Below are 56,133 nucleotides of genomic sequence, written 5' to 3' on the forward strand. Positions count from 1 at the left end.
GTGGAGCCGTCGCTGTCCTCGGCACCGTCCTCGTAGCCGAGCGCCCATGCCTGCCGCGGGCCCGTGGCCACCACGTCGACGAGCCCGGAAGCCGTCAGGAGCGGCAGCTTCTCGAACTCCTTCCACCGCGTGGAGAACGGCGGCGCCTGCGGCGTGCGGCTCGGGCCGGGGGAGAGGGAGGGGGTCGGCGCCGCGCTCGCGGGCGTGGCCGGGCCCGCCGACGGGCGTCCGTGATCGCCGCCGCCCGAGCAGGCGGCGAGCAGCGAGAGGCAGGCCACCGCGGCCGTCGCCCGATATGCGATCGTCATCGGTCGGATCATGGCGAAACCTCCTCCACGGCGCGCCGATTCCGCGAGATCCGCCCGGCCACCCGAGCGCCGTCGCCCCGCCCGGCCACGCGCGCCGGGTGACGCGTGTCCCTGGACGGACACCGGCCACGCGTGCTCGGTGACGCGTGTCCCCGGACGGACACCGGCCACGCGTGCTCGGTGACGCGTGTCCCCGGACGGAGGCCGGCCACGCGCCGAGGGTGGCGCGTGGCCGGGCTTGCCGTACGGGAGGGGTCAGGACAGGCGCTCGAGCACCATCGCCATGCCCTGGCCGCCGCCCACGCACATGGTCTCGAGGCCCAGGGTCTTGTCGTGGTGCTGCAGGCTGTTGATCAGCGTGGAGGTGATGCGGGCGCCCGTCATGCCGAACGGGTGCCCGACGGCGATGGCGCCGCCGTTGACGTTCAGCCGGCCGATGTCGATGCCGAGGTCGCGGTAGGACGGGATCACCTGCGCGGCGAACGCCTCGTTGATCTCGACCAGGTCGATGTCGGAGATCGACATCCCGGCGCGGGCGAGCGCCTGCTTGGAGGCCTCCACCGGGCCCAGGCCCATGATCTCGGGGGACAGGCCCGTCACGCCCGTGGAGACGATGCGGGCCAGCGGCGTGATGCCCAGCTCGGCGGCCTTGGTGTCGCTCATGACGATCACCGCGGCGGCGCCGTCGTTCAGCGGGCAGCAGTTGCCCGCGGTGACCGTGCCGTCGGGCCGGAAGACCGGCTTGAGCTGCGAGACGGCCTCGTAGGTGGTGCCGGCGCGGGGGCCGTCGTCCTTGCTGACCACCGTGCCGTCGGGCAGCGTGACGGGCGTGATGTCCTTCTGCCAGAAGCCGTCGGCCAGCGCCTTCTCCGCCAGGTTCTGCGAGCGGACGCCGAACTCGTCCTGGTCGGCCCGCGTGACGCCCTTCAGCTGGGCGAGGTTCTCGGCGGTCTGGCCCATCGCGATGTAGATGTCCGGCACCGTGCCGTCCTCGCGCGGGTCACGCCAGGTCTGGCCGCCCTCGGCGAACGTCGCGGTGCGGGCGCGGGCGCCGTCGAAGACCGGGTTCTGCGTGTCGGGCAGGGAGTCGGAGTTGCCCTTCGTGAAGCGGGAGACGGTCTCCACGCCCGCCGACACGAAGACGTCGCCCTCGCCCGCCTTGATGGCGTGGAAGGCCATCCTCGTCGTCTGCAGCGACGACGAGCAGTAGCGGGTGATCGTGGTGCCCGGCACGGTGTCCAGGCCCAGCATCACCGACACCACGCGGGCCATGTTGAAGCCCTGCTCACCGCCCGGCAGGCCGCAGCCGAGCATGATGTCGTCGATCGCGGTCGGGTCGAGCTGCGGCACCTTGGCGAGCGCGGCCTGGATCATCTGGACGGTCAGGTCGTCGGGACGGATCTCCTTCAACGACCCCTTGAAGGCGCGGCCGATCGGCGAACGCGCGGTGGCGACGATGACTGCCTCGGGCATGGGGCTCTCCTGGGTTCGTGTCAGCACTCCAACCGCGAGGTTACCCCTCAGTAGCCCGGATGCCACGACCTGGGGGCCGGAAAACAGAATGTTGTTTTGGGAAGGGGAAGGCCGGGCGGATCCTGGCGCCCGGCCCCCGCTCAGCCGTACATGCCCGGCGCGGCGGCGGTGTCGTCCTTGATGCCGTGCATGCCGCCCTTCTCGTCGCGCCAGAGCCGCCAGCCGTCGTGGCTGCCGGTGAACCAGTGGGGCGGCGCGCCCTCGCCGCTCACCCGCTTGCCGTTCGACAGGTCGAACTCGCAGACCGAGGCGATCGAGTAGAAGCCCGGCGCCTGCCCCTTCAACGGCAGCGGCTTGGGGTCGGTGACGCAGAAGGACCAGCCGCGCTGCTCCTTCACCGGCAGCGGCTTGCCGCCGGCCAGGTCGAAGGCCGAACCGCCGCTGTCGTGCTTGAGGAAGCCGAGGTGCTCCATCTGTCCGGGGAAGGCCAGCCACCAGCCCGAGCCGGGCACCTGGTCGGCGGTGATCTGCCCCATGACGCGGCCCGTCTCGGCGTCGAGCCTGGCGAATCCGCCGTACTGGCCGTGCTGGTCGACGGGGCGGACCACCGGGGCGAAACCGGGGTTGCCGCTCGGGTAGACGCGCACGACCGACGGGCGCATCCAGTTGATCGTGCCGTCCGCGATCTTGATCGAGAACAGCCCGAACGTCGAGACCTTCTTCGTGCGCGAGTCGGTGTACGGCGCGACGTAGCCCACCAGGTTGTCGCCGGTCGCGCCGAACGCCCACCCGCCGGACATGTCGATGCCGGGCCCGAGCGCCTGCTCGATCGGCTGCTGCCACTGCAGCTTGCCGGACTTGAGCTCGTAGGACTCGATCATCGGGTCGCGGGCCAGGCGCAGGAAGACCACCCGGCCGGCGTCGGACCACTCCACCTCGGCGATGCCGGGCAGCTTCCACATCTGCTTGCCCGTGGCCGGGTCGAGCACGACCACCCTGGCCGCCTCGAGCGCGGTGTGCTCCGAGACGCACACGTAGGGGCCGCAGCGCTGCGGCCCGAACGTCGAGTGGATCGGCCTGGTCCACAACTGCTTGCCCGTGCGGGCGTCGCGGGCCACCAGGGTGGCGTTCCACCTGCCCTGCTTGACGGGGTCGAGCGCGACGACGACGCCGTCGACGATCGCGGGCGGCGGCACGCCCATGCCGGGCAGCCGGCCGGCCATCGTGGCCGGCTGGGCCCACAGCTTCCTGCCGGTGGTCAGGTCGAGCGCCACCGTCTCCAACGTGCCGTCGGGCCTCATGGAGGTGGCGGTGGCCACGCCCGCGGCGGTGACCATGCGGCTGACCACGTTGACGTCGGGGTTGTGCCAGGTCGGGAAGTCCGCCGTGGCGGCGTCGCTGCCGGAGCAGGCAGCCAGCGCCACGGTGCCGACGAGGGCGAGAGCCGGTTTCGCGAAGGGCCGGAGCACCGTTATTCCACTCCAATAGGGGCGAGGAGTGACGGCTCAGCCAGGGAGGGTGTCGTCGGGGCGCCGGCGGAACAGCGTCACCCACCTCCCGTGGGGGCCCGTCGCCCGCCCGGCGACCCTGGTCGCGGTGACCTCGGTGCCTGACTCCTCCGCGGCCGTCGCCGCCGCAAGGTAGATCGGTTGCAGTCCTTCGCCACGCCTGGGTCGTGGCTCGGGCCACAACCCCAACGCAGCGCATACAGAAGGTAGCACCGCGTAAGCGGCCTGTGCGTAACCTCGGTCAGATGGATGGTATCGATCGGGTCCGAACATCTCTGTCGGGTTTGTGGCGAATTCCGGCCCCAGGATGTCGGCGAAGGCCACCGTCCTGCCGCCCGCCTCCACCACCGCCACCGTCTGCGCGGCGGCCAGCTGGCGGCTCCACCGCCGCGTCACCCACCGCAACGGCTGCGCGAGCGGCCGCACCGTGCCCAGGTCGGGGCAGGTGCCCACCACGACCTCGACGCCCGCCTCGCGCAGCCGCCGCACCGCCTTGGCCAGATGCCGTACGGCCGTCGCCGGCGGCGTCTGCGTGGTGACGTCGTTGGCGCCGACGAAGATGACCGCCACCTCGGGACGCGCTTTGAGCGCCCTGTCGACCTGGTCGCCGAGCTCGGCCGACGGCGCGCCCGACTGGCCGACGACGGTCAGCGCGACCGGGCGCTCGGCGACGGCGGCCAGGCCGTGCGCCAGCCGTACGCCGGGAGTGTCCTTGGGGTCGTCCATGCCCAGGCCGACCGAGGTGGAGTCGCCCAGCATCGCCAGCCGCAGGGGCACGCCGGGGAAGTCGCCGTAGACGCCGTCGGAGGCGGGACCCTCCGTGCCGTGCGGGCGGCCGATCACCTTCCTGGCGACCAGGCTCTCGGCGACGAGCAGGCCGTAGGCCGTCGCGCCGAGCGCCGTCAACCCGCCGCCGCCGAGGGCCGCCGCTGCCGCTATCCTGCGCGCGGTACGCGCCACCCCGGGAGTCCAGATCACCTCAGCGGCTCCTCTCGAGCTGTCGCGACGGTAGCGTTGTCCATGAGAAACGTGCTGGTATAACCGCTCGGGCGGCTCCCGCGCGATCCTCAGGGTCTGAAACCTAACCGAGGCTCCACCACCCCCTGGGAGCCGCGGCCATCCACAAGCTGATCAAGCTTCGGCAAAGAAGGTGAACACCTCAGTGCGCGTTTACGATTCCCTGATCGAGCTCATGGGGAACACTCCGCTCGTCAGGCTGCACAAGGTCTCCGCCGGCCTGCCCGCACAGGTGCTCGCCAAGGTCGAGTACTTCAATCCGGGCGGCTCGGTGAAGGACCGCATCGCGGTACGGATGATCGAGGCGGCCGAGGCGTCGGGGGCGCTGCGGCCCGGGGGCACGATCGTCGAGCCGACCTCGGGCAACACCGGCGTCGGCCTGGCCATCGTGGCCCAGAGGAAGGGCTACAAGTGCGTCTTCGTCGTGCCCGACAAGGTCGCGCAGGACAAGATCTCGGTGCTGCGGGCCTACGGCGCGGAGGTCGTGGTCTGCCCGACCGCCGTCGCGCCCGACCACCCCGAGTCCTACTACTCGGTCTCCGACCGGCTCGCGCGGGAGATCCCGAACGCGTGGAAGCCCGACCAGTACTCCAACGTCAACAACCCGGAGTCGCACTACCACTCGACGGGCCCCGAGCTGTGGGAGCAGACCGAGGGCAGGATCACGCATTTCGTGGCGGGCGTGGGCACAGGGGGCACCATCAGCGGCACGGGGCGCTACCTCAAGGAGGTCTCCGGCGGCCGGGTGAAGATCATCGGCGCGGACCCCGAGGGCTCGGTCTACTCCGGCGGTACGGGACGCCCGTACCTGGTCGAGGGCGTCGGCGAGGACATCTGGCCCGCGACCTACGACACGACGATCTGCGACTCGATCATCGCGGTGTCCGACAAGGACTCCTTCAACATGACCAGGCGTCTGGCCCGCGAGGAGGGGCTGCTGGTCGGTGGCTCCTGCGGCATGGCCACGGTGGCGGCGCTCCAGGTGGCGGCCCAGGCCGGGCCCGACGACGTGGTGGTCGTGCTGCTGCCTGACGGCGGCCGCGGCTACCTGTCGAAGATCTTCAACGACGACTGGATGGCCGACTACGGGTTCCTGACCACGGCGTCGGAGGACGGGCTGGTGCGTGACGTGCTGTCGCGCAAGAGCGGCACGATGCCGGAGTTCGTCCACGCGCACCCGCACGAGTCGGTGGGCACGGCGATCTCCATCATGCGGGAGTACTCGGTGTCGCAGCTGCCCGTCATGAAGGAGGAGCCGCCGGTCATGGCCGCCGAGGTGGTCGGCTCGATCGTGGAGCGCGACCTGCTGGAGGCGCTGTACCGGGGCAAGCTCGGCTCCGACGACCCGATCGCCGACCACATGTCGCAGCCGCTGCCGATGATCGGCGCGGGCGAGCCGGTCTCGCGGGCGGTCGAGGCGCTGGAGAAGGCGGACGCGGCGGTGGTGCTGGAGGACGGCAAGCCGTCCGGCCTGCTCACCCGCCAGGACCTGCTGGCCTTCCTCGCCAACCACTGACCGCCGGTCCCGAGGACCCCGGCCCGCGTGCCGCGCGGGCCGGGTCCTGCGCCGCGACGCGGCAGGCACCCCGGTCCCCGGTGGGGGCCGGGGTGCTTCGGGTCACGGGTCAGGGCTTCCTGATGGACTCGACCACCGAGCCGAGCCCCTCCGCGGCATGTCCGTCGGCGACCGCGCGGGCGAACAGGTCCCGCAGCGCCTCGGGCAGCGTCACGTCCAGCCCCGCGTCGGCGAACGCGTGCACCACGTGCTCCATCCCCACCGCCTGCATGTGCAGGTTGTTCTGCGCCCCCGGGTAGACCCGCTCCTCCATCTCGCCGGTCAGGATCTTCAGGTACCCCATCGGCCCGTCTCCAGCGATCCCGCCGAACGTCCCCTGGGCGTACGGCAGCAGCTGCGTCACCGGCAGTCCCGCGCTCTGCGCCAGCGCCCCCGCGTACATGTACGCCGTGAGCCCCGCCCAGAACATGAACAGCTGCGACTGGTAGAACAGCATCGCCAGCCCGGGGTCGGCCCCGACGTAGGTCACGTCGCTCAGCGCCTTCAACGTCTCCTCGTGGGCCGTGAGCGCCTCGGACGGCCCGCTGTAGAAGGTGTACGCGCCGGGCTGCCCGATCCCCGGAGGCGGGGTCATGATGCCGCCGGTGACGAGCACGCCTCCCCTGCCCGCCACCCACCCCGCGGCCTCGCGCAGCCTGGCCGGAGCGTCGGAGCTCAGGTTGACCAGCACCTTGCCGGTCAGGTCGACGCCGTCGAGGCTGTCGTACATCGCCTGGTAGTCCACCTGGCTGATCACCATCAGCTCGCCGGCCTCGGCGGGGGAGGCCGCCTCGTGCGCGCCCAGCGCGACCAGGGCCCCGGCCTTGCCCGGCGTCCTGTTCCACACCGTCACCCGGTGGCCCGCCTTCAGGAACGTCTCGGCCATCGCGGAGCCCATCGCGCCGAGGCCGATCACAGTCACATGCGTCGTCATGCCCCCACCCTCGGCCCCGGCCCTACGGGAAACCTTCTGGTTAGCTACGGGTCATGCGTTTCGGAGTGCTGGGACCGCTGGCCGTGTGGGCCGACGACGGGAGCCTCGTGCGGGTGCCCGAGGCGAAGGTCCGCGCGCTGCTGGCCGACCTGCTGGTGCACGAGGGCCGTCCGGTCCCCATGGACAGGCTGATCGACGACCTGTGGGGAGCGCGCCCCTCCGGCAACCCGGTCGGAACGCTGCAGGCGAGGGTGTCGCAGCTGCGCCGGGCGCTCGGCGGCCCGCGAACGGTCGTGCGCGAGCCCGCGGGCTACCGCCTGGCCGGGGCCGAGGTCGACGCCGCCGAGTTCGCGGCGCTGCTGGCGCGGGCGAGGCAGGGCACGCCGCAGGAGCGGGCCCGCCTGCTGGCCGACGCGCTGGCGCTGTGGCGGGGCCCCGCCTACGCCGACCACGCCGACGCGCCGTTCGTCACGGCGGCCGCCGCGCGGCTCGAGGAGGCGCGCCTGACGGCGCTCGAGGACCAGGCCGAGGTACGGCTGGCGCTGGGCGAGCCGGTGGAGCTCGGCGCGCTGGTCGAACGCCACCCGCTGAGGGAGCGGCTGCGCGGGCTGCACCTGCGGGCGCTGTACCGGGCGGGGCGGCAGAGCGACGCGCTGGAGAGCTACACGGAGCTGCGGACCCACCTGGCCGACGAGCTCGGCGTCGACCCCGGCAGGGAGCTCGCGGCGCTGTACGAGGCGATCCTGCGTCACGACCCCTCGCTGGACGGGCCGGTCACGGGCGCTGTCCGCCTGTCCGGAGGCGGCATGCCCGCGCCGCTGACCGAGCTGATCGGCAGGGAGGCGGCGGTCGAGGAGGTGCGCGCCCTGCTCGACGCCGGCCGCCTGGTCACGCTCACCGGCCCTGGCGGCGTGGGCAAGACCCGGCTCGCCCTGGAGAGCGCGGCGGGGGTGGAGGGCGCGCTGCTGGTCGAGCTGGCCGCGACGACCGATCCCGTCCAGGCGGTGATCGAGACGCTGGGCGTCCGCGACGACGGCCCCGCCGCGGGCCCGGTCGAGCGTCTGGTCAGCGCGCTGCGCGACCGGCGGCTGCTGCTCGTCATGGACAACTGCGAGCACGTCGTCGACAGCACCGCCGACCTGGTCTCCACGCTGCTCAGGGCGGCCGGCGGGCTGCGCGTGCTGGCGACGAGCAGGGAGCCGCTGGCCGTCCAGGGGGAGCGGGTGTGGCCGGTGCCGCCGCTGGAGACCGCCCAGGGGGTACGGCTGTTCGCGGCGCGGGCCGTGGCCGCCGATCCCGCCTTCTCGCTCGACGAGGACGACGCCCGGACCGTGGCCACCATCGTGGAGCGCCTCGACGGGCTCCCGCTGGCGGTGGAGCTGGCGGCGACGAGGGTGCGCGCGCTCGGCGTGCGGGAGCTGGCCGCCAGGCTCGACGACCGTTTCAGGGTGCTGGGCGCGCGCCGGAGAGACGCGCCCGGCAGGCAGCGGACGTTGCGCGCGGTCATCGACTGGAGCTGGGAGCTGCTGTCCGAGGCCGAGCGGGTGGTGCTGCGGCGGCTGGCCGTGCACGCGGACGGGTGCCTGCTGGCGGCGGCCGAGCAGGTGTGCGCCGAGCCGGGGGTGGACGTCGTCGCGACGCTCGCCCAGCTGGTCGACAGGTCGCTGGTGAGCCCCGGCCCGCGCTACCGGCTGCTGGAGACGGTCCGGGCCTATGGCCTCGAACGGCTGGCGGAGGCAGGCGAGAGCGCCACGCTGAAGGAGCGGCACGCGGCCTACTACACCGCCCTCGCCGAACGGGCCGACCTGCGCGGGGCCGAGCAGGGCCGGTGGCTGCGCGCGCTCGACGCCGAGGGCGCCAACCTGCGCGCGGCGCTGGAGAGCGAGAGTCACGCGCTGCGGCTGGTGAACGCGCTGGGCTGGTACTGGTTCCTGCGCGGCAGGCGGGGCGAGGCGAGCAGGGCGATCGAGCGGGCGCTGTCGTCCGGCGGTGGCGAGGCGAGCGAGCGGGCGCTGGCCGCGGTGTGGCAGGCGGGGATGACGCTGTCGACCGGTGACGACGCAGGCGCCGTGCCGTACGGGGGGCTGGACCGCGCCGGGGCCGCCTTCGCCGACTGGTTCCTCAGCTACGTGAGATGGGCCTACGGCGACCACCCCGCGCACGAGGCCAGGGTGGAGCGGGCGCTGGCCGCCTACTGCGAGCTGGGCGACCGCTGGGGCGTCGCGGCGGCGCTGGACGTGCGGGCCAAACTGGCGCTCGTCCGCGGCGACCTGGCCGCGATGGAGGCGGACGGCGAGACCAGCCTGGCGATCTTCCAGGAGGTCGGGGACGGCTGGGGCCGGAGCGAGGCGATGGAGACGCTCGGCCTGCTCGCCGAGATCCGCGGCGACTACGCGGAGTCGGCCAGGTGGCGCGGCGAGGGGCTGCGGCTGGCCGAGGAACTGGGGCTGGAGTCGGCCTACCGCCTGTCGGTGCTGGGCAGGACCGCGCTGCTGACGGGCGACTACGCGCTGGCCGACGACTACCACGAGCGAGCGCGCAGGCTCGCCGTCGAGCAGTCGTACAAGTCGGCCGAGGAGCACGCGGTGCTCGGCCTCGGGCTGGGCGCGCGGCGGCAGGGACGGCTGGAGGAGGCCGAGGCGCTGCTGCGTCCCTGGCTGGCCTGGCTGCGGCAGGTGGACGGGCAGCCGGGGCGCGCGCTGATCCTGGCCGAGCTCGGCTTCGCCGCCGAGCAGCGCGGCGACACGGCGACCGCGCTGGCGCTGCACCGCGAGGGCTACGCCGCCGCGCGGGCCAGCGGCGACCCGAGGGCCGTGGCGCTGGCCCTGGAGGGCCTGGCCGGCGCGCTGCCCGGCCGCGACGCGGCCAGGTTCCTCGGGACGGCGGCCGCGATCAGGGAGTCGGTCGGCGCGCCGCTCCCGCCCGCCGAGCGCGGCGACGTCACGCGGATCTCCGCCAGGGCGCGCGCCGAGCTGGGCGAACGGGCCTACGCCGAGGCATGGGCGCTAGGGCAGCGGGAACTCGGCACGCACCTCCCACGCGCCCTCGGCCGTGGGCCCGGCCACCAGCCGGCCGCCCAGCGCCTCGACCCGCTCGGCCATGCCGACCAGTCCGAATCCGCCGCCCAGCCGTGAGATGCGGGGATCGGTGGCCGAGCCGTAGTTGCGCACGCGCAGCACCACCACACGCTCGTAGCGCCGCAGGTCCGCCTCGACCCAGCCGGTGCCGGGAGCGTGGCGGCGGACGTTGGTGAGCGACTCCTGCAGCACCCGGTGCAGCGTCGTCATCACCTCCGGCGGCAGCGTGGCGTCGTCGATGCCCTGCCCGATCTCGAAGGCGACCTGGGGGCCGCTGGCGGCGAAACGCTCGGTCAGCAGGCGCAGGTCGGCCAGCGAGGTGCCGGGCGTGCGGGCCGCCTCGTCCTGCGCGCGCAGCACGCCGACCAGCCGGCGCATCGAGGTGAGCGCGTCGGCCCCCGCGTGGGCGATGGCGTCGAGGGCGGGCACGACCGCCTCCGGCTTGTTCTCGGCCACCGTACGGGCCGCCTGCGCCTGGACGACGATGCCGGTGATGTGGTGGGCGACCAGGTCGTGCAGTTCCCTGGCCAGCTCCAGGCGTTCGGCCCGCCGTACCGCGTGGATGGCCTCGGTGCGGCGCTCCTGCATGAAGCGCAGGTAGCCGCCGACGCCGGCGGCCGTCGCCCAGCCGATGAACAGCAGGAACGAGAAGGCGAGACCGGCGCTCCGGTAGTCGCGCATGCCGCCCTCGGCCATGAGGACGGCCATCGCGACCAGCGACAGCACCGCCGCCCGCGGCACCGGCTCCACGTGTCGCAGGATCCCGATGGTGAGGATGAGCAGCGCGCCGCTCTCGGCCATGCCGGGGAAACCGGCGAAGTCCGTGACACCGAACAGCAGGGAGACCGCCAGCGAGCACGCCATGAGGACGACGAAGCCCTCGACCCGGTAGCGCCTGCGCAACACCACCGCGGCGATGCCGACCGCGCCGCACCCGGGCACCAGGTGCTGCGGGCCGCCCGCGCTGAACGAGGCCACCACGTCGACCATCAGCAGCAGGCCCAGCCAGCCGATCATCGCGATCTCGCTCAGCCGTCTGACCCAGTAGACGAAACGTTTGTTGTCCCCCACGGCACTCGAGCCTAGGCCGGAAGTCGGACCACCCATATCAACCATTCGGCCGAGGGCCCGGCCCGCGGACCAATCCTTCAGCGGAGGCGGCGGCAACCCCCGGCGGCCGATGCTTGAAGCGTCGAAGGGATGAGGGACATGGTGGTAATCGGATTCCTGATGCTGGCTCTCGGGCTCGGCGTGGTGCTGCTGCTCGCGCTGGCCGACCCGGTCCTGCTGTCGAGGATCAACGGCGAGCCCGCCGAGGGCGGCAGCGGCCGCCACATCGAGGCCGACATCGTCCGGCTGCCGCGGCGCTTCCAGGAGCGCGGCGAGGCCGAGGCGGCCTGACGGACACCCCCCTGTGCTCGTCACGGGTGGGCGGTTGGGGGACAAGCCGCCCGTGACGTCGGTGAGGCCCGTGATCGGTTGGGGGACGGATCACGGGCCTCACAGGTTTAGCGTGGTGGGTATGAGCCACGGATTTGAGACTCTGGCCATTCATGCTGGCCAGGAGCCCGACCCGACGACCGGCGCGGTCGTGCCGCCGATCTATGCCACGTCCACCTACAAGCAGGACGGCGTGGGCGGCCTTCGGGGCGGATATGAGTACAGCCGCTCGGCCAACCCGACGCGGACGGCGCTGGAGGAGGCGCTGGCGGCGGTCGAGGGTGGGGCCAGGGGACTGGCGTTCGCCTCCGGCCTGGCGGCCGAGGACACACTGCTGCGCACGGTGTGCAAGCCCAACGACCACGTCGTCATCCCGAACGACGCCTACGGCGGCACCTACCGCCTGTTCGCCAAGGTGCACCAGCGCTGGGACCTGCGCTACGACCCGGTGCCGCTGGGCGACCTCGACGCCGTCGCCGCGGCCATGACGCAGAAGACCAGGATCATCTGGGTCGAGACCCCGACCAACCCGCTGCTCGGCATCGCCGACATCGCCGCGCTCGCGCAGCTGGCGCACGACAACGACGCGCTGCTCGTGGTGGACAACACCTTCGCCTCGCCGTACCTGCAGCAGCCGCTGTCCCTGGGCGCCGACGTGGTGGTGCACTCGACGACGAAGTACGTCGGCGGCCACTCCGACGTGGTCGGCGGCGCGCTGGTCTCGGCGTCCGCGTCGCTGGGCGACGAGCTCGCCTACCACCAGAACGCCATCGGCGGGGTGGCGGGGCCGTTCGACGCGTGGCTGACGCTGCGCGGGCTCAAGACGCTCGGGGTGCGGATGGACCGTCACTGCGACAACGCCGAGCGCGTGGTCGACCTGCTGCTCGCGCACCCGCGCGTCACCCAGGTGCTCTACCCGGGCCTCGACGAGCACCCGGGGCACGAGGTGGCGGCCAAGCAGATGAAGCGTTTCGGCGGCATGGTGTCGTTCAGGGTGGCCGGCGGCGAGCAGGAGGCCGTCGAGATCTGCAACCGGACGAAGCTGTTCACCCTGGGCGAGTCGCTGGGCGGCGTGGAGTCGCTCATCGAGCACCCGGGCAGGATGACGCACGCCTCGGCGGCGGGCTCCCCGCTGGAGGTGCCGTCCGACCTGGTGCGGCTGTCGGTCGGCATCGAGACGGTCGACGACCTGCTGGCCGACCTGACCGAGGCGCTGGGCTAGGCGCCGGGGACGACCATCAGGAACAGGACGACCACGTAGATCAGCGCGATCACGCCGCCGAGCGCGGCGATCCTGCCATTCTCGACCTTCGCGTCGTCGTCCGGGCTCTCGGTGGAGAAGACCCGGACCGCGGCGCGAAGGTCGCGGTCGATGATGAACAGCAGGACGAGGGCGACGAGGAACAGCGTCATCGACGCCGACATGTACCACTGGCCGATGACGCCGAGGCGGATCGCGAGCCAGATGCCGAAGACGAGCACGCCGAGCGAGCCGATGCCGTAGATCCGGGTCATCCGCTGCAGGACCTGCAGGACGGAGGCGTTCTTGGCCCGGATCGCGCGCGGCGCGGCCATGACCACCGCCGTGAGAGGACCGACGGTGAAGATGGCGAATGCGATGTGCAGCAAGAGCAACGTGCTATCCATGGGGCTGACCTTAGCCGCCCGGCGATCTCACCGGGAAACACTCTCTTCCTGGGGATCGTCCTGGTGGTGAGGGCAGCTCATGCACAGCTCGAAGGCCGCGACGGCCACGACCATCACGGCGATGATCACGATCATGGCGAGCATGGCTTCCTCCTTCCCGGAATATCGTCCGTAATGACTAGACGTCGTGGCAATGGAATAAGTTCAGCGCCGGTATGGTTGGTTGTCTGTTTCCCAGGGCACAAGGGGGTGCCGTCGTGGCCGTGAGGCACGTCGAGCCGTACTCGGACGAGTGGGTACGCCAGCCGTTCTCCTATGTCACCCAGGTCGTCGGCGTGCTCGGCGCCGAGGTGGGCGACTGGTGGGAGGGTCCGTGCGACCCGCGCGACGCGACCGTGCGCCTGACCGACGGTTCTGCCCTGGTGTGGGACGAGGAGAGCGGCTGGCGGCTCGGCCGGTTCGTCTCCGGCAGCCGCGGCGCGCACAGCGAGCTCGAAGAGGTGCGCTATCTCGGCCACGGGCTGCTGCCGCGACCGGAACGGGTGCAGGGCGCGCTGGCCGACGCCCGCGCCGGGGTCGGCGCGAGCTCGGCCTGGCGGCCCAGCTACCGTTCGCACCGCAACTGCCGCGACGGGTTCGACGTCGCGCTCAGCTACTACTGCTCCTTGCTCAACGCCTGATCTCGCCCGTCGCAGGTCGGGCAGTCGAAGGGCGCGTGCTGCGCGTTGGTGGCGTACCTGCATCCCGTGTGATCGACGGTGAGCCTGAGAATCCGTCTGGTGCCCGCGTCTAGCGGGCCTGGCGGTGTTCCGGTCGCCGAGCTCCTGCCGTCCTCGTGGTGTATGCCGATGACCACGACGATGAAGATGCCCGCCGCCCCGCTCGCAATGATCAGCGCCAGGATGACGGCTGCTTCCATCAAGAGAGGCCTCCCCTCGGTGTGGGGTGGAATTCGGGGGCGCGGTCCCGGGTGATGCGGCCTCGTTGCCGCGTCCGTTCTCGCGGGGAATCCTGGGTGTAGGATTCAGTTTGGTGAAACCAGTCATACCAATGATTGGTCTCACTCAAACCATCGGAACTCAAAGAGGAGCGATCCGGTGCCCGTCCCGAAGTACCAGCAGCTTGCCGACCGTCTGCGCAAGGCCATCGAGGACGGGCGGTGGGGTCCGGGTGACCAGATCCCGACCGAGGTCGAGCTGAAGGAGTCGTCCGGATTCTCGATCAACACCGTGCGCGAGGCCATCCGGCAGCTGGTGAACCAGGAGCTGCTGGAGAAGCGCCAGGGCGAGGGCACCTTCGTCCGCCGCGCACCCGACACCTTCCCCGTGGTGCTGTCCGACGAGGAGGGCAGGCGCGCGGCCCACCTGCCGGGCGACGCCTACGTCTCCTCCGTCCTGCTGCGCGGCCGCCGTCCCGAGGTGGGCAGGCCGCACGTCGACGTGGTCGACGCCCGCGCCGACGTGGCGGCCAGGCTCGACATCCCGGTCGGCGCCAAGGTCGTCACCAGGGTGCAGCGGCGGTTCGTGGACGGCGTGCCGTGGTCGGTGCAGACCTCCTACTACCCGATGGACATCGCCGACGGCACCGACCTCATCAGGCCCGGCGACATCACCCGGGGCACGATCAAGCTGCTCGAAGACCTCGGGCACCCTCAGGTCGGCTACACCGACGAGCTGACCGCCCGCATGTCCTACGCCGACGAGAGCGCGTTCTTCGGCGTCACCGGCGCGGGAGTGTCCGTGCAGGTCCTCTGGCGCACGGCCTTCGACCCCACGCGCCCGATCAGGCTGACCGTGACCGTCTACCCGGCCGACCGCAACCGTCTCGTCTACCACATCGGGTCCGTCCCGGCGAAGTACCGGGACGGGAGCTCGTGATCCACCCGCGTAGGGCCACGCCGGACGACTTCCCGGCGATCATCGGACTGATCGACAACGCCGCGGCGTGGCTCGCGGGCAAGGACACCGACCAGTGGCAGCGCCCGTGGCCCGACCGGGCGGCCAGGGACGCCAGGGTCCGCGGCGGCATCGCGGATGGGATCACCTGGGTCGAGGAGCGTGACGGGAGGCTCGCGGCCACCGTCACCCTCACCACGACGGTGCAGCGGGAGCTGTGGGCCCACCACGACCCTGACGCCGACGCGCTCTACCTGCACCGGCTGGTCGTCCATCGGGACTTCGCGGGGCGGGGCCTCGGCGCGGAGATCATCGACTGGGCGGCCGCGCGCGGCCCTGGGCTGCTGCGCATCGACGTGTGGCGGACCAACGAGGCGCTGCACAAGTACTACCTGCGGCAGGGCTTCGAGTTCGTCGGGATCTCGCCGCTGCCCGGCTATCCCTCGGCGGCCCTCTTCCAGCGGAAGTTGGTTACATTAGGGTAAAGCCTCCCCCAGCGAAGGGAACAGCATGCGGCCGTACACATCGGAATGGCTCTCGCTGCCTGTCGCCTACGTCGCCGAAGTCGCTCTCGCCGTGGACGCCCTCGAATGGTGGGACGACCCCTTCGACCCCCGCGACGCCACGATCCTGCTGGTCTCCGGGTCCGCGCTGGTCTGGGACGAGGAGAGCGGCTGGCGGCACGGCCGGTTCGTCTCGGGGGAGAAGGGCGTGCGCACCGAGCTGGCCGACCCTCGCTACCTGGGCGGTGGTGTGCTGCCCAGGCCCGCGGACGTGCCCGTCCTGCAGGCCATGGGCGGCAGTCCCGCCAGGCCCGTCTACCGGTCCTACCACGACCACGGCGACGGGCTCGACGAGCGGCTGGCCACCTACACCGTCCCCGCGATCGTCTAGCGGGCCCGGCGCTGGCGCAGGAAGTCGCTGACGACGTACTCGCCCAGGCGGTCGGCGCTGGGGGAGAAGACCCTGCCGCCGTTGCGCCTGGCCACCTCGTCGACGAACTCCTTCAGCCGGTCGTCGCCGGCCAGCATGAACACGTTGATCGTCGCGCGCCGCCTGGTCATCTTGTCGACCTCGGCCAGCGTCAGCTCCAGCGTCTCCGGTGAGGGCGGCCACTCGAAGGCCGAGCGGCCGTTGCGCATCAGGTGCGCGGTGGGCTCGCCGTCGGTGACCACGAGCACGACGGGCTCGAAGTCGGGATGCCGGTCGAGGTGGCGGCCCGCGATGAGCAGGGCGTGGTGCAGGTTCGTGCCCTGGACCATGTCCCAGTCGAGGCCGGCCAGCTCGTCGGGCTGCAGCACCCTGGCGTAGTTGGAGAAGCCGACGATCTGGACGGCGTCCTGCGGGAACTTGGCGGCGACCAGCGCCTGGAGGGCGAGCGCGGTCTGCTTGGCGGCGGCCCAGGTGCCGCGGAGCGCCATCGAGTACGACAGGTCGACGAGCAGGCACACGGCGGCGGCGCTGCGCCGTTCGGTCTCGCTGACCTCGAAGTCGTCGACGGACAGCCGGACCCGCGGGGAGGCGGCACGCGCGCGCCCCCCGAGGCGGTCGTCGGGCCGCCCCACGGCGGGGGCCGGCCGGGGCGCGGTGCGGGCCGCCCGGCCGAGGTCGGTACGGCCGGCCGCGTCGTGCCGGCGGATGCCGTTGACGAGCGTGCGGACCACGTCGATCGGCTGCTCGTCGCCGAAGCGCCACGCGCGCGACGACCCGGTCAGCTCGCCCGCCGCCCCCGCGTCCCGCTGGTCGTGGTCGCCGCGCCGTCCCGCGTCCAGGGAGGAGAAGACGCGCCGCAGCGCCGTCTCGCCGAGGCGGCGCACCGCCTTGGGGGTGAGTTCGAGCTTGCCGCGCCGCCGCAGCAGGTATCCCTGCTGCTCCAGCTCGCGTTCGATCCGCTTCAGCGCCTCCAGGTCGTCGACCGCCGACCGGCCGAGGGCGCGGCGGATGGCGGCCTCGTCGATGTCGTCCAGGCGCGCGCCGGGGTAGTCCTGCCGGAGCGCGGCCTCCAGCTGGGTGAGGTCGGCCAGCTCCTCGAGCGCGGTCACGGCGTCGCCCATGCCCATGGGGTCCTCGCCGGTCAGCCGCTCGGGGGTGGTCCACGCCAGGTCGGGCCTGCGGGCGTAGAGGGAGTCGCCCAGGCGGCGCATCTGCTCGGACAGTCCGGCCTGGTCGAGCGTCTGGTCGATCAGGTTGGCGAGCTCTTCCCGCTGGCGCGGGGTGAGCGAGGCGAGCATGCGCTGGGTGGCGGCGGCCCTGCGGGCGAGGGTGTCGACCAGCTCCTCGAGCGTGCGCGGCCGCTCCGGGAACATGTCGCCATATTTCGACATGAAGGAGTCGAAGTCGGCTTGGGTGTGCTCGCCCCGGGCGTCCCGGTCCAGCATGTCGTTCAGGTCGCTCAGCATCTGCCTGATCCGCTCCATGGCGGCCGGATCAGGGTTGGCCAGCGCGTCGCGCATGCCCTTGAACTGGGTGTCGAGCACCTCCCTGCGCAGCAGGTCGCGCAGCTCCTCGAAGGTCTGCCGCGCCGCAGGCGAGCGCCAGTCGTAGGAGCTCAGCTCCTGGATCGCGCTCGCGGTGTCGTCGGGCAGGGCGTCGAGAGCGGCCTCGCGCAGGCGGGCGTCGTCCGACGGGTCGGGGAACAGCTCGGCCCGCTCCTGCCCGATCGCCTTGTCCAGCAGCGAGCGGGCCCGGTCGAGGGTGCCGTCGAGCCGTCCGCGCTCGCGCAGCTCGCGGCGGCGGCGCCGTACCTCGCGGAGCATGTCGTCCAGGCCCCTGCGGTCCTGCGCGCCCGGCAGGCCGCGCTTGAGCAGGTCACGCAGCGCGTGGACGGGGGTGGACCCGGACAGGATGGCGTCGCCCATCTCGTCCAGCGCCGCCCGCACGTCGTACGGCGGAGCGAGCGGGTCCGGCCCTTCGTGGTACTCGCCATAGCGGTAGGCCATGCGCCCACGCTAACCCGAGATATCCGGCTATGCGTCGCCGAAGACCTCCCAGACCTCCACCAGTTCGCCGCTGAGCGGGTTGTAGTCGGCTTTCACCAGGATCGGGTGCGCCTGCGCCTTCAGCGCGGCGGTGAAGTCGCCGGCCGCGCAGTTCTTCGTGCCGAGCCCGTCGCGGTCGGCGTTGACCGGCCTGCCGGACAGCCAGCCCGCCGAGCACGAGGCGGTGACGCGGTAGAAGCCGAGGGCGTGGGTGTAGCCGAGCTTGCGCCCCTTGAAGGAGACCGTGGTGTCGTCGACGCGCTTGAGCGTGCCGAAGGCGCTCCTGGGCGTGCCCCAGTCGGTCAGGAACTCGCTGACCTTGACCGCCTTCGTGCCCGAGTACTCGATCTTGAGGGGGGCGGGGCCCCGCTGCAGCGTGAAGGCGAGGTCGGCGGGCGTGCACGCCGTCCGGCCCAGGCCGCTGCCGTCGAGCGCGACCCGGCCCTCGGTCTCGACCAGGTCGCAGGCCACGGTGAGCCTGCGGTAGGCCGCCTTGGTGTAGTCGAGCCTGACCTCCTTGGCGCCCGCGACGGCCTTCAGCCGGTAGCGCCGGATCCCGTGCTCCTTGACCAGGGTCGCGCCGGCGGGCGTGATCCTGAGCACGCCCTTGCCGTCGGCCCAGGCGAAGCCGTACGCGACCGAGCCGGAGGTGGCGGCCGAGGCGGCCCCTGGCGTGCAGAGGCCGGCACAGAGCACGGCACTGGCGGTCAGAGCGGGCAGGCGCATGATCTCCCCCGAGGTCGTAGGTGTCATCCTCTAGGACGCCGGAGATCACGCAAATGTTCACCCGAGCGTGTCGGCGGATCAGGTGCGGTAGACGGCCACCCCGTCCATGTCGTCCTTCGACAGCCGGCGCATGAGGTACAGGCCCTCCAGGGCGAACTCCAGGGCCGCGGCCGCGTGCCCCGGCGACTCCTCGCCGGTGCCCATGCCCAGCTTCGACATGATCCTGGCCAGGCCGTCGACGGGCCCGATGCGGCGCAGCAGCTCGGCGGCCGGCACCAGCTCGCCCGACTCCACCTGGGTGCCCGCCGAGAATTTGTCCAGCAGCGGCGTCAGGTCCAGGCCGCCGAGCCTGCCGCGGAAGGTCTCGGCGGTGGCGCGGCGCAGCAGGTGGGCGAGGATCTCGATCTCCCTGCCCTCCTCGCTGACCTCGAACTCCACCTTGCCACGCAGGCTGGGGACGACCGGGGCCAGGTCGCAGACGCGGGTCACCGCGCGCTCCTCGCCGGCGATGGCCGCCCGCCGTACGGCGGAGGCGGCGGCGGTCTCCGCCGCGGCGATGGCGAAGCGCGCCGACACGCCCGAGCGGGCGTCCACGGCGGTCGACTCCCTGACCAGGCGGGTGAAGCGGGCGATGACCTCGACGAGGTGCTCGGGGACGTCGGCGCCGATGTCGGGCATCGACTCCTGGCGGATGAGCGCGAGCTCGTCCTCGATGGTCAGCGGGTAGTGGGTGCGCACCTCGGCGCCGAAGCGGTCCTTCAGCGGGGTGATGATCCGGCCGCGGTTGGTGTAGTCCTCGGGGTTGGCGCTGGCGATGAGCAGGATGTCCAGGGGCAGTCGCAGGTTGTAGCCGCGCACCTGGATGTCGCGCTCCTCCAGCACGTTCAGCAGCGCGACCTGGATGCGCTCGGCGAGGTCGGGCAGCTCGTTGACCGAGAAGACGCCGCGGTTGGTCCGTGGCACCAGGCCGTAGTGGACGGTCTCGGGGTCGCCGAGCGTGCGGCCTTCGGCGATCTTGATCGGGTCGACGTCGCCGATCAGGTCGCCGACCGAGGTGTCCGGCGTGGCAAGCTTCTCGCCGTAACGCCCGTCGCGGTGCTTCCACGCGACGGGCAGCTCGTCGCCGAGCTCGGCGGCCAGCCGTACGCAGCGGGCGCAGACCGGCGCGTACGGGTGGTCGTTGATCTCGCAACCCTCGACCACGGGGGTCCACTCGTCGAGCAGGCCCGTGACCGTGCGGATGAGGCGGGTCTTGCCCTGACCGCGTTCGCCGAGGAGGACCAGGTCGTGACCCGCGAGGAGGGCGCGCTCGAGATGGGGCAGGACGGTGTCGTCGAAGCCCACGATGCCGGGAAAGCGTGTCTCTCCCGCGCGCAGCCTGGCGAGCAGGTTCTCGCGGACCTCGGTCTTGACGCTGCGACGGACGTGACCGCTGTCTCGCAAGTCGCGGAGAATACGAGGCTGATGCACGCGTTCGAGACTACGTCTCCTTGGGGGAATGGGGGAATGTCTTTCGGATTTGACTGATGCGTGACGATAAGGGCGCGTGCTTGTCCTCCCAGTGGGGAGAATCCGCCCGAGGGGCACTCCGAAGCGTGAGGAGGCGAGACGCGTGGCCCTGTTGACGAGCCGGTTCGCGGACGGCCTCGCTGTGGGATCCGACCTGGTCGCCGCCGCGGAGACGGCCGTCCGGCAGGCTCTGGCCGGGCTGAGCGGCCCCGCCGATCTCGTCTGCTTCTTCATCTGCGGGGAGGACCCCGACGACGTGGCCAGAGCGGGGCAACGGGCCATGGCCGTCGCGCCCGCCGCCCACGTCATCGGCTGCAGCGCGACCGGCGTCATCGGCGACGGGCAGGGCGTGGAGCTCACCCCGTCGGTCAGCGCGTGGGCGGCCACGCTCGACGGCGGCCGGCTGACCACGTTCGCGCTGGAGACCCTGACCGCCGAGGACCGGTTCGTGATCATCGGCCTGCCCGAGCGCCAGGCGGACGACAGGGTGGCGATCCTGCTGGCCGACCCCTACAGCTTCCCCACCGACGCCTTCGTCGAGCGCTCCGCCGAGGTGCTCGGCGACCTGCCGCTGATCGGCGGCCTGGCCAACGGGCTGCAGGGCAGGGGCTCGGTACGGCTGTTCGCCGGGGGTGAGGTCTACGACGAGGGCGCCATCGGCGTGCTGCTGGGCGGCGAGGTCAAGGTCAGCACGGTGGTCAGCCAGGGGTGCAGGCCGATCGGCCCGACGATGGTCGTCACCAGCGCGGAGGAGAACCTGCTGCTGGAGCTGGCCGGCCAGCCCGCGCTCGCCAGGCTGGAGGACATCGTCAGCGAGCTCGACGAGGACGACCGCGAGCTGGTCGCCTCGGGACTGCAGATCGGCGTGGCGATGGACGAGTACGCCGAGCACCACGAGCGGGGCGACTTCCTGATCCGCGGCGTCCTGGGCATCGACCCCGAGCGGGAGGCGGTGGCCATCGGGGACGTGGTCGACATCGGCAGGACGGTGCGCTTCCAGGTGCGCGACGCCGCCACCGCCGACGAGGACCTCTACGACCTGCTCGACGCGCACCGCGAGCAACTGGGCAGGATCGACGGCGCGCTCCTGTTCGCCTGCAACGGCAGGGGGTCGGCGATGTTCGGCACCGCCGACCACGACGCGGTGGCGGTGCGCGACACGCTCGGCTCCATCGGCCTGGCGGGCTTCTTCGCCGCGGGAGAGGTGGGGCCCGTGGGCGGCCAGAACCACGTCCACGGGTTCACCGCCTCGATCCTCGTCTTCTCCTCCTGATCTCCGCCGGGCGGGGGTCAGCGCAGCGCGTCGACCGGTTCCATGCGCGCCGCGCGCAGCGACGGGTACAGCCCCGCCAGCAGACCGACCATGGCCCCCGCGAGCGGCGCCACCAGGGCCAGCCGCAGGTCGAGGACCGGGGTCCACTGCTTGGCCGCCGAGACGCCGACGATCGCGACCACGCCGAGGCTGGCCCCGATCACCCCGCCGGTCAGTCCGGTGAGCGTCGACTCCAGCAGGAACTGGGCGGCGATGTGCCGGCGCGCCGCGCCCAGCGAGCGGCGCAGGCCGATCTCGGCGACGCGTTCCATGACGGTCACCAGCGTGACGTTGGCGATGCCGACCGCGCCGACCACGAGCGAGACCAGGCCGAGGATCAGGAACAGCGCGTTGACGTCGTTCTGTACGGCGTCGCGCGCCCTGGTGGGCGACGGCGGCGCGATGACCTGCAGCACGTTCTCGTTGCCGGGGCTGAGCGCGAGCGGCGCCTGCCCGGCGACGAGGTCGGCGGCGCCCAGACTGGTGTTGATGAGCACCCTGGTGACGTCCCTGAGCCCGAACTGCCTGCCGAGCGTGGGCGGGACCATGACCGCGCCGGCGAGGTTCCGCTCCCGTTTCATCCCGCCCAGGATGCCGATCACCGTGTAGGCGTGCTTGCCGATGAAGACGGCGGGCGCGCCCTCCAGGCGGGTGATGCCGAGCATCGCGGCCGCCTGCTCGCCGAGGACGACCACCCTGTCCTTGCGCGCGAGGTGCCCCACGTCGAAGAAGCGGCCCTGGAGCAGGCTGCCCTTGACCGCCTGGGGAAGGCTGGGGCTGGCGGCCACCACGGTCAGGGTCTGGTCGGTGACCCTGGTCGGGTCGACGATCTTGTTGGAGCGCACGCTCAGGTTGGCGCTGTCCTTGGTCTCGGCGACGGCGGCGGCCGACGTCACCCCGCGCAGCCTGGTGACCTGGTCGACGGCGTCCCACTCGACGAGGGCCGTGCGTTCCTCGGGGACCTCGACGGTGATCGCGGTGGCGGTCAGCTCGTCGAACCTGCCGACGATCTGGTTGCCCGCGGTGGCGGCGATGCCGAGCGTGATGACCAGCGTGGTGATGCCGAGCACGGTGCCGAGGGTGGTGAGCGCGGTCCTGACGGGGCGGGCCAGCATGCCGGCCATGGCCTCGTTCAGCAGGTCGCGAAGGTCCACTACTCCTCCACCAGGACGCCGTCGGTGATCCTGACCCTGCGCTTCGCCCGGTCGCTCACCTCGTTCTCGTGGGTGATCACCACGATCGTCAGCCCCTGGTCGCGCAGGTCGTCGAAGAGGTCGAGGACGGCTTCGGTGTTGCGGCTGTCGAGGTTGCCCGTGGGCTCGTCGCACAGCAGCAGCGAGGGGCCGCCCATCAGCGCCCTGGCGATCGCCGCCCGTTGCCGCTCTCCGCCGGACAGCCGGTCGGGCAGGAAGTCCACCCGGTGCGACAGGCCGACGCGCTCGAGCGCCGCCAGCGCTCTGGCCCTGCGGTCCTTGCGCCCGCGCCTGGCGGCGCCGCTCCGGTACACCTCGGCCAGCATCACGTTCTCGGCCACGCTGCGGTGGGGGAGCAGATGGAAGGACTGGAAGACGAAGCCGATACGGCTGCCGCGCAGCCTGGTGCGCTCGCCGTCGGGCAGCTCGGTGGTCTCGATCCCGTCCAGCCGGTAGCTGCCCGAGCTGGGCCGGTCGAGCAGCCCGAGCACGTTGAGCAGCGTGGACTTGCCCGACCCCGAAGGGCCGATGATCGCCATGTAGTCGGTCCGGTGGACGTCGAGCGAGACGCCGGACAGCGCGCGCACGGGCGGGTCGGCGGGGAACTCCCTGCCGACGGCGTTCAGGGCGATGACGGGCTCAGGCACTGTTGACCACCACCCGGTCGCCCTGCTTGAGGTCGCCGGTCACCTCGACCTTGCCGTCGGCGGTGAGGCCGGTGCGCACCTCGACGTCCCTGGTCCTGTCCGGCGCGACCTCCACCCGGACCCGCGCCTTGCCGTCCGCCGAGGTGATGACGGCGGCCACCGGCACGACGAGGACCGCGCTGTCCGTCGCGCCGACGGTCACCTTGACGGTGACCGACGCGCCGGACAGGCCCCTGAGGCCCTTGCCGGACAACGGGCTGATCAGGACCGGTTCCGAGCTCGTCGCCGAGGTGTTCTCACCCGCCTTGGCCTCGCCGGTGGCGAGCTTCGCCTCCTGCCCGAAGGCGGTCAGCCGCGCCGGGAACGTCCTGCCCGCCTCGGTCTCGATGACGGCCGGCATGCCCTCCTTGAGCAGGGTGGCCTCGGTCGCCTCCACCGATCCCGTGACGACGAAGGTCGAGCTGGTCACGGTGGCGATCGCCTTGTCCACGGTCTCGCCGGCCTTGACCGCGGCCTTGTGCAGGCGGGCGGGCAGTCGCGGCAGGAACACCAGTTCGCCCGGCGGGATCGTGGTGCCGTAGCCGCGCAGGTACTCGGCCATCAGCGTCTTCGCCGCGCTGACGTCCTTCCTGGCGTTGGCGACCTTCAGCTTGGCGGGGGACAGCGCGCGGGCCTGCCGCAGTGCCTGCTCGGCGACGGCCACGGCCTCCTCGGCGTCCCGCACGCCCTTGCTCAGCTCGGTCAGCTTCTTCTCGCGGGCCTGCCGTGCCTCCTCCTCGATCCGCCCGTACGCCCTGCGTGCCGCGTCGAGGTCGGCCCGCGCGTTGGACACCTTCAGCTCCAGCAGCGTCGTGTCGGCGGGCGGCTTCGGCGTGGCCGGCGGCGCCGGGGTGGCACCCGGCGCGCCCGGCCCGGTGGCCGGCCCGCTGGTCGGCCCAGTCGTCGGCCCGCTGGTCGGCCCGGTGCTCGGCTCCTGCCTGCCGTTGTCGGCCCTGGCGGCGGCCAGGTCCTGCTCGGCCTGCAGCAGCTTCTCCTCGGCGGCCCGGACGGCGGCGTCGGCGCTCTCGATCCTGGCGATGTCCTCGGGGGTGTGCTCCTGCTCCTTCGCCTGCCGGTGGGCGCGCTCGGCCGCCTTCAGGTCCGCCCGCGCGTTGGTGAGCTTCAGCTTCAACGGCAGGACGTCGCCGCCCTGGTCGAGCGTCTTCTGCTCGACGGCCAGCGTCTCCTGCGCGGTCTGGACGGCCTTGCGCAGCGTGTCGAGCTGCTGGCGGGCCTCCAGCGTGGGTTGCTGGGCCGCGTAGCCCTTCCTGGCGTAGAACCGGGTGACCGCCGCGACGGTGGCCTGGTCGAACACGCCCGTGACGCGCGTGCCGTACCCGAGGCGGCGCAGCGACCGCTGCAGTTGCTCGACGTCGTCGCCCTTGGCGCCGGGTGCGATGGTGCGGTGCATCGGCACCTTGCCCGTCATGGCGAAGACGGGCCTGCCGTTCACCTCCAGGAGGACCCCGCCCTCCCTGATCGTGCCGGGACGGGGCGCGCGGGTGGCGCGCTGGGTGGTGTCCGCGCCACCGGCCGCGCCGCCGACCCCGCCGCCGACCATGCCGGCCAGCGAGACCGGCAGCGGCGAGCCGTACTCGAGGGTGCCGTTGACCACGATCGTGCTGGCCAGCCTGGTGTGCTCGACGGGCGCGGTGACCAGCGACGCCTTGGGCGGCCTGCGCAGCGCCGCCTCGTCGGCGGGCGAGCGCAGTCTGGTGCTGACTCCCCAGCCGACACCGGCGATGGCGATCACGCCGGCGACGGTGCCGACGAGCACCTTGCGGGGGGACTTCACGTCGGAACTCCTTGTTCTCGGGCATGCTGAGGTTCTCGGGCATGCTGAAGTTCTCGGGGGTGCCGAAGTTCTCGGGCATGCCGAAGAGAGCTCGTGGCACTGGAGCCGGGACGAGCCGCTAGCGGAGGCTGCGGCGCCTGGCGCGGAACGGCACGGCGACCGCCGCGCCCGTCAGGACCACCAGCAGGGCGGCATGGGCGATGTCCTGCCTGGCGACGAGCTCGACGGAGGCGTTCTCCCAGAGCACGGCCGTCGCGGGCACCAGGTAGACGCCCGCGGCGACGGCCCAGCGGGGGTCGGCGGTGAGGTGACCGGCGCAGGCGGCGCCGACGAGCAGGACGACCTCCAGGCAGACCCTGGCCATCGCGGTCGGCGAGCCCGCGACGATGTCGAGCCACGCCGGGTCGGCCCCGGCGACCAGCGGCACCGCGGCCAGCCACCACCACGAGCGGGCGCGGGGCCGTTCACGCCTGCTCGCCAGGACCAGCAGCCCGGCGACGATCAGCGCGTTGGAGGTCAGCGGGGCGATCGGGCCGCCGTGGCCGTACAGGGCGGGGCCCGACCACGGCCCGTCGGGGAAGACCGGCAGCAGCGTGGCGTCCAGCCACGGGTGGCCCATGGTGATCGCGGTGACCTTGACGGCGACGGCGCCCGCCACCGGGAGCGCGAGCCTGACGTGGCCGCGCAGGACCAGCACGAAGGCGACGGCCGACAGGGCCAGCCACAACGGGATGCCGCCGGCGTAGGGGATGAGCACCGCGAGGTTGAGCATGGCCAGCGCGACGACGCCCCTGTGCAGCCCGTCCGTCCAGGCGGGCCCCTGTGCCGCCGAGATGACGCGGGCGCGGATCCCCCCGACGACCAGGGCGACCGCCTCGCGTGCCGGAGGTATCGCCCGGCCCGGCTCCGCGCTGTCCAGCAGGATGCCGAGAAGCTCGTCCCCGTGGTCGGCCCGGTAGCCGTTCGGATAGGCCCGCAACAGCCAGCGGTACCGCCGCTCGAGGGTGGTCATGCGAACGTGGCTCCCAGGCTGTGGCGTCCGGTCACCACGGCGGCCGCCTGCTGCATGCGCCTGGCCTCCGCCTCGACGATGCGGTTGCCCTCGTCGGTGATCCTGAAGTAGCGGCGCTTGCGGCCGTTGACGACCTCCTCGCGCTCCACCGCGATGACACTGTTGGCGGCCAGCCGGTCGAGCGCGCCGTAGAGGGTGCCGACGGCCAGCGTGATCCGGCCCTGCGAGAGGTCGACGACCTTCTTGATGATCGCGTGTCCGTGGAGCGGGCCGTCCAGGAGCGCGGCGAGAACGAAGTAGGTCTGCTCACTCAACCCGGATGATCCCTTGGACATAGCGGAGAACGTACTTCGCTCGCCGAAGTATCGTCAAGACCATGCCCGCATCCCGAACTCCTCGTCGACCTTGGCGTCGATCTCGTTCGCCTTCGGCAGGTAAGCCGGGTAGAAGCCCTTGCCGCACTCGAGGTCGTCGAGCGCGATCCTGATCTCCCTGGTGAGGTACGGCCTGGCCTGCGCGGCCGTGAGCGTGGGCTCGTAGACCCGGCCCTCGGGCAGCTTGCTGTCGTCGACGTCGTCGGTCTTGCCGAGGTTCACGACCATGGCGCGGACCTGTTCGTCGCCGCGCACGGCCATCGCGGTCGGGTTGGTCTTGGGTGCCCGGTAGCCCTTGCCCTTCAGGCACTCGGCCATGCTCGCCGCCTTCTCCGCCAGGACGGGGTCGCCGTCGAGGGCGCGGGTCTTGGCCTGGGTCCTGGCCTTGTCCACCTGCTCGTAGTGGTCCATCGACGACGCCACGACCTTTCCGGTGATCTTCTTGATCGCGGCCACGTAGCAGGTCTCGTAGGCGCTGCTGTAGGCCTTGCGCTGCTGCTGGGACAGCGAGCTCTGGATCTTCCAGTTCGGGTTGATCTCCGGGTTCTCCGGCTCGAACATCGGGCTCTCGTACTCCTTGGGGTAGACGTACACGGCGAAGTGCCCGAAGCCGTACTTGCCGCGGACCGACTTCATCGCGGCGTAGTCGCCGCTGCCGGCCGCCTTGCGCTCCTGGCTCAGCGTGCGGCCCTTGGCGACGAAGGCGACGTACTTGAAGCCCTTGCCCTTCATGCAGGTGGCCAGCTCGGCCTCCTTGCGCTGCTCGACTCCCTGGACGGCGGGGCTGGACGCGGCTTGCGTCGCGGTGCCGGCGCATCCGGTGGCCAGGGCGAGGGTCAGGAGCGCCGCCGCGCGCCTCGTCGCCCGAACTCGGCGTTGATCTGGCATGGGGAGGACCATACTTCGCGTGGCGAAGTATGGTCAAGAGCGTTCCGCCGACGCGGGTGGTGGGAGACTGGGCGACATGGTTCTCCCGCAGGTGACCCTCGACGACGTGGTGGCCGCACGCGCCCTCCTGGCGGATGTCGCCGTGCAGACCCCCGTGCTCCGGTCCAGGATCCTGTCGGAGAGCATCGGCGGTCCCGTGCACCTCAAGTGCGAGAACCTCCAGCGCGCGGGCTCGTTCAAGGTGCGCGGCGCCTACGTCCGCATCGCCAGGCTGACCGACGACGAGCGGCGCAAGGGCGTGGTCGCCGCCAGCGCGGGCAACCACGCGCAGGGGGTGGCGCTGGCCTCGGGCCTGGTCGGCACGCACGCCACGGTCTACATGCCGGAGGCCGCGCCGCTGCCCAAGGTGGAGGCGACGCAGGCCTACGGCGCCGAGGTCGTGCTCGGCGGAACCAGCGTCGACGTGGCGCTGGCCAGGGCGAAAGAACACGCACGGCGCACCGGAGCGGTGTTCATCCACCCCTTCGACCACCCCGACGTCATCGCCGGCCAGGGCACGATCGGCCTGGAGATCATCGAACAGCTTCCGGAGGTGGGCACGATCGTGCTCGGCATCGGTGGCGGAGGGCTGGCCGCGGGCGTGGCCCTGGCGGTGAAGTCGCTACGGCCGGGCGTGCGGATCGTCGGCGTGCAGGCCGAGCAGGCCGCCGCCTACCCCGCCTCGCTGGCGCTGGGCGAGCCCGTCGTGGTCGATCCCTCGGGCACCATGGCCGACGGCATCGCGGTGGGCCGCCCCGGCGAGCTGCCGTTCGACATGATCCACTATCTGGTCGACAGCGTGGTGACGGTGTCGGAGGAGGAGATCTCCCGCGCGCTCGTGCTGTGCGTCGAGCGAGGGAAGCTGGTCGTCGAACCCGCCGGCGTGGTGGGGGTGGCGGCGCTGCTCGCGCATCCGCGCACGTTCGAGCCGCCGGTGGTGGCGGTGCTGTCGGGCGGCAACATCGACCCGCTGCTGCTGTCCAACGTGCTACGGCACGGCCTGGCCGCCGCGGGGCGCTACCTCACGGTCAGGATCAGGCTGTCCGACCGGCCTGGCGCGCTGGCCGGCCTGCTCGTCACGCTCGGCGAGCTGCGCGCCAACGTGATCGACATCGTCCACGAGCGGGTCAGCGCCAGCCTGCACGTCGACGAGGTCGAGGTGCGGCTGCAACTGTCGACCCGGGGTCAGGCACACAGCGACGAGGTGCTGGGGGTGCTCACGCGGGAGGGCTACAAGATCTTCGGCTGACGACGGCTACAGGCCGATCAGCGGGCCGTACTCGGCCATCACCCGCGCGTCGATGGAGGACTGCTTGGGCGCGAAGCGGGTGTAGAACTCCTTCCCGCACTCCAGGTCCTGCATGGCCGCCTTGACCTCGCGGTCCAGGTGCGACCTGGCCTGCGCGGCGGTGAGCTCGGGGACGTAGCTGCGACCGTCCGCGTGGTTGGGGAACTGCTGGTCGCCCAGCTTGTTGGACTCGGCCCAGAAGGCGTCGGTGCCTCTCCTGGCGAGCGCGGTCGGCTTGGTCGAGGACACCTTGACCCCCTTGGCGGTGAGGCAGTCGGCGAAACGCCCGGCCAGGGCGAGCAGTTCCGGGTCGCCGTCGATCTCGGTGGCCTCCAGCCTGGCCGAGGCCGCGTTCAACAGGTCCACGGCGTGGTCCGTGGAGGTGACGTCCTTGTTGAGCACCTCCTTGGCGGCCTTGCCGAGACAGGTCTTCTCGGCCTTCCGGTAGGAGGCGAGCTGCGAGGAGTTCAGGTTCATCATGATCTTGTTGTTGGGGTTCTCGGCGATGTCGGCCTCGGCGCCTCCGGCCAGGGGATCCTTGGGGTAGACGTGCATGGCGAACACCCCGAAGCCGTATTTCTGGCGATAGGCCTTCATCCCCTCGTAGGTGGTCCTGTCGGGCTTCGGCTGGCTGGGCCGTACGAAGGGGATGTACTTGAAGCCCTGCTGTTTCATGCAGTCGGCCATGATCTGCTGCATCCTGGGCCGGGGATCAGGCGCCTTGGCGGCGGGGGCGGGGGTGGCGGCCTGCTCGGCCGCGCAGCCCGTGACGAGGGCAAGCGAAAGCAACCACGTGACACGACGCATGGAGAAACTCCGGATCTGTCGGGTGATCAGGTGAACGCGCGCATGCGCGACCCGCGCGGCGCGACGGCCGCGACAAGGGTGAGGAACGCCAGCAGCCCCCAGTAGGCGAGGTCCTGGCGCGACTGGTCCATCAGGTGCTGGGCGAAGGCGGCCGAGCCGGCCACCAGGTAGAGCGCGGCGGCCAGCGCCCAGCGCAGGTCACCGGTCAGGCGTCCGGCCCACACCGCGCCCGCCAGCGTCACGGCCTCGGCCGCGATCCTGACCGTGACGGCGGGGGCGGGTTCGTCGAGCGACATCCAGGCGGGATCGGCCGTCGCCAGCAGGGGTACGGCGGCGAGCCACCACGACGAACGCCTGCGCGGCCGGTCCTCCCGCAGGGCCAGGACCGCCAGCCCGGCGCAGGCCAGCGCGGGCCCGGCGACCGCGCCGAGCGGGCCGCTGAGGCCGTAGAGCGGGTCCGGTGTCAGGAAAGCGGGCTCGACCGGCAGCGGCGTGGCGTCCACGAAGACGACGCCGGTGCTGAGTGCCCACGACTTGATCCCAATGAGCAGCGCCAGCGGTAGCGCCGGCCGTAGCCGGCCCATGACCACCAGGACGAGGGCGAGCGCGGACAGCGCGCACCAGAGCGGGATCGACGCGGCATAGGGCAGCCAGGCCGCCAGGGAGGCCGCGCACAGCGCGGTCACGCCGAGGTGGAGGCCGTCGGACCAGGCCGGAGCGGTGGTGGCCTGCCAGGCCCGCTCCTTCAGGCCGTTGGCCAGCAGGCTCACCACCTCCCTCAGCGGTGGCCTGGAGCGCCGCGGGTCGGTGTGCCCGAGCAGGACGTCCAGCAGTTCCTCGCCGTGCGCCGCGCGGTAGGCGCGCGGGTAGGCCCGGATGAGCCGCCGGTAGCGCCGTTCGAGCGGGCTCACGCCAGGCCCAGGTCGCGGCGGCCTCTGACCACGCTGGCCGCGTGGTGCATGCGCTCGGCCTCGGCCTCGGCGATCGCCCTGCCGCGATCGGTGATGCGGAAGTAGCGGCGGTTGCGGCCGTCGACGACCTCTTCGCGGTCGACGATGAGCGTGCCCTGGGCGGTGAGCCGCTCGAGGATGCCGTAGAGGGTGCTGACCGACGGCTTCACGCGGTCGCGTGACAGCTCGATGACCCGCCCGACGATCGCGTGCCCGTGCAGGGGGCCGTCGAGAAGCGCGGCGAGCACGAAGTACATCGGCTCGCTGACTTCCGTTGATCTTCTCGGCATGGCGATCAAGATACTCCGTTTAACGGAGTGATGACAAGGCCGGCTTTCTCGCCTCGAAGAGCCAGGCGTTGAAGAGGGGATCGAGATCCTTGCCCGACAGCCGCTCGGCGAGAGCGACGAACTGCGGCGTCGTGACGTGACCGTACTTGTGGCGGTCGGCCCACTCCTTGAGGATCCTGAAGAAGACGTCGTCGCCGACGCTCATGCGCAGCGCGTGCAGCGTCATGCCGCCGCGGGTGTAGACCGACTCGTTGAACAGGTCGCCCGGCCGGGCCCGGCCGGGCGGGTAGGCCCACATCGCGTCGCCGGCGGGCCTTGCGTAGTAGCCGTCGAAGGCGCTCTGCGCGCTCGCCCTGCCCTTGTGCTCCGACCACAGCCACTCCGCGTACGTGGCGAAGCCCTCGTTGAGCCACAGGTCCTTCCACCGCTTGATCGACAGGCTGTCGCCGAACCACTGGTGAGCCAGCTCGTGGGCGATGATGCTCTCGTCCGGCCGGAAACCGCCGTACATCGGCTTGGTCTGGTTCTCCAGCGCGTAGCCCGCCGCGAAGTCGTCGACCACGCCGCCCGTCGACGAGAACGGGTAGGGCCCGAACACCGTCGACCAGTAGTCGGTCACCTCGCCGGAGGTCGTGTAGAGGCTGTCGAGCGTCGAGGCGAACTTCGGGTCGGCGGCGGCCAGGTTGGGGATGCCCTTCGCGGTCGTGCCCTGGCGCAGTTCGAACCTGCCCAGCGTCATCGTCGCCAGGTAGGTGGCCATCGGGTGCTTCTCCGACCAGGTGAACGTGGTCTTGCCGGCGCGCGTGACGGGCTGCCCGGTCTGCTCGCCGTTCGCCAGCGCCGTCAGCCCCTGCGGCACGGTCAGCTCGAAGTCGAAGCGCGCCTTGTCGGCGGGGTGGTCGTTGGCCGGGAACCAGGTCTTGGCGCCGTTGGGCTGGCAGGCGACGAAGGCGCCGTCATCGGTCGGCACGAAGCCGTAGGTGCCGAGGTTGCTGGAACCGGTGATCGGCCGGGGCCGGCCCGCGTAGGCGACGGCGACGGTGAAGGCGCGGCCCTCGCGCAACTGCTGGGCCGGGGTCACCGTCAGCTCGTCGCCGCTGCGCGCGACCGTGGCCCGCGCGCCGTCGACCGTGACCTCGGAGACCTGGAACCCCGCGAGGTCGAGATTGAAGCGCGGCAGCGGCTGCGTCGCCTTGGCCTGGATCGAGGCCAGGCCGTTCAGCCGCTTGGCCGCGGGGTCATAGTCGATCTTGAGGTGGTAGCGCGTGACGTCGTAGCCGCCGTTGCCGTCCAGGGGGAAGTCGGGATCGCCGATGCCCCGGCCAGGCTCCCCCGGGCTCGTCACCGGAGCGGGCGGGGCGGACGACGCCGCGGTCCCGTCGAGCGGGGCGCAGGCGACCGCCCCCAGAAGCGTCAGGAGCAGAGCGGAGCGCATGGTCCATCAGCCTACGCGAGCCGCCGCGGCCGGGCACGCATAGTGGCAGCATCGTCACCCGGCGTTCCCATCGGATACGGCGAAGCCCCGGAGCGGCGGCGGCCTGCTCCGGGGCTTCGGCGAGCATGATCGGGCGGACCCTACAGGTTGCCGCGACGCTCCTGCTCGCGCTCGATCGCCTCGAACAGCGCCTTGAAGTTGCCCTTGCCGAAGCCGAGCGAGCCGTGCCGCTCGATCAGCTCGAAGAACACCGTCGGGCGGTCCTGCACGGGCTTGGTGAAGATCTGCAGCAGGTAGCCGTCCTCGTCGCGGTCGACGAGGATCTTGCGCTGCTTCAGCTCCTCGATCGGCGCCCGCACCTCGCCGATCCTGGCGCGCAGCTCGGGGTCGTCGTAGTAGGAGTCGGGGGTGTCGAGGAACTCCACGCCCGCCGCCCTCATGTTGTCGACGGTCGTGAGGATGTCGTTGGTGGCCAGCGCGATGTGCTGCACGCCGGGACCGCCGTAGAACTCCAGGTACTCGTCGATCTGCGACTTCTTGCGGCTGATCGCGGGCTCGTTGAGCGGGAACTTCACCTTGCGGGTGCCGTCCGCGACGACCTTCGACATCAGCGCGGAGTACTCGGTGGCGATGTCGTCGCCGACGAACTCCGCCATGTTGGTGAAGCCCATCACGTTCCGGTAGAACTCCACCCACTCGTCCATCTTGCCGAGCTCGACGTTGCCCACGCAGTGGTCGATCGCCTGGAAGAAGCGCTTGGCCGGGGGCGCCACGATGGGCTCGGCCGCACGGTATCCGGGCAGGTAGGGGCCGGAGTAGTTGGACCGGTCGACCAGGGTGTGCCGGGTCTCGCCGTAGGTGGCGATGGCCGCGACCACGACCTTGCCGTTCTCGTCCTCCAGCGTGTACGGCTCGGCCAGCCCCTTGGCGCCCTTGGCGAGGGCGTGCGCGTAGGCCGCCTCGACGTCGGGCACCTCGATGGCCAGGTCGATCACGCCGTCACCGTGCTCGGCGACGTGGCGGGCCAGGTCGATGCCGTGTCCGTGGTCGCGCCCGCTTCGGCCTTCGTCGGCGCGCTGCGGCCGTACCGACGCGCGGAACTCGAACCGCGCCCCGCCCGAGGCGAGGACGTAGGCCACCTCGTCCCTGCTGCCGTTCTCCGGGCCGCGGTAGGCGACCAGCTTCATCCCGAACGCGGTGGAGTAGTAGTGGGCCGCCTGCTTGGCGTTGCCCACAGCGAACACCACGGCGTCCATGCCCTTGACCGGAAACTCATCGCTCATACCGATAACTCTCAATTTGTATGGACGCCTTGTGCAACTGTTACTTGAACCAGTGGACAATCTGTCCATGACCATCGACGAACTGGACGCCAAACTGCTCAGTCTGCTCTCCACTGAGCCACGCCTCGGAGTTCTGGAGTGTTCGCGCCGGCTCGGCGTGGCCCGCGGAACGGTGCAGGCGCGACTCGACCGGATGATCGCCAGAGGGGTCATCACCGGTTTCGGCCCCGACGTCTCGGCGGCGGCGCTCGGCTACGACGTGACCGCGTTCGTCACCATGGAGATCCGCCAGGTGAGCGGCCACGATCCGGTCGCCGACCAGCTCGCGCGCATCCCGGAGGTGCTGGAGGTCCACACCATCACCGGAGGCAGCGACCTGCTGTGCAGGGTCGTGGCGCGTACCAACGCCGACCTCCAGCGCGTCATCGACCGGATCGTCGCCGTCCAGGGGGTTCTGCGGACTTCCTCGGTGATCGTGCTCGACACTCCGGTCCCATACCGAGTTCTGCCATTGGTCATGGATGTACCACGACGAGGCGTGCGAAAGTCTTAGCATCGTTACCGATCGTTTATTCTTGGCCTTCCGCCAGCTGACGGGGGTTTGCTGAGCGTGCGATCGGGGGGGAGTCTGTGGCGAAGAGCGTGGGCAAACGGCGGATTCTGCGATGGGTGGCCATCGCGTTCGGTGCCGGGATCCTCGCGACGGTCGCGCTGTTCGGCGTCGCATGGGCCATGACGCCCATCCCGGACAGCACCCAGAAGGAAGCCACGGCGCAGGGCTCGGTGATCTACTACCGCGACGGCAAGACGGTCCTGGCCAAGCAGGGCGTCAACCGCAAGAACGTCAAGCTCGCCCAGGTGCCGCCGCACGTCCGCGACGCCGTCATCGCCGCGGAGAACCGCTCCTTCTACACCGACAGCGGCGTGTCGCTGAAGGGCACCGCCCGCGCCGTGTGGTCCACCGTCACGGGACAACAGCTGCAGGGCGGCTCCACGATCACCCAGCAGATGGTCCGCAACTACTACAGCGGCCTGAGCCAGGAACGCTCGATCACCAGGAAGTTCAAGGAGATCCTGATCTCCATCAAGGTCGACCAGTCCAAGTCGAAGGACTGGGTGCTCGAGCAGTACCTCAACACCATCTACTTCGGCAGGGGCGCCAACGGCGTCCAGGCCGCCGCGCAGGCCTACTTCGGCAAGAACGTCGAGAGCCTCACCGTCGCCGAGGGCGCCTACCTGGCCGCGGTCATCCAGCAGCCCAGCAGGTTCGCCGACCCCAAGGGCGGCGACCGCGCCGCCGCCGAGGCGCGCTGGAGGGCGGTCGTCGACGCCATGGTCCAGACGGGCGCCCTGACCGCCGCGGACGCCGCCAAGCAGGACTTCCCCGAGCTCAAGAAGCCCAGGGCCGCCTTCGCGCTCAAGGGTCAGGACCAGGTCATGGTCGACAGGGTGCGCGAGGAGCTCAACGCCCGCGGCTACACCGACGAGCAGATCGACAGCGGCGGCCTGAAGATCGTCACCACCTTCGACAAGAACCTCATGGGCGCCGCCGAGCGCGCGGTGAAGTCCGTGCTGCCGGAGTCCACGTCCACGAAGGTGCGCACCGGCCTGGCCGCGGTCGACCCCGCGACCGGCGAGGTCGTCGCCTTCTACGGCGGAAGCAAGGACCAGTCGTGGGACAACGCCTTCTCCGCGAAGGTGCAGGCCGGTTCGACGTTCAAGCCGTACACGCTGGCCGCCGCGCTCGACAGCGGCCTGCCCCTCTCGACCACGGTCAACGGCAACTCGCCCATCTCCGTGCGCGGCGCCTCCCAGCCGATCCCCAACGACAGCGGGCGTTCCTACGGATACGTCGACCTGATCCGCGCCACCCAGAACTCGGTCAACACCGCCTTCGTCGACCTCGGCCAGAAGGTCGGCCTCGACAAGGTCGCCAAGGTCGCCGAGGCGGCCGGCATCCCCGCCGCCCAACTCGAGGCGCAGCGGGCCTACGCCTCCTTCCCGCTCGGCGTCTCCTCCGTCAGCGCCGTGCAGAACGCCTCAGGCTTCGCCAGCTTCGCCAACGGCGGCGTCCACATGGAAAGCCACGTCGTCAAGTCGGTGACCGACGCCAACGGCAAGAAGTCGGTCATCAAACCCAAGGCGACCACCGTGGTCAGCGAGCAGGCCGCCGCTGACACGATCTACGCCATGGAACACGTCGTCAAGTACGGCACCGGCACCGGCGCCCGCCTCTACGACCGGCCGGTCGCCGGCAAGACCGGCACCACCGACAGCAACGCCGCGGTCTGGTTCAACGGCTTCACCCCGCAACTGGCCACCGCGGTCAACATGTTCCGCGACGACAACAAGACCGTCGAGGTCCCCGGGTACGGCGTGCAGTTCGGCGGCCAGCTGCCCGCCCGCATCTGGAAGGCGTTCATGACGGAGGCGCTCGACGGCGAGCCCGTCGAGCAGTTCCCCCAGCCGTCGCAGTACGGCTACGACCGCTGGGACGACACCCAGGCCCCCCGCGGCGACGACCGCGGCCCCGACACCGGCTACGACGACGGTTACGACACCGGCTACGACCGGCCCCAGGACACGTGGCCGGGCCAGTGGAACGGCGAGCGGCAGGACAACCCGCAGAGCCCCCCGCCGTCCGAGCAGCCGGCCACGCCGCAGAACCCGGTCGTTCCCGAGGAGACCGACAGGGGCGAGGCCCAGGACACCGAGCCGCCGAACACCGGCCAGCCGGCCGAGCCCGACCGGCTGGACGACGCCTCAACCCGCCCCGGGGGCCGCTAGCTCGGCGAGCAGGCTTCAACCCGTCCCGGGGGCCGCCAGTTCGGCGAGCAGGTCGGCCGGGGTGGTCACCGGGAGGCGGCAGGTGAAGCCCCGGCAGACGTAGGCGGCGGGCGCCCCGCCGACCAGCCCCCGTTCCTCAAGCAACGGCACCCTGACACCGCCCGCGCCACCGTCCACGCCGCTGCCCGCGCCGCCCGCGCCGCCGCTCGTGTCGCTGGCCGCGCCGCCCGCGCCGCCGCTCGTGTCGCTGGCCGCGCCGCCCGCGCCGCCGCTCGTGTCGCTGGCTGCGCCGCCTGCGCCGGTGCTGGTGGGCGCGGGGCCCTCCAGCGGGGCGTCGCCCACGGCGATCACCATGCCCGGCACGTCGGCCAGCAGCGCCGCCCGGTGCAGCGCTCGCCTGCGCGGATCGTCCGCCGGCCCCACGATCGCCACCTCGACCGGCCCGGCCAGCGCGGCCTGCGCCACCGCCAGGCCCCAGCCCGCGAACCTCGCATGCCCCCCGGACAGCACCGACACCGTGCCGAGCGCCGACGCGGCGGCCTCCCGATGCCGCGCCGACCCGGTCAGCGCCGCGTACGACAGCAACGCCCCCGCCGCGGCGAACTGCCCGGACGGCGTGGCGTTGTCCGTCGGATCCTGGGGCCGCTGGAACAGCCGCTCGGCGTCGTCCGCCGTGTCGAAGAAGCCGCCGCGCCCGTCCGCGAAGCGGGACAGGACCACCTCCAGCAGCCGCTCCGCCAGCGCGAACCACCGCACCTCGCCCGTCACCCCGTACAGCGCGAGCAGCCCCTCGGCCAGGTCGGCGTAGTCCTCCAGCACGCCCGCGTTCCGCCCGGCGTGCCCGTCACGGGAGGTCCGCAGCAGCCGGTCGCCGTCGAGGTGCACCCGCTCCAGCAGGGTCGCGGCCTGCCGCGCCGCCTCCACCAGGTCGGGCCGCTCGAACACCGCTCCCGTCTCCGCGAGCGCGGCCACGGCCAGGCCGTTCCACGCCGCGACCACCTTGTCGTCGCGGCCCGGCCGTACCCGCTGGTCCCTGGCCGACATCAGCCGCGACCGCACCCTGGCGAACCGGTCGGCGTCGTCAGGGTCACCGAGCAGCTGCAGCACCGAGGTGCCGTGCTCGAAGGTGCCCGTCACCTCGAACAGCTCGATCGCCCACGCGGCGTCCTCGGGGTCGAGGACCTCCCGCAGCTGGGCGGGCGTCCAGACGTAGAACCTGCCCTCCTCGCCCTCGCTGTCGGCGTCGAGCGCCGAGGCGAAACCGCCCTCGGCGGTGCGCATCTCCCGCAGCAGCCAGTCGGCGGTCTCCAGCGCGACCCGCCTGGCCAGCGGCGCGCCCGAGGACTTCCACCAGTGCGTGTAGACCCTGAGCAGCAGCGCGTTGTCGTAGAGCATCTTCTCGAAGTGAGGGACCACCCACCCGGCGTCGACGCTGTAGCGGGCGAAGCCGCCGCCGAGCTGGTCGTAGATCCCGCCCCGCGCCATCGCCTCCAGCGTCCTGGCCGCCATGTCCCTGGCCGCCACGGCACCGTCGCCCTGGTATCTCAGCAGGAACTCCAGCACCATCGACGGCGGGAACTTGGGCGCGCCGCCGAAGCCGCCGCGCACCGGGTCGAAGGACCGCAGGAGGTTCTCCACGGCCACCGTCAGCGTCTGGGCCGTCGGCACCGGACCGCTCGGCAGCGTCGATCCGCCGGTGAGCGCCTCGACGACCTTCGAGCCCTGCTCCACCACCTGCCGCCGGTCCTCGGTCCACGCGGTGTGCACCCCGACGAGCAGGCGCTGGAACTGGGGCTTCGGGAAGTAGGTTCCGCAGTAGAAGGGGTGGCCCTCCGGCGTCGCGAACACCGTCATCGGCCACCCGCCCTGCTGCGTCATGGCCTGCGTGGCGCTCATGTAGACGGCGTCGACATCGGGCCGCTCCTCGCGGTCGACCTTGACGTTGACGAAGCGCTCGTTCATCAGGCGGGCGGTCTCGACGTCCTCGAAGCTCTCGTGCGCCATGACGTGGCACCAGTGACAGGCCGAGTAGCCGACCGAGATCAGCAGCGGCACGTCGCGCCGTCGCGCCTCCTCGAACGCCTCCTCGCCCCACTCGAACCAGTCGACCGGGTTGTCGGCGTGCTGCTGAAGGTAGGGGCTGGTGGCGTGCTTCAGCCTGTTCATAGGGCCAGCCTCTCACGCTCGCCACCCCCGGCGACCGCCCCGCCGACCACCGCCGTCCCCGCGCCCCCGCAACGCCCAGGCCCTTCCCCTCTCCCGGCGCCACCTGGCCATTCCCACGCCCAGGCCCGCGCTGCCGTCCACGGCGGTCAGGACTCCGGCGCGGGTCTCGGCCGGCTCGGCGATCCTGCGTTCGAGCGCCTCGGCGGAGTGCGGGCCGAGCGTGCTTCCCGCGGCCAGTCCTCCGCCCGGAGCTTTCCGCGTCATTCTCGCGGCCGGCCCTTCATCCGGCCATTCGCGCTGCGTTCGATGTCCGCGACGCCCAGGCTGCTTCTCGGGCGGCGGGCGGGTGCCGGGCCAGGTCGGGCGGGCCCACGGGTCCTCGGTGCGCGGCATGTCGTGGCCTGCCGGTGGGGGTCCGTGACGGCGGGGACCGGAGTCCTGCTGGGCGGCGCGCCCGCGGCGGACGGCACCCCGCGACCGGGGAGGCGCCAGACCGGCTTGCCGTACGGGCCGGGCCGGGAAGGCGGGCCGACTCACGGGAGGCCGGACACCGGCAGACCTGGAGGACGGACCCGGAAGGTGGGGGGATACGCAGAAGAGAGGGCTGGGTGGGTAGGTTACCGAGCGTGGACCTTGACTTCGTGAGCGCTCATGCCGAACGCGCCGCGACCGAGCTGACCCGCAGGGATGTGGCCCGCGCGCTGCTGGCCGTCCCGTCCGGGGTGGCGCTGGTGGCCCTGCCGGACCTGCGGCGGGCGATGTTGGCCGCCGGCAACCCGCTCTCGCCGGTCTTCTGGGACACCGCGAGGGCCACGCTCAGCTCGATCGAGGCCGGCACGGCCACGGTGGGCGACGTGCAACGCTGGCTGGAGGCCACCGGCAGCGAGCCGATCCTGCTCACGCCCAGCTACTTCGTCTGGCCCGAGGAGGACGAGCGCGGCCCGGTCGCCGAGGAGATGTACGCGCTCTTCGTCGCCTACCTGGAGCGGCGCGTCGAGGCGGGCGAGACCGACCCCGACGCCCTGGCGACGGGCGATCCGGCGGCCCGCGCCGCCTACGAGGAGCTGCAGGAGCGCTGGCTCAACACGGCGCTGCCGGACGGCAGGGTGCCGGTGCTGGTGGTGAGCGACGAGCAGGACGAGGAGTTGTTCGCGGCGTGGGACGAGGAGGAGTCCTACGCGCTGGCCGAGCTGCGAAGGATCCTCGACGAGCTGCCCAAACGCCCCGAGCTGCCGGAGCCCGAGCTGCGCCAGGCCGCGGCCAGGCTCAGGGAGGTGCTCGTCTTTCCCGGCTATCCCGGCAACGTGCTGCGGGCGTGCGCCGGGTTCGAGGGCGGGCTCATGCCCGACGACGACAGGGAGCTGTGGCTGTCGGTCGTCGCGGGGATCGCGGGCCCGGTCTCCGACCTGGACGAGGACGTGGACCTGGACCGGGTCCTGGGCCAGGACCAGGAGAAGGACCTGGCGCCTGAGCCGGCGGACGAGGACCTCACCCACGAGGAGGCGGTGCTGGCCGCGCTGTGCGCCATCCATCACGCCGACTGGCTGGCCGCGGTGGCGGCGCTGGCCCGGCTGGGGCCCGGCGTGCTGGCCTCGCCGGAGCGGATCGCCCGGCTCATCGCGGAGTCCGAGGACATCACGGTCGACATGGACGATCCCGACGACCTCGACACCACCGAGACCCTGTTCACCCACGTGACCGAGCTGTGGGCCTACCTGGGCATCGTGGACGAGGACGACGTCCTCACCCCGCTGGGCTGGTGGGGCCTGCCTGCGGCGCTGGAACGGGCCTGGTCGGCGGAGGAATGAGCGCGCGCGGCAGCCACCAGTTCCACCGGCCCACGACCGACACGCGCCGATCCGGCCCGCGCCCGTGACCAGGGCGGCACGGCCACGGTTTCCTCGCTCCCACGTCAGGGGGCGAGGTTCACCGTCACGCTGCCTCGACCAGGTCCTGGTAGTCGGGGTGACGGCTGATCCACTTGGCCACGTACGGGCACAGGGGACGGACCTTCAGCCCGGTGTCCCTGCTCACGTCGAGAGCCCGCCTGACGAGCCGGCCGGCCAGACCCTGCCCCTCGAACTCCGGGGCGACCTCGGTGTGGGTGAACACGATGACCGTGGGCAGCAGCTTGTACTCGGCGAACCCGGCGAGCCTGCCGCCCACGTGGATCTCGAAGCGGGACTCGTCCGGGTTGTCGACGATCGCGATCTCTTCGGTCACTTCTTGTCCAGGTCGGCCTCGTGGGGAACCTCGATCTTCGAGATCTGCTTGTTCATCGACTTGATGAGCAAGAACAGCGCGAATCCCAGGAGTGCCACGACGGTGAAGCCTAGGATGCCCGGGCTCACGTCACCAACGGCGAAGTACGTCACGCCGTCCAGTCTACGTGCGGGCGCACGCGGTCTCCTCGGCGTGTATGCCCGCGAACAGGTCGTCCTCGGGAAGCCTGGTGTCGACCAGCGAGCGCGCGAGGTGGTAGTCCTCGGTCGGCCAGATCTCCTGCTGCAGCTCCCTCGGGCACACGAACCAGAACCCGTCGGGGTCGACCTGGGTGGCGTGCGCCATCAGCGCCTCGTCGCGGGTCTTGAAGAAGTCGCCGCACGGCACCCGCGTCGTCACCGGCCACTTCTGCGGGCGGTCCTCCCAGCGGGCGATCCAGTCGGCGTACGGCGAGCCGATGCCGCGCTTGGTCATCGCCTCGTGCAGCGCCTCGAACCGCTCCTTGGTGAAGCCCATCTGGTAGTAGAGCTTCAGCGGCTGCCAGGGGTCGCCCGCGCCCTGGTAGCGGTCGGGGTCGCCGGCGGCGTCGAAGGCCTCGACCGACACCCTGTTGGTCATGATGTGGTCGGGGTGCGGGTAGCCGCCGTCGTCGTCGTAGGTGAGCATCACGTGCGGCCTGAACTCGCGCACCGCCGCCACCAGCGGCCTGGCGGCCACCTCGAGCGGCTGCAGGGCGAAGCACCCCTCCGGCAGCGCCTCCTCCTCGCTCTCGGGCAGGCCCGAGTCGACGAAACCGAGGAAACGCTGGCTCACTCCGAGGATCTCGCGCGCGCGGTCCATCTCCTTGCGGCGGACCTCGGCGATGTTGGCGACGATCTCGGGCCGGTCCATCTTGGGGTTGAGCACGGAACCGCGCTCACCGCCCGTGAGAGTACAGACGAGGACCTCAACGCCATCCGCGACATAACGCGCCATCGTGGCGGCGCCCTTGCTCGACTCGTCGTCGGGATGGGCGTGGACGGCCATCAGCCTCAGCGTGGCGCTCACTGGCTCGCTGTCTCCTCACATCGGACCGGGTCACTCGCCACAGGAGGTTTACTTCTCCTGGGCGGTCGCGGGGGCGCACCCCCTACAGGCGACAATTGTCTCGGACAACACCGCGGAGTGCAGGGAGATTCCGTCATGGCCACCAGAGATGCCGAGAACGGTCCGGTTCTCGGCACCCCGGACGACTTCATCGACCGCCCGGAACGGCAGGGCAGGCTCGTCGTCCATGTCGTGATCGCGGTACTGGTGGCGATCATCGCTGGCGGATGGGGTTACGTGATGTGGACCGCCACCGGTCAGGCCACGGTCCCGCAGCAGGTCATCGCCTTCGACGCGAGCAGGCCCGACTCCGCCGAGATCACGTTCGGCGTCGGCAGGCCGGCGGACAAGACCGTGGTGTGCCGGTTGAGGGCGACGGATGCCAACCATGTGGAAGTAGGTAGCAAAGAGGTAAGGATTCCGGCCGGTGAGGGGTATATCCAACTGAAGGAGCGCCTGGACACCAGTGCTCAGGCATCCTCAGTCCACATCCAGTCCTGTTATCTCGTATAGTGAGACGTTTGGGGAAGCGTTGAGCGTGTAAAGTTGTTACTCTTTCGCGATTCGCGGACCCAAGTGAACACAGGGCCCCCAAGGAAGCAAGGAGAACCCGTGGCCGACTCTCGCGATGAGAACGTCACCTGGCTGACGCAGGAGGCGTACGACCGCCTGAAGGAGGAGTACGACTACCTCTCGGGCCCGGGTCGTGTTGACATCGCCAAGAAGATCGAGGCTGCTCGTGAAGAGGGCGACCTGCGGGAGAACGGCGGGTACCACGCGGCCAAGGACGAGCAGGGCAAGATCGAGGCTCGTATCTACCATCTCAGGCAGCTCCTCGACAGCGCGAAGGTGGGCGAGGCCCCGAAGACCGAGGGCGTGGTGGGTCCCGGCATGACCGTCACGATCCGCTTCGAGGGCGACGACGACGAGGTCACCTTCCTGCTCGCCTCCCGCGAGGAGACCGGCGCACCCATAGACGTCTACTCGCCCAAGTCGCCGCTCGGCGCCGCGATCAACGGCAAGAAGATCGGCGAGAAGGCGACGTACGCCATGCCCAACGGCCGTCAGAACACGGTCGAGATCCTCGAGGCCGTGCCGTACATCGGCAACTGAATCCCGACCAGCAGATCCGCCGGGCAGCGGGCCCGGCGGATCTTCAGCGTGCGCAGGGAGGAATCAGGCAGGACCTGTCCTTCCTGGTGTACGGCGACCGCCCGCGCACGCCGCGGCCGCCCGGCCCGTACGGCCCGCCCCCGCCCAGGCCGTCCCGCGGCCAGCGGCTGGTGCCCTTCATCGCGGTGACGCTCGCCATGGTGATCGCCGCCGACGTGGCGTTACTCGGTGAGTTCTCCGAGAAGGAGCCGGCCCCGGCCGCCGTGACGGCCACGAAGCTGGCCCCGCGGGAGAACCTGGTCGCCGAGCGCGAGACGGCGCCCCCGGTGCAGCCGCTCGGCAAGCTGCGCAAGCCCAGCGTGTTCGTGGTGACGCGCAAGCCGCTGCGGCGCGCCACGATGGAGAAGGTCGTCAAGGTCAAGGGCATCCAGGCGGTGGAGCTGGCCGACGCCGCCTCCGTCACGATCGACGGCAAGCGGGTGCAGACGCTCGGCGTCGACCCCTCCAGCTTCCGGTCCTACACCCCCAAGGTGACCGCCTCGTCCGACGGCCTGTGGGCCAACATCGCGGGCGGCGACGTCGCCGTCTCCTTCGTCCTCGGCAACGACGGCGGGCTCTCGCTCGGCCGCAGCGTGCCGGGGCCGCGCGGGCAGCTCAGGATCGGCGCCTACGCGACGATGGGCATGGGCGCGGTGGACGCCGTCGTCTCCAGGGACAAGGCCCGCTCCCTCGGTTTCCCGCAGAACAACGCGATCGTGGTCAGCGCCCCGAAGGCCGACACCGCCACGCTGCGCAGGGCGCTGCTGCGGGTGTTGCCGAAGGGCTCGCAGGTGGCCGCGATCAACCCGGTGCTGGCCGCGCCGAAGAAGGTCACGCAGTGGAGTTCGGGCTCGTTCATGACGGCCGCGCAGCTGACCACGGCGCTGCAGGCGGGGGCGGGCAAGCTGGGCCGGCCGTACGTGTGGGGCGCGGAGGGGCCGGACACCTTCGACTGTTCGGGGCTCGTGCAGTGGGCCTTCGCCCAGGCGGGCGTGCGCATGCCGCGCGTCACCCACCAGCAGTGGGTGACCGGGCCGCAGGTGCCGCTGGCGCAGGCGCAGCCCGGCGACCTCATCTTCTGGCGGAGCGACCCCACCAACCCCGGCTACATCTCTCATGTGGCGATTTATTGGGGTAACGGCAAGGTGCTGCAGGCGCCGAGAACCGGTGACGTGGTGAAGATCTCGCCCCTCAGCACGCGCAACCTGGCGGGCGTCGTGCGGGTCAGCCCGGTCATCGCCGCCCGCGTTCGCTGACAGCTTTAGTCCGACGGCACGACTGAGGCTGGCCCTTGTCCGGCAAGTGTGTAATTCTCATTACATGGATACTGACGAAGCAACCAGCACGCTGCGGGCGTGGTTCACGGGCCGGCTGCCCGAGACCTGGTTCACCGGCCCCGTGACCATCGTCCTCGACCGCGAGGAGATCGCCGTCATCGGGACCCTCCCCGAGCCCGAGGCCGGCTCCGACGCCGAGAAGGCCGCCACGATCGACGGCCTCGTCCGGCGCTTCAGGGAAGAGACCCGAGAGCGCCGCATCGAGATCGCCACGGAGGCCGAGCGGAAGTTCCGCCGCAAGGTCTCGTGGGGGGTGACCTGCGGCGACGAGACGGTGATGTTCACCACACTGTCCGTGCCCGTGATGACCAGGCTGCGGCAGTCCGAGCGGCAGGTCCTCGACACCCTGGTCGCCGCCGGCGTGGCCCGCAGCCGCAGCGACGCGCTCGCCTGGTGCGTACGGCTGGTCGGCAAGCACACCGACACCTGGCTGACCGAGTTGCGCGACGCGCTGCAGCATGTCGACCGTATTCGCGCAGCTGGCCCTTCCGGAATGGACTGAACCAATCTCCTGATTGGTTTAGACCTTTCCTCTTGGTCTGGACCAATTAACTTTCTTTAAATCTCTTCTCGGTGGGTAGGTTCCCTCTCCATCAAGGCCGCTGCCTGCGCAAAGGTCTACGCCAATTCGCCTTTGTCGGCATTAGTCGTTAATGATGACGTGGCCCAGATAAGAGTGGAGGAGCCGCTGCCGTGTCCCTTTCCGTTGAAGTACCCAGCCCGACGTCCAACCAGAAATTGGCCGACTGGGTGAACGAGATCGCCGCCCTGACCCAGCCCGCCAGGATCGAGTGGTGCGACGGGTCCGAGGCCGAGTGGACGCGCCTGACGAACCTGCTCGTCGACCAGGGGACCTTCACCCGCCTCGCCAAGAGGCCCAACAGCTTCTACGCCAAGTCCGACCCGAGCGACGTCGCCCGGGTCGAGGACCGCACCTACATCTGCTCCGAGCGCGAGGAGGACGCGGGCCCGACGAACAACTGGATCGCGCCCGCCGAGATGCGCGCGACCTTCGGTGAGCTGTTCAAGGGCTGCATGCGCGGGCGGACGATGTACGTCGTGCCGTTCTGCATGGGACCGCTGGGCGGGGAGATCTCCCAGCTCGGCGTGGAGATCACCGACTCGCCGTACGTGGCGGTGTCCATGCGGATCATGACGCGGATGGGCGCTGAGGCGCTGCGCCTGATCGAGCAGCGTGGAGCGGCGCGAAAGGCCGAAGAGAGCGACGAAGGAGCCAACGAAGGCCGCAGCAAGCGCGACCATGAGCACGGCGACTTCGTCAAGGCCGTCCACTCCGTCGGCGCGCCCCTGGCCGAGGGGCAGCAGGACGTGCCGTGGCCGTGCAACTCGACCAAGTACATCAGCCACTTCCCCGAGACCCGCGAGATCTGGTCGTACGGCTCCGGCTACGGCGGCAACGCGCTGCTCGGCAAGAAGTGCTACGCGCTGCGCATCGCCAGTGTGATGGCCCGCGACGAGGGCTGGCTGGCCGAGCACATGCTCATCCTCAAGCTGACCCCGCCCACGGGCGAGACCCGCTACATCGCCGCCGCCTTCCCGAGCGCCTGCGGCAAGACCAACCTCGCCATGCTCCAGCCGACCGTTCCCGGGTGGAAGGTCGAGACGATCGGCGACGACATCGCCTGGATGCGGTTCGGCGAGGACGGCAGGCTGTACGCCATCAACCCGGAGGCCGGCTTCTTCGGCGTGGCGCCCGGCACCGGCGAGACCACCAACGCCAACGCCGTGAAGACGCTGTGGGGCAACAGCATCTTCACCAACGTCGCGCTCACCGACGACGGCGACGTGTGGTGGGAGGGGCTGACCGACGAGCCGCCGGCGCACCTCACCGACTGGAAGGGCCGCTCGTGGACGCCCGACTCCGAGGAGCCGGCCGCCCACCCGAACGCCCGCTTCACCACCCCGGCGTCCCAGGCGCCGACCATCGCCCCCGAATGGCAGGACCCCAAGGGCGTGCCCATCTCGGCGATCCTGTTCGGCGGCCGCCGCGCCACCGCGGTACCGCTGGTCACCGAGTCGCTGAGCTGGCAGCACGGCGTCTTCCTCGGAGCCAACGTCGCCTCCGAGAAGACCGCCGCCGCCGAGGGCAAGGTCGGCGAGCTGCGCTACGACCCGTTCGCGATGCTGCCGTTCTGCGGCTACAACATGGGCGACTACTTCGGCCACTGGCTGTCCGTCGGCCGCCGCGAGGACGCGCGGCTGCCCCGCATCTACTACGTGAACTGGTTCCGCAAGGACGACGCCGGCCGCTTCATCTGGCCGGGCTTCGGCGAGAACAGCCGCGTGCTGAAGTGGATCGTCGAGCGGCTGAACGGCGAGGCCGAGGCCGTACCGACGCCGATCGGGCTGCTGCCGAGGGAGCTCGACACCGAGGGGCTCGACCTGTCGGAGGAGGACCTGCGCACGCTGCTCACCGTCGACCGTGAGGTGTGGCGGCAGGAGGCGGCCCTGATCCCCGCGCACTTCGAGAAGTTCGGCGACCACCTGCCCAAGGAGCTGTGGGCCGAGTACGAGGCGCTCCTCGACCGGCTGTGATGTCGAGGCCATGCCGGGCGGGGACGGCCCGGCATGGCGGTGGACGGTTCCTCCGCGTGCCATGGGGCATATGCCTGCGCTCTTCCTGCGCGTGCCCGAACTGAGGGAAACTTTTGAGGGGACGCCACGCGTCTCATAAGCACACGGGCCGTCCTTCCCTCAGGGGGCAGTACATGGCATTCGTTCTGTTCTTTCTCGCGTTACTGCTGGCCGTCGCGGTCGCGAAGACCACGTCCTCGCTCCTGCGGGAGCACGCCAGGGTCCGGGAGGTGGCGGCGCACGCCGGCGGCGATCTGGGCCATTACGAGCTCGCCTACCTCGCCGGCGGCCCCCTGCGGGTCGTCAACACCGCGATCGCCCTCCTGGCCAGGGCGGGCGCGCTGCGCGTCTCCCGCGGCGGCCTGGTGCACCCCGTGGCGGGAGCCGACTCGGCCGATCCCGTCGAGCGGGCCGTGCTCGCCGCCGTGGCCGTGCTGCCCGGCGGCATGCCGGTGCACGCGCTGCGCCACGAGGTCGGCACCGGCCCCGCCATGGACGACCTGCGACACCACCTCATGGGGGCCGGCCTGCTCGTGCCCGACGGTTCGCTGGTGCCGGTCCGTACCCACCTGACCCGCGTGAGCGGGTTGTCGGGCCTCGCGGCCATACTCGGGATCTTCACGGCGGTCATGCTCGTCGCCGGCGCCGTGCCCGTCGAGCCGCTCTCCGTGGCGACGGTGCTCATCTGCGCGATCGTCTGGCTGGCCGGCCGGATCGTCGCCCGGCGGCGGCGACGCGCCCTCACCAACATCCTCAGCCATGCCGGGCAGGCGGAGCTGCTCCGTGCCGAGCAACGGCACGTGCGCGGGGCGGCCGCCCCCGACCTCGCCTTCGCCATCGGCGTGCCCGTCGCCCTGTACGGCCTGAGCGAGCTCGACGACGCGACCCTCAGGGACGAACTGGACGAGAAGCACAAGGCCGTCTCGTCATCGAGCTGCGCCTCGGGGTCCTGCGGCGGCGGGTCGGGCTCCGACACCCTCCACGGCGGCGGCGACTTCGGCTCCTCCGACGGCGGCGGCTCCAGCTGTGGCGGCGGGTCCGGTTGCGGCGGCGGGTGCGGTGGCGGCTGCGGCGGCGGGTGACGGGATGCGCCCGATGGACGGCCGGCTCGGCGTGGGCATCGGCTGGCGGCCGGAGATCGACCTGACGGTGGAGCGCCTGCCCGACGTCGACTTCGTCGAGATCGTCGCGGAGAACATCAGGCCGGCCGCGCTGCCCGAGTCGCTGCGCGTCCTGAGGGAAAGAGGCGTCCCCGTGGTCCCGCACGGCGTCGGCCTCGGCCTCGGCGACGCCACCCCGCCGGACCCCGCGCGCCTGGCCCACCTGGCGGCCTGCGCGCAGGCGCTCGACGCGCCGCTGGTGAGCGAGCACCTGGCGTTCGTGCGCGGGGGCGGGATGGAGGCCGGGCACCTGCTGCCGGTCCCGCGCACCCGCGAGACGCTCGCGGTCGTCGCCGACAACATCAGACGCGCCCAGGACGCGCTGCCCGTCCCGCTGGCGCTGGAGAACGTGGCGGCCATCTTCGGCTGGCCGGAGGACGAGCTGACCGAGGCCGAGTTCCTCGGCGAGCTGGTGGCGCGCACCGGGGTCGGGCTGCTGGTCGACGTCGCGAACCTCTACACCAACCAGGTCAACCTCGGCCTGTCCGTGGTCGCGGCGCTGGACACGCTGCCGCTGGCCGCGCTGGCCTACGTGCACGTGGCCGGCGGGCACCTGCACGACGGCGTCTGGCACGACACGCACGCGCAGGCGGTCCCTGAGCAGGTGCTGGAGGTGCTGGAGGAGCTGTGCGCCCGGGTGGCGCCGCCGGGCGTCCTGCTGGAGTGGGACGACCACTACCCGAGCGACGCCGCGCTGGCCGGCGAGCTCGACCGCATCCGCACGGCCATGGCCGCGGGCGCCCGCCGCCTGGCGACCTCGTAGGACCGGGCATGGAGGGTCACGGCAGCATGCAGGCGGGGAGCGGGTCGCAGGCGCTGAGGGAGGCCGGGCCGGAGGAGGTGACGGAGGTGTCGGGAGTGTCGGGGGAGCTGTCGCGGGGTGCCGCGGGGCCCGAGCGGTCGCTGGAGGACGTCAGGGCGCGGCTGGGGGAGGCGCAGGCGAGCGTGGTCGCGGCGCTGGTCGCGGGTGGCGCCCCGCCCGCCGGATTCGACCAGGTACGGCTGGCCGTCCAGGCGCGCAGCCTGCTCGCCAAGCGGCGCGGCATCGTGGCGAGGCTGCGCCCCGACGCCGCCGCGGCAGCGGGGGCCGCGCTGGTGGCCGAGTTCGCCGCCTACGCCGCCGCCCGTACCGAGCCCCCGGCCCGCTACCGTGCCGACGCCGACGACTTCGCCGACTGGCTGCGCGCCCGAGGGATCCTCCACGACCCGCCACCGCGCCGCCGCGGGCGCCTGCCGTTCCCCTGGCGCCGCCGCTGAACCGGGGGACACCCCCCACAGTGCGGGTCGGCCACCCTTCGCCTCGCAGCGGCCCGAGCCTCGGTCCTGCCGTTCTTCCTGGGGCCGCGGTGAGTCCCGGGGAGCTCTTGCCGAGGTCGGCCAGACATCCTATGTTTGCCGCGTGATAGTCGACGCCCACCAGCACTTCTGGAACCTGGAGACCGGCGCCTACTCCTGGCCCACTCCCGACCTGCCGGCGATCCACCGCACCTTCGGCCCCGAGGACCTGGCGCCCGAGCTGGCCGCCGCGGGCGTCGACCGGACGGTCGTGGTCCAGGCCGACGACTCCTTCTGGGAGACCGACGCCATGCTGGCCCACGCCGACGCCCACGACTTCATCGCCGGGGTCGTCGGATGGGTGCCCCTCGACCGCCCGGAGGAAGCCGCCCGAGCGCTCGAGCGCTACACCAGACATCCGAAGTTCGTCGGCGTCCGGCACCTCATCCACACCGAGCCCGATCCCGACTGGCTGATCGGGGAAGCGGTGCTCGACGGGCTCGGACTGCTGGCCGAGGCGGGCGTGCCGTTCGACGTGGTCTCGCTGCTGCCCCGGCATCTGGAGCACGTCGTCACGATCGCCGAGCGGCACCCCACGCTCAACCTCGTCATCGACCACCTGTCCAAGCCCAGGATCGCCGCCGGTGAGCTGGAGCCGTGGGCGTCGCTGCTGCGCGCCGCCGCCGCCTGCCCCACCGTGTACGCCAAGGTGTCGGGTCTGGTCACCGAGGCCGACCACGCCCGCTGGACCGTGGCGGACCTGCGGCCCTACGTGGAGCACGCGGTCGAGGTGTTCGGGCCGGACCGGCTGATGTTCGGCAGCGACTGGCCCGTCTCGCTGCTGGCGGCCGACTACCGGACGGTCTTCACGGTGTACGGGGCGCTTCTCGGGGGGATCGACCGCGACAAGGTGCTCGGCGGGAACGCCGCCCGTTTCTACGGCTTGAGCGCGATGTAGCGGCCCGTCGCAGGCCGGAGGTTCGCGGCTATTTGCGTGGTTTATGCTATTTTGCTACTTTTGGGCCGTTGTGCGACGAGCTGTGACATGTTCGTTGCCGTTTCATTGCCCGGACCGCGCGTCATCTCAGGCCAGTCCGCCGGACGCGCGGCCGCCGAATCCGTATCCACGGAGCCGGGGACCCACTTCCCTTGGGGTGAATCGAGCGCCCGCTCAGCGGCGCCCGTAGGGCACTTCCCAGCCCGAACCCGTCAGCTAACCCGGTAGGCGGCATGGAAGCCAAGGAGCAGACCCTTCATGCCCACGCATCTCACCTACCGGCTGGGACGCGCGCTGCTCGGCGCCGTCATCACCGCGGGCGCCGTGACCGCGGTCGCCACCGGTGCGCAGGCCGCCCCCCAGCCCGGCGTCGTGTCGCCGGTCTCCCGGACCCCCGCTCCGGCCGCCGCCGCGGACGCCCCGGCGGTGCTCGGCCGGGCCGCCCACCTGATCGACGCCAGGACCGGCAAGGTCTACTTCAGCAAGAAGGCCGATCGGCGCATGCCGGTGGCCAGCATCACCAAGGTGATGACCGCCTACACCGTGCTGAAGGAGGCCAAGCCCACGGACGTGGTCAAGGTCACCTCCGCTGACGTGCGCTACGCCTCGAAGGGCGGCGCCTCCGTGGCGTACCTGCGCGCCGGCGACCGGCTCACCGTGGAGGAGATGCTCTACGCCCTGATGCTGCCCTCCGGCGCGGACGCCGCCCACGCGCTGGCCCGCTCGTACGGGCCCGGTGTCGACGCCTTCACGGCGAAGATGAACGCCAACGCCCGCGCGCTCGGGATGAAGGACTCGCTGTACGTCAACCCCGACGGGATGCCCGCCAAGGGCGGCGGCTACTCCACCGCGCGCGACCAGGTACGGCTCGCCCAGGCCGCGCTGGACAACAAGACGATCAAGAAGGTCGGCTCCACCCGGTACCGCTCGCTCCCCGAGACGGCGGAGCACGGCGCCTACTCCTGGCGCAACACCAACCGCCTCCTCGGCACGCCGGGCGCCGTCGGCCTGAAGACCGGCTTCACGCGCGCCGCGGGCTACACCCTCGCCTTCGCGGCCGAGCGTGACGGCCATCGGCTGGTCGGCGTGATCCTGGGAGAGTCCAGCTCCAGCCGCCGCTTCGACACCGCCGAGGCGCTTGTCGACTGGGCGGCGACCAGCGGCAGGCTCTGACCGGCGGGGCGCACGCGCCCCCATGGTCCCGCCGCGTCCGACCACCGCCCGCGGCGACGGATGTGGCGAGCGGGCCGGACGGTTCCACCGTGGCGCTGGAGGCGGCAGCGGATCGCCGACAGCTCGCCAGGAATCCGCCTAAGGGGGCCAGCAGTCTCGAAAGGCGGTGATAATTGCCTGTTAGGTCGTGAGTCGACCACTAAGGCACAGCACCGCTGGGGAGGAACTCCGTGGGCCTGCGCGATCTGGTCTACCGGCTGTACGAGCGCCGGTTGGAGGCCAAGCTGTCCGCCGACAGCGGCGACTTCCCCCGCCATGTCGGGGTCATCATCGACGGCAACCGCCGTTGGGCGCGCGCGATGGGCATGCGCGACGTCAGCAAGGGACACAGGAAGGGCGCCGACAAGATCTCGGAGCTGCTCACCTGGTGCCGTGAGGCGGGCGTGGAGGTCGTCACGGTCTGGATGCTGTCCAGCGACAACCTCAACCGGCCGAAGGAGGAGCTGGAGCCGCTCCTGAGGATCATCGAGGACGTCACTCAGGAGCTCGTGGCCGAGGGCTGGCGCATCATCCCCGTCGGCGCGCTCGACCTCCTCCCCGACCAGACGGCGAATGTCCTGAAAACCGCGAAAGAAACCACATCGCACCGTCCCGGGCTGATTGTGAACGTTGCGGTTGGGTATGGAGGAAGACGTGAGATTGCCGATGCGGTGCGCTCACTCCTCCAGGAGCACGCAAGTAGGGGGGCGAGCATCGAGGACCTGGTCGAGGTCCTCGATGTGGAGCACATCGCGGAGCATCTCTACACTCGCGGTCAGCCCGATCCCGACCTCCTCATCAGGACGTCGGGCGAGCAACGACTGTCAGGCTTCCTGCTCTGGCAGAGCGCCCACTCCGAGTTCTACTTCTGCGAGGCCTACTGGCCTGACTTCCGCAGGGTCGACTTCCTGCGGGCGCTGCGCGACTACGCCGCGAGACACCGGCGTTACGGCTCCTGAGACATGTTCACGAACAGCACGTGAACAGACGCTTGGCCGCTTCGGCGGCGGGTATCCAGGACCTAACGTTGGAAGTGGCCGACCACAGGCCGGTCACTCCGGAGAGGGCCCGCCTTTGCGCACTGACCTGCCGAGGGGGGCCGGTACCCGGCGCCCCACGCGGGGCGCGGGCCCGGTCCGAATTCCCGCCTCGTCTGCAGGGCGCCCCTTCCACGGGCGCCCGGGGGAGAACGTGTGGCAGTGTCCTCGAGCAACAACTCCACCACCAAGCGCACCTACGTGCTGGACACCTCGGTCCTGCTCGCCGACCCGGCGGCGATGACCCGCTTCGCCGAGCATGAGATCGTCCTTCCGATCGTCGTGATCACGGAGCTGGAGGCCAAGCGGCACCATCCCGAGCTCGGCTACTTCGCACGCAAGGCACTGCGCTACCTCGACGACCTGCGGGTGCAGCACGGCAGGCTCGACGAGCCGATGCCGACAGGCGAGGGCACGATCAGGGTCGAGCTGAACCACAGCGACCCCTCGATCCTGCCGGTCGGGTTCAGGCTGGGCGACAACGACACCCGCATCCTCACCGTGGCGCGCACGCTCGCCGCCGAGGGCAAGGACGTCGTGCTGGTGTCCAAGGACCTGCCGCTGCGGGTGAAGGCCGCCTCCATCGGCCTGTCGGCCGAGGAGTACCGCGCCGAGCTGGTCATCGAGTCGGGCTGGACCGGCATGGCCGAGGTCCAGGTCACCACCGACCACGTGGAGACGCTGTTCGAGCACGGCTCCGCCGACCTGGAGGAGGCGCGCGAGCTGCCCACCCACACCGGCCTGCGGCTGCTGTCGGCCAGGGGCTCCGCGCTCGGCAGGGTGCTGCCCGACAAGTCCGTACGGCTGGTCCGGGGCGACCGGGAGGCCTTCGGCCTGCACGGCCGCTCGGCCGAGCAGCGCATCGCCCTCGACCTGCTCATGGACCCCGAGGTGGGCATCGTGTCCCTCGGCGGCAGGGCGGGCACCGGCAAGTCGGCCCTGGCGCTCTGCGCCGGCCTGGAGGCCGTCCTGGAGCGCCGCCAGCACCGCAAGGTCGTGGTCTTCCGCCCGCTCTACGCGGTCGGCGGCCAGGAGCTCGGCTACCTGCCGGGCAGCGAGGGCGAGAAGATGGGCCCGTGGGCGCAGGCCGTCTACGACACGCTGAGCGCGGTGACCACGCCCGAGGTGATCGAGGAGGTCCTCGACAGGGGCATGCTGGAGGTCCTGCCGCTCACCCATATCCGCGGCCGCTCGCTCCACGACGCCTTCGTGATCGTGGACGAGGCGCAGTCGCTGGAGCGCGGGGTGCTGCTGACGGTGCTGAGCAGGATCGGCGCCAACTCCCGCGTCGTGCTGACCCACGACATCGCCCAGCGCGACAACCTCAGGGTCGGCCGGCACGACGGCGTGGTGGCGGTGGTGGAGAAGCTCAAGGGCCATCCGCTGTTCGCCCACATCACGCTGACCAGGTCCGAGCGCTCGCCGATCGCGGCGCTGGTGACCGAGATGCTGGAGGACATCACCCTGTAGAGCGGTGATCAGGAGGGCGCACCCGCGGGGGTCAGGTCGTGGAACTCCGCGCAGGTGCGCCTTCCCGTCGTCGACGAGGCCGACACGGTCCTGGTGATGTTGACCTGCACCTTGGCGATCTCGGGGCGCAGCCGCGCGGTGCAGACGATCTGGGCGAGCGCCGCCCGGCTCAGCTCCCGCTCGCCGGTGAGGGTGACGTACAGGACGAGGCTCTTGTTGTCCGGGTCCATGCGCTGGGTCCGCTGGCCGATGGGCTCGGCGTCCACGGCCTGGTAGCGCATGCCGTACAGGTCGGTGTCCTGGCCGGACTCGACGGGATGGTTGGCGAGGTCCATGAGCGTGCGCATCAGGTCTTCGGGGGTCTTGCTGGCGACCCTGACCTCCTGCAACGCCAGGCGGCCCTTCTTGATGAGGTAGACCTTGGCCCAGATCGGCTCGGTGCTGATCACGGGCGCCGAGGTGAGGACGGTGACCGGGGTGGGCGTGATGCCGCACCCGGTGAGCGTCAGCAGGGCGGCCAGCAGGATCCAGGCGCGTCTCATGCGTGCGGCAGCCAGACCGTGAAGAGGGTGCCGGGACGCTGCGCGCGCACCGAGATCGTGCCGCCGTGCAGCTGGGCGTTGGCCCGCGCGATGGACAGGCCGAGCCCGCTGCCCTGGCTGCGGACGCGCCCCGTGCCCGCCTTGAAGAAGCGGTCGAAGACGTGCGGGATGGCCTCGGCGGGGATGCCGTCGCCGTGGTCGCGCACCTTCACCTCCAGCCCGTTCATGGTGCTGCGGGCGGTGACCAGCACCGGCGGGCCACCGTGTTTGAGGGCGTTGCCCACCAGGTTGGCGACGATGACGTCGAACCTGCGGGGGTCGAGGTTGACGACGGCTCCGGTGGGCGCCTGCACGCTGACCCGCTCGCTCCAGCCGCGCACTTCCAGGCTGTCGCTGATGGCGTCGGCGACGTCGACGGACTCCAGCGCCAGCGTGGCCGTTCCCGCGTCGAACCTGCTGACCTCGATGAGGTGCTCCACCAGCTCCCTCAGCCGCTCCATCTCCGACAGCACCAGCCTGACGGCCTTCGCGGGCTGCTCGGGCAGGCGGTCGGCCTCCTCCGCGAGCATGTCGGCCACCGCGGTCATCGCGGTGAGCGGGGTGCGCAGCTCGTGGGAGACGTCGGCGACGAACCTGCGTGACATGGCCTCCAACGCGCGCAGCTCCGAGACGCTCAGCTCCAGCGCCGCGGCGGCGTCGTTGAAGTGCGCCGTCAGCTCCGACAGCTCGTCCTTGCCCCGGACCGGCAGCCGCGTGTCCAGCCGGCCGCGGCCGAGCGCCTGGGCGGCCGCGCTGAGCCTGCCCACGGGAAGCAGCACGTGCCTGGCCGACACCAGGGCCACGGTCAGCGCGATCAGCAGGGTGATGGCGCCGGCCTGGGCGAAGGCGTCCCTGAGGTTGGACAGCGTCCGCTCCTCCTCGGCCAGCGACACGTACTCGTAGACCAGCAGCCCGGTCGGCCTGGGGACGTCGTCGGTCCCGGCGCGGTAGACCTGCGTGCCGAGGACGAGCCAGAGCTCGCCGTCGATGATCCTGCGCTGGCTGACCAGCTTGCGCAGTGCCTGGCCGCGCAGCTCTCCCGACACGTCGTCGGGGCCGAACGCGCCCGTCTCGTCGCGGTAGTAGAGGCCCTGGTACTCCAGGAGCGCGTGGCGGTCGGGCCCGGACAGGGCGTTGGCGAGGTTGTTCAGCTCCTCGCCGCTCGGCGGCACCTCGCCGGGGCGCAGCTCGCCGACGGCGAAGTCGATGCGCCGCAGGTCCTTGGTGAGGTCGTCGACGGCGTTCCTGGTGGTCCTCTCGATCAGCGCGCCCTTGGCCAGCCCGAAGCCGATGCCCGCGACCAGGGCGGAGGCGGCGACGGCGACGAGGGTGAAGGTGATGACGAGCCGGCCGCGCAGGCCGGTGAGAAACGCGATCACGGCGGGCTGAACCGGTAGCCGAATCCCCGCACGGTGTGGATGAACGTCGGCTCGGCGGGCCTGGGCTCGATCTTCGCGCGCACCCGCTGGACGCAGGCGTCGACCAGGCGGGAGTCGGCCACGTGGGTGTGGTCCCAGACCGCGCGCAGCAGGTAGCGCCGGTTGAGCACCTGGCCGGGGTGGCGGACCAGCTCCAGCAGCAGCCGCAGCTCGGTGGGCGTGAGGTGGATCTCCTTGCCCGCCAGGCTGACCTTGAG

Annotated in this window: 53 protein-coding genes, 1 pseudogene and 1 riboswitch (2 of these 55 running past the window's edge); of the genes and pseudogenes, 25 read left to right on the forward strand and 29 right to left on the reverse strand. The window is 71.5% G+C overall.

Annotated elements, in window-relative coordinates:
* The 4 genes from ACWENQ_RS21320 to ACWENQ_RS21335 form a co-directional block, all read right to left on the reverse strand.
* On the reverse strand, positions 1-308 hold the 5' end (the start) of the coding sequence (locus tag ACWENQ_RS21320) for a hypothetical protein (protein WP_452415762.1). 940 nt of this gene lie to the left of the window's left edge; only the first 308 of its 1,248 coding nucleotides appear in the window; the start codon lies at positions 306-308; the stop codon falls past the left edge of the window.
* Between the two features lie 255 nt (positions 309-563).
* Complete coding sequence (locus ACWENQ_RS21325; RefSeq protein WP_452415764.1) at positions 564-1,781, reverse strand: acetyl-CoA C-acetyltransferase; 1,218 nt, start codon at positions 1,779-1,781, stop codon at positions 564-566.
* A 140-nt stretch (positions 1,782-1,921) separates the two neighbouring features.
* Positions 1,922-3,250, reverse strand: a complete 1,329-nt coding sequence (locus ACWENQ_RS21330; protein ID WP_452415766.1) for an outer membrane protein assembly factor BamB family protein — start codon at positions 3,248-3,250, stop codon at positions 1,922-1,924.
* Between the two features lie 36 nt (positions 3,251-3,286).
* On the reverse strand, positions 3,287-4,267 hold the full coding sequence (locus tag ACWENQ_RS21335; RefSeq protein WP_449918033.1) for an SGNH/GDSL hydrolase family protein: 981 nt from the start codon (positions 4,265-4,267) through the stop codon (positions 3,287-3,289).
* 184 nt (positions 4,268-4,451) lie between these two features.
* Between ACWENQ_RS21335 and ACWENQ_RS21340 the strand changes: the two genes are divergently transcribed.
* Positions 4,452-5,822: a cystathionine beta-synthase gene (locus tag ACWENQ_RS21340; RefSeq protein ID WP_354905587.1), complete on the forward strand. Its 1,371-nt coding sequence runs from the start codon at positions 4,452-4,454 to the stop codon at positions 5,820-5,822.
* Between the two features lie 109 nt (positions 5,823-5,931).
* Here ACWENQ_RS21340 and ACWENQ_RS21345 read toward each other — a convergent pair whose 3' ends face one another.
* Complete coding sequence (locus ACWENQ_RS21345) at positions 5,932-6,795, reverse strand: NAD(P)-dependent oxidoreductase (RefSeq protein WP_452415768.1); 864 nt, start codon at positions 6,793-6,795, stop codon at positions 5,932-5,934.
* 53 nt (positions 6,796-6,848) lie between these two features.
* Between ACWENQ_RS21345 and ACWENQ_RS21350 the strand changes: the two genes are divergently transcribed.
* Complete coding sequence (locus ACWENQ_RS21350; protein WP_452415770.1) at positions 6,849-9,929, forward strand: BTAD domain-containing putative transcriptional regulator; 3,081 nt, start codon at positions 6,849-6,851, stop codon at positions 9,927-9,929.
* Here ACWENQ_RS21350 and ACWENQ_RS21355 read toward each other — a convergent pair.
* A pseudogene (locus ACWENQ_RS21355) lies at positions 9,867-10,988 on the reverse strand (sensor histidine kinase); the annotation flags it as partial. The gene ACWENQ_RS21350 and the pseudogene ACWENQ_RS21355 sit on opposite strands and share 63 nt — an antisense overlap.
* Positions 10,989-11,081: 93 nt before the next feature.
* On the opposite strand from ACWENQ_RS21355, the gene ACWENQ_RS21360 reads away from it, so the two are divergent.
* Both ACWENQ_RS21360 and ACWENQ_RS21365 read left to right on the forward strand, forming a co-directional pair.
* Complete coding sequence (locus tag ACWENQ_RS21360; RefSeq protein WP_354905594.1) at positions 11,082-11,273, forward strand: hypothetical protein; 192 nt, start codon at positions 11,082-11,084, stop codon at positions 11,271-11,273.
* A 121-nt stretch (positions 11,274-11,394) separates the two neighbouring features.
* Positions 11,395-12,534 (forward strand): cystathionine gamma-synthase, encoded by a 1,140-nt coding sequence (locus tag ACWENQ_RS21365; RefSeq protein WP_354905596.1) that lies wholly within the window; start codon positions 11,395-11,397, stop codon positions 12,532-12,534.
* Here the strand turns inward: ACWENQ_RS21365 and ACWENQ_RS21370 are convergent.
* Positions 12,531-12,959, reverse strand: coding sequence for a hypothetical protein (locus ACWENQ_RS21370; RefSeq protein WP_354905599.1), 429 nt, complete (start codon positions 12,957-12,959; stop codon positions 12,531-12,533). The genes ACWENQ_RS21365 and ACWENQ_RS21370 overlap by 4 nt on opposite strands.
* 257 nt (positions 12,960-13,216) lie before the next feature.
* Here ACWENQ_RS21370 and ACWENQ_RS21375 point away from each other — a divergent pair, with 257 nt between their 5' ends.
* Complete coding sequence (locus ACWENQ_RS21375; RefSeq protein WP_449918023.1) at positions 13,217-13,639, forward strand: DUF6292 family protein; 423 nt, start codon at positions 13,217-13,219, stop codon at positions 13,637-13,639.
* Here ACWENQ_RS21375 and ACWENQ_RS21380 read toward each other — a convergent pair.
* Entirely contained in the window at positions 13,615-13,878 is a 264-nt protein-coding gene (locus ACWENQ_RS21380) for a hypothetical protein (RefSeq protein WP_354905603.1), read from the reverse strand. The two genes, ACWENQ_RS21375 and ACWENQ_RS21380, sit on opposite strands and share 25 nt — an antisense overlap.
* Positions 13,879-14,056: 178 nt before the next feature.
* Between ACWENQ_RS21380 and ACWENQ_RS21385 the strand changes: the two genes are divergently transcribed.
* From ACWENQ_RS21385 to ACWENQ_RS21395, 3 genes are read left to right on the forward strand one after another with little or no spacing between them, the layout of a single operon-like run.
* Positions 14,057-14,836, forward strand: a complete 780-nt coding sequence (locus tag ACWENQ_RS21385; protein ID WP_449918020.1) for a GntR family transcriptional regulator — start codon at positions 14,057-14,059, stop codon at positions 14,834-14,836.
* On the forward strand, positions 14,833-15,339 hold the full coding sequence (locus ACWENQ_RS21390) for a GNAT family N-acetyltransferase (protein WP_452415771.1): 507 nt from the start codon (positions 14,833-14,835) through the stop codon (positions 15,337-15,339). Before ACWENQ_RS21385 ends, ACWENQ_RS21390 begins: the two co-directional genes overlap by 4 nt.
* A gap of 25 nt (positions 15,340-15,364) precedes the next feature.
* A complete protein-coding gene (locus tag ACWENQ_RS21395) occupies positions 15,365-15,748 on the forward strand; it encodes a DUF6292 family protein (protein ID WP_449918014.1) in 384 nt (127 codons plus the stop codon).
* Here the strand turns inward: ACWENQ_RS21395 and ACWENQ_RS21400 are convergent.
* The 3 genes from ACWENQ_RS21400 to ACWENQ_RS21410 form a co-directional block, all read right to left on the reverse strand.
* On the reverse strand, positions 15,745-17,793 hold the full coding sequence (locus ACWENQ_RS21400; protein WP_449918012.1) for a vWA domain-containing protein: 2,049 nt from the start codon (positions 17,791-17,793) through the stop codon (positions 15,745-15,747). The two genes, ACWENQ_RS21395 and ACWENQ_RS21400, sit on opposite strands and share 4 nt — an antisense overlap.
* 27 nt (positions 17,794-17,820) lie before the next feature.
* On the reverse strand, positions 17,821-18,558 hold the full coding sequence (locus ACWENQ_RS21405) for a hypothetical protein (protein WP_449918010.1): 738 nt from the start codon (positions 18,556-18,558) through the stop codon (positions 17,821-17,823).
* A gap of 78 nt (positions 18,559-18,636) precedes the next feature.
* Positions 18,637-20,028 carry a sigma 54-interacting transcriptional regulator gene (locus tag ACWENQ_RS21410; RefSeq protein ID WP_452415772.1) on the reverse strand — a complete coding sequence of 464 codons (1,392 nt, stop codon included), beginning with the start codon at positions 20,026-20,028 and terminating at the stop codon, positions 18,637-18,639.
* Positions 20,029-20,170: 142 nt separating this feature from the next.
* On the opposite strand from ACWENQ_RS21410, the gene ACWENQ_RS21415 reads away from it, so the two are divergent.
* The gene (locus tag ACWENQ_RS21415; RefSeq protein WP_354905622.1) at positions 20,171-21,340 is read left to right on the forward strand and encodes an FIST signal transduction protein; all 1,170 of its coding nucleotides are present in this window, start codon (positions 20,171-20,173) and stop codon (positions 21,338-21,340) included.
* Positions 21,341-21,357: 17 nt separating this feature from the next.
* Here the strand turns inward: ACWENQ_RS21415 and ACWENQ_RS21420 are convergent, their stop codons facing one another.
* The 6 genes from ACWENQ_RS21420 to ACWENQ_RS21445 form a co-directional block, all read right to left on the reverse strand.
* A complete protein-coding gene (locus tag ACWENQ_RS21420) occupies positions 21,358-22,533 on the reverse strand; it encodes an ABC transporter permease (RefSeq protein WP_452415773.1) in 1,176 nt (391 codons plus the stop codon).
* A complete protein-coding gene (locus ACWENQ_RS21425; RefSeq protein ID WP_452415774.1) occupies positions 22,533-23,219 on the reverse strand; it encodes an ABC transporter ATP-binding protein in 687 nt (228 codons plus the stop codon). Before ACWENQ_RS21425 ends, ACWENQ_RS21420 begins: the two co-directional genes overlap by 1 nt.
* On the reverse strand, positions 23,212-25,053 hold the full coding sequence (locus ACWENQ_RS21430; protein ID WP_452415775.1) for a peptidoglycan-binding protein: 1,842 nt from the start codon (positions 25,051-25,053) through the stop codon (positions 23,212-23,214). The genes ACWENQ_RS21425 and ACWENQ_RS21430 overlap by 8 nt, the downstream gene beginning before the upstream one ends.
* Positions 25,054-25,171: 118 nt before the next feature.
* The gene (locus ACWENQ_RS21435) at positions 25,172-26,065 is read right to left on the reverse strand and encodes a hypothetical protein (RefSeq protein WP_354905632.1); all 894 of its coding nucleotides are present in this window, start codon (positions 26,063-26,065) and stop codon (positions 25,172-25,174) included.
* On the reverse strand, positions 26,062-26,400 hold the full coding sequence (locus ACWENQ_RS21440; RefSeq protein ID WP_449917999.1) for a PadR family transcriptional regulator: 339 nt from the start codon (positions 26,398-26,400) through the stop codon (positions 26,062-26,064). Before ACWENQ_RS21440 ends, ACWENQ_RS21435 begins: the two co-directional genes overlap by 4 nt.
* A 33-nt stretch (positions 26,401-26,433) precedes the next feature.
* Positions 26,434-27,327, reverse strand: a complete 894-nt coding sequence (locus ACWENQ_RS21445; RefSeq protein WP_452415776.1) for a hypothetical protein — start codon at positions 27,325-27,327, stop codon at positions 26,434-26,436.
* 76 nt (positions 27,328-27,403) lie between these two features.
* On the opposite strand from ACWENQ_RS21445, the gene ilvA reads away from it, so the two are divergent.
* The gene (gene ilvA / locus ACWENQ_RS21450) at positions 27,404-28,615 is read left to right on the forward strand and encodes a threonine ammonia-lyase (RefSeq protein WP_449917994.1); all 1,212 of its coding nucleotides are present in this window, start codon (positions 27,404-27,406) and stop codon (positions 28,613-28,615) included.
* A gap of 6 nt (positions 28,616-28,621) precedes the next feature.
* Here the strand turns inward: ilvA and ACWENQ_RS21455 are convergent, their stop codons facing one another.
* From ACWENQ_RS21455 to hppD, 5 genes are all read right to left on the reverse strand, one after another.
* Positions 28,622-29,461 (reverse strand): hypothetical protein, encoded by an 840-nt coding sequence (locus ACWENQ_RS21455; RefSeq protein WP_452415777.1) that lies wholly within the window; start codon positions 29,459-29,461, stop codon positions 28,622-28,624.
* Between the two features lie 26 nt (positions 29,462-29,487).
* The gene (locus ACWENQ_RS21460; protein WP_452415778.1) at positions 29,488-30,372 is read right to left on the reverse strand and encodes a hypothetical protein; all 885 of its coding nucleotides are present in this window, start codon (positions 30,370-30,372) and stop codon (positions 29,488-29,490) included.
* Complete coding sequence (locus ACWENQ_RS21465) at positions 30,369-30,701, reverse strand: PadR family transcriptional regulator (RefSeq protein ID WP_354905644.1); 333 nt, start codon at positions 30,699-30,701, stop codon at positions 30,369-30,371. The genes ACWENQ_RS21460 and ACWENQ_RS21465 overlap by 4 nt, the downstream gene beginning before the upstream one ends.
* Before the next feature lie 19 nt (positions 30,702-30,720).
* Positions 30,721-32,136, reverse strand: coding sequence for a M1 family metallopeptidase (locus ACWENQ_RS21470; protein ID WP_452415779.1), 1,416 nt, complete (start codon positions 32,134-32,136; stop codon positions 30,721-30,723).
* Between the two features lie 140 nt (positions 32,137-32,276).
* Entirely contained in the window at positions 32,277-33,419 is a 1,143-nt protein-coding gene (hppD, locus tag ACWENQ_RS21475) for a 4-hydroxyphenylpyruvate dioxygenase (RefSeq protein ID WP_449917983.1), read from the reverse strand.
* Between the two features lie 67 nt (positions 33,420-33,486).
* Between hppD and ACWENQ_RS21480 the strand changes: the two genes are divergently transcribed.
* Both ACWENQ_RS21480 and ACWENQ_RS21485 read left to right on the forward strand, forming a co-directional pair.
* Entirely contained in the window at positions 33,487-33,972 is a 486-nt protein-coding gene (locus ACWENQ_RS21480; RefSeq protein ID WP_449917982.1) for an Lrp/AsnC family transcriptional regulator, read from the forward strand.
* 116 nt (positions 33,973-34,088) lie between these two features.
* On the forward strand, positions 34,089-36,206 hold the full coding sequence (locus tag ACWENQ_RS21485) for a transglycosylase domain-containing protein (RefSeq protein ID WP_452415780.1): 2,118 nt from the start codon (positions 34,089-34,091) through the stop codon (positions 36,204-36,206).
* Between the two features lie 15 nt (positions 36,207-36,221).
* Here the strand turns inward: ACWENQ_RS21485 and ACWENQ_RS21490 are convergent, their stop codons facing one another.
* Complete coding sequence (locus tag ACWENQ_RS21490) at positions 36,222-38,372, reverse strand: thioredoxin domain-containing protein (RefSeq protein ID WP_452415781.1); 2,151 nt, start codon at positions 38,370-38,372, stop codon at positions 36,222-36,224.
* 12 nt (positions 38,373-38,384) lie between these two features.
* Positions 38,385-38,636 (reverse strand): hypothetical protein, encoded by a 252-nt coding sequence (locus ACWENQ_RS21495; RefSeq protein ID WP_452415783.1) that lies wholly within the window; start codon positions 38,634-38,636, stop codon positions 38,385-38,387.
* Positions 38,637-38,998: 362 nt separating this feature from the next.
* Here ACWENQ_RS21495 and ACWENQ_RS21500 point away from each other — a divergent pair, with 362 nt between their 5' ends.
* Positions 38,999-40,180: a hypothetical protein gene (locus tag ACWENQ_RS21500; protein ID WP_449917976.1), complete on the forward strand. Its 1,182-nt coding sequence runs from the start codon at positions 38,999-39,001 to the stop codon at positions 40,178-40,180.
* Positions 40,181-40,304: 124 nt separating this feature from the next.
* Here ACWENQ_RS21500 and ACWENQ_RS21505 read toward each other — a convergent pair whose 3' ends face one another.
* Together ACWENQ_RS21505 and mca are read right to left on the reverse strand one after the other, a co-directional pair.
* Positions 40,305-40,595: a GNAT family N-acetyltransferase gene (locus tag ACWENQ_RS21505; protein ID WP_449917973.1), complete on the reverse strand. Its 291-nt coding sequence runs from the start codon at positions 40,593-40,595 to the stop codon at positions 40,305-40,307.
* Positions 40,596-40,757: 162 nt separating this feature from the next.
* Entirely contained in the window at positions 40,758-41,642 is an 885-nt protein-coding gene (gene mca, locus ACWENQ_RS21510) for a mycothiol conjugate amidase Mca (protein ID WP_354905667.1), read from the reverse strand.
* 135 nt (positions 41,643-41,777) lie between these two features.
* Between mca and ACWENQ_RS21515 the strand changes: the two genes are divergently transcribed.
* From ACWENQ_RS21515 to ACWENQ_RS21570, 12 genes are all read left to right on the forward strand, one after another.
* The gene (locus tag ACWENQ_RS21515; protein ID WP_449917970.1) at positions 41,778-42,194 is read left to right on the forward strand and encodes a DUF4307 domain-containing protein; all 417 of its coding nucleotides are present in this window, start codon (positions 41,778-41,780) and stop codon (positions 42,192-42,194) included.
* A 99-nt stretch (positions 42,195-42,293) separates the two neighbouring features.
* Positions 42,294-42,794, forward strand: a complete 501-nt coding sequence (gene greA, locus ACWENQ_RS21520) for a transcription elongation factor GreA (RefSeq protein WP_354905672.1) — start codon at positions 42,294-42,296, stop codon at positions 42,792-42,794.
* An 86-nt stretch (positions 42,795-42,880) separates the two neighbouring features.
* Positions 42,881-44,089: a C40 family peptidase gene (locus tag ACWENQ_RS21525; protein ID WP_452415784.1), complete on the forward strand. Its 1,209-nt coding sequence runs from the start codon at positions 42,881-42,883 to the stop codon at positions 44,087-44,089.
* Positions 44,090-44,153: 64 nt separating this feature from the next.
* Positions 44,154-44,672: a hypothetical protein gene (locus ACWENQ_RS21530; protein ID WP_354905677.1), complete on the forward strand. Its 519-nt coding sequence runs from the start codon at positions 44,154-44,156 to the stop codon at positions 44,670-44,672.
* 191 nt (positions 44,673-44,863) lie between these two features.
* Complete coding sequence (locus ACWENQ_RS21535) at positions 44,864-46,726, forward strand: phosphoenolpyruvate carboxykinase (GTP) (protein WP_449917964.1); 1,863 nt, start codon at positions 44,864-44,866, stop codon at positions 46,724-46,726.
* A 173-nt stretch (positions 46,727-46,899) separates the two neighbouring features.
* Positions 46,900-47,847: a TIGR04222 domain-containing membrane protein gene (locus ACWENQ_RS21540; RefSeq protein ID WP_452415786.1), complete on the forward strand. Its 948-nt coding sequence runs from the start codon at positions 46,900-46,902 to the stop codon at positions 47,845-47,847.
* A gap of 4 nt (positions 47,848-47,851) precedes the next feature.
* Entirely contained in the window at positions 47,852-48,688 is an 837-nt protein-coding gene (locus ACWENQ_RS21545; RefSeq protein ID WP_452415788.1) for a DUF692 domain-containing protein, read from the forward strand.
* An 8-nt stretch (positions 48,689-48,696) separates the two neighbouring features.
* Entirely contained in the window at positions 48,697-49,182 is a 486-nt protein-coding gene (locus ACWENQ_RS21550) for a hypothetical protein (protein ID WP_452415790.1), read from the forward strand.
* Between the two features lie 142 nt (positions 49,183-49,324).
* Positions 49,325-50,158, forward strand: coding sequence for an amidohydrolase family protein (locus ACWENQ_RS21555; protein ID WP_452415792.1), 834 nt, complete (start codon positions 49,325-49,327; stop codon positions 50,156-50,158).
* A 142-nt stretch (positions 50,159-50,300) separates the two neighbouring features.
* Positions 50,301-50,443, forward strand: a riboswitch (cyclic di-AMP (ydaO/yuaA leader).
* Positions 50,444-50,455: 12 nt separating this feature from the next.
* A complete protein-coding gene (locus ACWENQ_RS21560) occupies positions 50,456-51,370 on the forward strand; it encodes a D-alanyl-D-alanine carboxypeptidase family protein (RefSeq protein WP_452415793.1) in 915 nt (304 codons plus the stop codon).
* A gap of 230 nt (positions 51,371-51,600) precedes the next feature.
* The gene (locus tag ACWENQ_RS21565) at positions 51,601-52,368 is read left to right on the forward strand and encodes an isoprenyl transferase (protein ID WP_354905693.1); all 768 of its coding nucleotides are present in this window, start codon (positions 51,601-51,603) and stop codon (positions 52,366-52,368) included.
* A gap of 234 nt (positions 52,369-52,602) precedes the next feature.
* A complete protein-coding gene (locus tag ACWENQ_RS21570) occupies positions 52,603-53,916 on the forward strand; it encodes a PhoH family protein (RefSeq protein WP_354905695.1) in 1,314 nt (437 codons plus the stop codon).
* A gap of 8 nt (positions 53,917-53,924) precedes the next feature.
* Here the strand turns inward: ACWENQ_RS21570 and ACWENQ_RS21575 are convergent, their stop codons facing one another.
* The 3 genes in view from ACWENQ_RS21575 to ACWENQ_RS21585 are tightly spaced (each overlapping or abutting the next) and all read right to left on the reverse strand, a layout consistent with a single transcriptional unit that may run on beyond the window.
* The gene (locus ACWENQ_RS21575) at positions 53,925-54,458 is read right to left on the reverse strand and encodes a hypothetical protein (RefSeq protein ID WP_354905697.1); all 534 of its coding nucleotides are present in this window, start codon (positions 54,456-54,458) and stop codon (positions 53,925-53,927) included.
* A complete protein-coding gene (locus tag ACWENQ_RS21580; RefSeq protein ID WP_354905699.1) occupies positions 54,455-55,876 on the reverse strand; it encodes a HAMP domain-containing sensor histidine kinase in 1,422 nt (473 codons plus the stop codon). The genes ACWENQ_RS21575 and ACWENQ_RS21580 overlap by 4 nt, the downstream gene beginning before the upstream one ends.
* Positions 55,873-56,133: the final stretch of a response regulator transcription factor gene (locus tag ACWENQ_RS21585; protein WP_354905702.1), read on the reverse strand. Its footprint extends 414 nt past the window's final position; only the last 261 of its 675 coding nucleotides appear in the window; its start codon lies off the right edge, out of view; its stop codon occupies positions 55,873-55,875. Before ACWENQ_RS21585 ends, ACWENQ_RS21580 begins: the two co-directional genes overlap by 4 nt.

The sequence above is a fragment of the Nonomuraea sp. NPDC004354 genome (genome assembly GCF_053602555.1).

What these genes read in the sequence shown, in the direction of transcription:
- ACWENQ_RS21575 (WP_354905697.1), bottom strand. Translation starts at nt 54,458, where the DNA reads ATGAGACGCGCCTGGATCCTGCTGGCCGCCCTGCTGACGCTCACCGGG.
- ACWENQ_RS21400 (WP_449918012.1), bottom strand. Translation starts at nt 17,793, where the DNA reads ATGGCCTACCGCTATGGCGAGTACCACGAAGGGCCGGACCCGCTCGCT.
- ACWENQ_RS21480 (WP_449917982.1), top strand. Translation starts at nt 33,487, where the DNA reads ATGACCATCGACGAACTGGACGCCAAACTGCTCAGTCTGCTCTCCACT.
- ACWENQ_RS21360 (WP_354905594.1), top strand. Translation starts at nt 11,082, where the DNA reads ATGGTGGTAATCGGATTCCTGATGCTGGCTCTCGGGCTCGGCGTGGTG.
- ACWENQ_RS21540 (WP_452415786.1), top strand. Translation starts at nt 46,900, where the DNA reads ATGGCATTCGTTCTGTTCTTTCTCGCGTTACTGCTGGCCGTCGCGGTC.
- ACWENQ_RS21365 (WP_354905596.1), top strand. Translation starts at nt 11,395, where the DNA reads ATGAGCCACGGATTTGAGACTCTGGCCATTCATGCTGGCCAGGAGCCC.
- ACWENQ_RS21395 (WP_449918014.1), top strand. Translation starts at nt 15,365, where the DNA reads ATGCGGCCGTACACATCGGAATGGCTCTCGCTGCCTGTCGCCTACGTC.
- ACWENQ_RS21470 (WP_452415779.1), bottom strand. Translation starts at nt 32,136, where the DNA reads ATGCGCTCCGCTCTGCTCCTGACGCTTCTGGGGGCGGTCGCCTGCGCC.
- ACWENQ_RS21370 (WP_354905599.1), bottom strand. Translation starts at nt 12,959, where the DNA reads ATGGATAGCACGTTGCTCTTGCTGCACATCGCATTCGCCATCTTCACC.
- ACWENQ_RS21530 (WP_354905677.1), top strand. Translation starts at nt 44,154, where the DNA reads ATGGATACTGACGAAGCAACCAGCACGCTGCGGGCGTGGTTCACGGGC.
- ACWENQ_RS21435 (WP_354905632.1), bottom strand. Translation starts at nt 26,065, where the DNA reads ATGACCACCCTCGAGCGGCGGTACCGCTGGCTGTTGCGGGCCTATCCG.
- ACWENQ_RS21490 (WP_452415781.1), bottom strand. Translation starts at nt 38,372, where the DNA reads ATGAACAGGCTGAAGCACGCCACCAGCCCCTACCTTCAGCAGCACGCC.
- ACWENQ_RS21560 (WP_452415793.1), top strand. Translation starts at nt 50,456, where the DNA reads ATGCCCACGCATCTCACCTACCGGCTGGGACGCGCGCTGCTCGGCGCC.
- ACWENQ_RS21405 (WP_449918010.1), bottom strand. Translation starts at nt 18,558, where the DNA reads ATGCGCCTGCCCGCTCTGACCGCCAGTGCCGTGCTCTGTGCCGGCCTC.
- ACWENQ_RS21325 (WP_452415764.1), bottom strand. Translation starts at nt 1,781, where the DNA reads ATGCCCGAGGCAGTCATCGTCGCCACCGCGCGTTCGCCGATCGGCCGC.
- ilvA (WP_449917994.1), top strand. Translation starts at nt 27,404, where the DNA reads ATGGTTCTCCCGCAGGTGACCCTCGACGACGTGGTGGCCGCACGCGCC.
- ACWENQ_RS21550 (WP_452415790.1), top strand. Translation starts at nt 48,697, where the DNA reads ATGGAGGGTCACGGCAGCATGCAGGCGGGGAGCGGGTCGCAGGCGCTG.
- ACWENQ_RS21455 (WP_452415777.1), bottom strand. Translation starts at nt 29,461, where the DNA reads ATGCGTCGTGTCACGTGGTTGCTTTCGCTTGCCCTCGTCACGGGCTGC.
- ACWENQ_RS21545 (WP_452415788.1), top strand. Translation starts at nt 47,852, where the DNA reads ATGCGCCCGATGGACGGCCGGCTCGGCGTGGGCATCGGCTGGCGGCCG.
- ACWENQ_RS21345 (WP_452415768.1), bottom strand. Translation starts at nt 6,795, where the DNA reads ATGACGACGCATGTGACTGTGATCGGCCTCGGCGCGATGGGCTCCGCG.
- ACWENQ_RS21515 (WP_449917970.1), top strand. Translation starts at nt 41,778, where the DNA reads ATGGCCACCAGAGATGCCGAGAACGGTCCGGTTCTCGGCACCCCGGAC.
- hppD (WP_449917983.1), bottom strand. Translation starts at nt 33,419, where the DNA reads ATGAGCGATGAGTTTCCGGTCAAGGGCATGGACGCCGTGGTGTTCGCT.
- ACWENQ_RS21440 (WP_449917999.1), bottom strand. Translation starts at nt 26,400, where the DNA reads ATGTCCAAGGGATCATCCGGGTTGAGTGAGCAGACCTACTTCGTTCTC.
- ACWENQ_RS21445 (WP_452415776.1), bottom strand. Translation starts at nt 27,327, where the DNA reads ATGCCAGATCAACGCCGAGTTCGGGCGACGAGGCGCGCGGCGGCGCTC.
- ACWENQ_RS21465 (WP_354905644.1), bottom strand. Translation starts at nt 30,701, where the DNA reads ATGCCGAGAAGATCAACGGAAGTCAGCGAGCCGATGTACTTCGTGCTC.
- ACWENQ_RS21350 (WP_452415770.1), top strand. Translation starts at nt 6,849, where the DNA reads ATGCGTTTCGGAGTGCTGGGACCGCTGGCCGTGTGGGCCGACGACGGG.
- ACWENQ_RS21495 (WP_452415783.1), bottom strand. Translation starts at nt 38,636, where the DNA reads ATGACGCGGAAAGCTCCGGGCGGAGGACTGGCCGCGGGAAGCACGCTC.
- ACWENQ_RS21380 (WP_354905603.1), bottom strand. Translation starts at nt 13,878, where the DNA reads ATGGAAGCAGCCGTCATCCTGGCGCTGATCATTGCGAGCGGGGCGGCG.